Here is a 56340-nt window from a genome sequence, read left to right as displayed (position 1 = left end):
ATCCCAAGCGCCTTGCCTTCTTCACCGGCCGCGACCAGTCGCAAGGCCTCACGGGGTGGTGGGCGACGCAATTCGGCACGCCCAACTATGCCGCCCATGGCGGCTTCTGCTCGGTCAACATGGCGGCGGCCGGCCTCTACACTTTCGGCGGCTCCTTCTGGGAGTTCGGCGAGCCCGACTGGAAGCACACCAAATATTTCCTGCTCTTCGGCGTCGCCGAGGACCATGCCTCAAACCCGATCAAGATCGGCCTCGGCAAGCTCAAAGAGCGCGGCGTCAAGATCGTCTCGATCAATCCGGTGCGCACCGGCTACTCGGCCATCGCCGATGAATGGATCGGTATTCGTCCGGGTACGGATGGATTATTTGCCGGCGCCCTCATTCATGAGCTGCTGCGCAATCAGAAGATCGATCTCGACTATCTGGCGCGCTACACCAATGCCGCCTGGCTGGTCATCCGCAATCCGGGCGGCGCCGATGACGGCACCTTCGCGCGCAACGCCAATGGCGAGCCTCTGATCTATGACGCGGTGATCGGCCGGCCGCTGTCCGCCCATCGCGCCGATACCTCGCCGAAGCTTGTCGGAGAAGTCACATTGGTCGACGGCCGGCGCGCCGTGCCGTCCTTCATGCTGGTGGCCGAACGTTTCCTCGCGGATGATTATTCGCCGGCCAAGGTCGCCGAAGCCTGCGGCATCCCGGCCGACACGATCCGCCGCATCGCCACCGAGCTCGCGCGGACCGCTTTCGAGGAGGAGCTCTGCCTCAATATCGGCTGGCGCGATTGGGCCGGGCGCATCCATGACAAGATGATCGGCCGGCCGGTGTCGATGTATGCGATGCGCGGAATCTCGGCACATTCGAACGGCTTCCAGACCTGCCGCACGCTGCATCTCCTACAGATCATCCTCGGCACAATCGACGTGCCGGGGGGCTTCCGCTATCGCCCGCCATTTCCAAAGCCGGCGCCGCCCGGCATCAAGCCCGCCGGCAAGCCGGGGCAGGTCAAACCCAATACTGCTCTGCCCGGACCGCCGCTCGGCTTCGTCGCAGCACCCGAGGATCTGCTGATCGATGCGGAAGGCACACCGCAGCGCATCGACAAGGCCTATTCCTGGGAAGCGCCCTTGGCCGCCCATGGCATGATGCATACGGTGATCGCCAATGCGGCCAAGCGCGATCCCTACGGCATCGATGTGCTGTTCCTCTATATGGCGAATATGAGCTGGAACTCGGCGATGAATGTCACCGAGACGACAGGACATCTGACGGCGAAGGATGAGAAGACCGGCGACTATGTCATCCCGCATATCATCTATTCCGACGCCTATGCGTCCGAGATGGTGCATTACGCCGATCTGATCCTGCCCGACACGACCTATCTCGAGCGTTGGGACTGCATCTCGCTGCTCGACCGGCCGATTTCGGAGGCCGACGGTCCGGCGGATGCCATCCGCCAGCCGGTCACCGAGCCGGATCGCGATGTCAGGCCGTTCCAGACGGTGCTGCTCGATCTAGGCGCCCGTCTGGGGCTTACCGGCATGACCAATGAAGACGGGACGCCCCGTTATCCCGGCGGCTATGAAGATTATATCGTCAATCACGAGCGCAGCCCCGGCGTCGGTCCGCTCGCCGGCTGGCGCGGCAAGGAAGGCGTCTTCCACGGCCGCGGTGAACCCAATCCGAAACAGCTCGAGCGCTATATCGAGAATGGCTGCCACTGGTTCTACGAATTGCCGGACCATGTGAAGTACTATCGCCACGCCAATCGCGATTATCTCGAATGGGCGACATCCTTCGGCTTCATCGGCAAGCCGGAGCCGATCGTCTTCCAGCTCTATCTCGAACCGTTGCAGAAATTCCGCCTCGCGGCGCAAGGCCATGGCGCCATCGTGCCGCCGCCGGTGCATCGCGAGCGGATCCTCACTTATTTCGATCCCTTGCCCGGCTGGTACGAGCCGATCGAGGAGAGCCTGCGCGACAAGACGGAATATCCCTTCCATGCCATCACCCAGCGACCGATGGCGATGTATCATTCCTGGGGTTCGCAGAATGCCTGGCTACGTCAGATATTGGGCCGCAACTGGCTTTATCTGGCGCGCTCGCGCGGCGAGGCGATGGGCCTCGAGGATGGCGACTGGGTGCATGTCACGTCAGCGACGAGCCGCATCAAGGTGCAGGTGAAGCTGATGGACGGCGTCAATCCGCACACCGTGTGGACCTGGAACGCCATCGGCAAACGCTCCGGCGCCTGGGCGCTGGCGCCCGATGCGCCGGAGGCAAAGAAGGGCTTCCTGCTCAATCATCTCATCGCCGAGTTGCTGCCGGAGCGCGATGGCGGCTATCGTTATTCCAATTCCGATCCGGTCACCGGCCAGGCGGCCTGGTATGATCTGCGCGTACGCATCGAGAAGGCTGAGGACGAACCCCAAATGAGCGCGCCGCAATTTCCCGTGCTGACCGGTTTCAAGGGCATCGCCGGACGCAGGAGGCGCGTATGACCTCGCTTCCGGCGCAAGTGCCCGGCCAGAAGAAGCTCGGCCTCGTCATCGATCTCGACACCTGCGTCGGCTGCCAGGCTTGCGCCACCTCCTGCAAGGAATGGAACACACAGGGCTATTCGGCGCCGCTCAATGACCGCAACGCCTATGGTGCTTCACCGGAGGGCACCTGGCTCAACCGCATCCATGGTTATGAGGTGAAGGGCGCCGAGGACGAGCAGTCGCGCATCGTGCATTTCCCGCGCTCGTGCCTCCATTGCGAAGAGCCGGCCTGCGTGACCGTGTGCCCGACCGGCGCTTCCTACAAGCGCGCCGAGGACGGCATCGTGCTGGTCAACCCCGAGACCTGCATCGGCTGCAAGCTCTGTTCCTGGGCCTGTCCCTATGGCGCGCGGGAATATGACTATGACGATGGCGTGATGAAGAAATGCACGCTCTGCGTCGACCGCATCTACAACAAGAATTTTGCCGAAGAGGACCGCGTTCCCGCTTGCGTGAAGGCCTGCCCGACGGGTGCTCGCCATTTCGGCGATCTGGGCGATGCCGAAAGCAAGGTCTCGCGCCTCGTCGCCGAGCGTGGCGGCTATGATCTCCTGCCCGAGATGGGCTACAAGCCGGTCAACAAATATCTCCCGCCGCGCAAGCGCAGCAATGAAAAGCTGAAAGCCGCTTCCGGCGAATCCGAAGTGAAGAGCGACGGCAAATCACGGGTTGACGATTTCTTCCGCTGGGCTGACCGTTTACTGAGCCGTTGAGTGGACGAGATGGCGCTTATCCCCACAGCAGGCAAGTCGCCGATCTCGAAATTAACGTCCTTCGTTCTGGGTGCGGAAGCACTGTCTGAGGCATTTCGTGGTATTCCCCAGTACGATCTCTTCCTGCTGGAGTTTCACAGTGCGCAGCCGCCGCACGTGAATTCACCGGGCAAGCGCTTGGTTCTGCGGGTGGACTACAGCCCACGCAGCCCGTCGATAGCGAGCCAGCGCGGTTTTCCAGGAGACTGGTATTTGCGGGTCTATGCGGTTCCCCGGAATCTTAAGGCCCAGATCAAGAAGGCTCTTTTGGAAGATGTGCTGCCGAGCCAGATGCTACCCTGGTTGCGCGACTCTGGCGGCCTGGACGGACGGGCCGGCAGCCTGATGACCGATGTCTTCTTCGATCCCGGCACGCAGGAATGCTATGTCCAGCACTATCACGGCGGCCTTCAGCCTCAGCGAGTTCCTTAGACGATGCATCCCGCTTATTCGGTTATTCTGTTCACTACGGCTTCTGGCGCAGGCTACGGCCTTCTGGCGTTGCTGGGCATCGTCGGCTTCAATCACGGGCCGTCCTCGAGCCTGTGGTTCGGCGCCGTCGCGATCATCATCGCTCTCGGTCTCATCACGCTCGGGCTTCTCTCATCGACCTTCCATCTCGGGCGCCCGGAACGCGCCTGGCGTGCTTTCTCGCAATGGCGCTCCTCCTGGCTGTCGCGCGAGGGCATCGCTTCGGTGATCACTTTCGCCCCCGCGCTGCTTTTCGGCGCGCTGTGGCTGGGCTTCATCGCCAAGCCGCAATGGATCGGCCTTGCGGGGCTGGCGACGGCGGCGATGTGCGCGGTGACCGTTTTCTGCACCGCCAAGATCTATTCGACGCTCACCACCATCCGGCAATGGCATCACAAGCTGACCGTGCCGGTCTATCTCGCTTTCGCGCTCGCGACCGGTGCGGTGCTCTTGATGGCGATCGCCTCGGTCTTCGGTCTCTATCAGATCTTCCAGGCGGGCCTCGCCGTCGTCGCTCTGATCCTGACCCTGGTGCTCAAATTTCTCTATTGGCGCCAGATCGACGCTGAACCGCGCAACCGCACCATCGAGGCGGCGACCGGGCTGGCGCGGGCAGGGGAGACGGTGCGGCAATGGGAAGTGCCGCACACGGCGAAGAATTTCATCATGAACGAGATGGGTTATGCAGTCGCCCGCAAGCATGCCGAGAAGCTCCGCCGCCTCGTCATGATCCTGCTGCTGCTCGCGATCCTGGTGACGGTGCTGACCATGGCGGCGCCGGGCCTCGCTATCCCGCTGTCGATCATCGCCTTCCTGCTCGCGGGCGCCGCGGCCGCCGTCGAGCGTTGGCTGTTCTTCGCCGAAGCGCAGCATGTCGTCTCGCTCTTTTACGGCGCTGAACGGGCTTGATTTGAGCGTAAATTGATCTTATTTTAAGCGCCATGGTATCAATTTGTGACGGAGGGCGGCTGTGAATAATTCAGGCCTGGAATTCGCCGCTGGTCATTTCAGCGAGGAGCAATCCCCCTATTTGTCCGCGCCCCGGGTCTCGGAGGTGCTGGGAATCAATCAGTCCGAGCTGGCAAAGCTGGCCGGGATCGCCAGAAATACCCTTACTGCCAAGACCAGCGCCCGTAAGGTCGATCAGGCATTGAGCCCGATCGTTCGAATTCTCGCCATGGCTATCGAGATGACAGGTGATGAGAGCCGTGCGGTGATCTGGTTCAAGCACCAGCCAATACCCGGCTGGGCCGGCAAGACGGCCTATGATCTCGTTGGCGAAGGCAAGGCCGACAAGGTTCTCGGCTATCTGGAGGCGGTCCGCTCCGGCGTCTATGCGTGAGGTCGACGCCGGCTCCTTATATCATCTTTGGCGAGCCTATGTGCCGCGCTGGGCATTTGCGCCTCTGTCGGGCGAGGGAGCCAAGCGGTTTGGAGGACGCTGGAATCCCGTTGGAGCACCGACGATCTACGCCGCCCGTGAGCTCTCCACCGCATGGGCCGAGTACAATCAGGGCTTTGTGCAGCACCCGGCCTTGATTCTGCAGATCGAGCTCTCCGGAGCATCATTAGCCGATCTTACCGTTGCGACGACGCTACAAGGCTTGGGCGTGACGCCGGAAATTCATAAATGTCCGTGGCGCGCGGAGCTTGAGGCGGGCCGCGTCCCTCAGACATATGATTTGCGCGCCAAGCTTCTTGCGCAAGGCTTTGACGGTGTGATCTATCCCTCTGTGATGTCTCCGGGTGGTGGCTGCGTGGCACTTTGGCGATGGAATGAGCCTGACGCGCCTTCACTCAAGGCGATTGATCCCGAAGGACTGTTGCCGCGCAATCAAAGCTCTTGGTTTGAAGAGAGAAGCAATGACTGATCCGACTATCCGCTGGTTCGACGACTGGTATGCGATCGACGAGATCGCGCCTGGCCTCTATGGCATCGGCGAACCCAACTACTACCAGATCAACTGGAACTATCTCGTCGTCGGTGAGGAGCGGGCGCTGCTCTTCGATACCGGGCCGGGCGTGCGTGACATTACACCGGTCGTCCAAAGCCTCACCGACAAGCCGGTGACGGCGCTCCTGTCGCATCTCCATTTCGACCATACCGGCAATTTCCATCGCTTCGCCGACACGGCGCTTGTCGATCTGCCGATCCTGCGGGCGTGCGAGCAGGGCGGATTGTTTCATGCGCCCGACGAGATGTTTCTGGGTTCGATCGATGGCCTGAACTGGACACCGATGCCCATTCGCCAGTGGTGGCCGATCGGTCATCGCATCGACCTGGGCGGCATCTCGCTCGAGATACTGGCGACGCCCGGCCATTCACCGGAATCCGTCTCGGTTCTCGACCGAAAGCGCTCGGTCCTGCTCGCCGCTGATTTCCTCTATCTCGGCAATCTCTATGGCCAGATCCCGGGCGCTTCCCTGCCGGATTATCTGACCGCCGCCGAGGCGCTTGCCACGGAGCTTAGCGATGACGTCCTGATTCTCGGCGCCCATGGCAAGCCATTGCCGGACGGCACCCACATCGCGCCGCGGCTCGGGCGCCCTGACCTCGGAGACCTGATTGCTGGGCTCAACGCCATTCGCGACCGGAAAATGCCGCCTGCGAGCCAGAATCCCGACCGTTATCGGCTTAATGACCGTGTTGCCCTGCTGGCAGGCCCCGAATCCTATGGTATCTGGCGCTGACCGCACGGGCTGTTGTAAGTCATATAAAGATATGTTTATATGATCATGTATTTCTTTGGGAACCCATTCGATGACGCGTCCGACTTTCGTTGAAGCTTTGAATACGAGACCCTGGCTGCTGGCCGACGGCGCCACCGGCACCAATTATTTCCAGATGGGCCTGGTCTCGGGCGATGCTCCGGAAATCTGGAATTTCGAGTTTCCCGAGCGTGTCCGCTCGCTCCATCGCCGCTTCATCGAAGCGGGCGCCGACATCATTCTCACCAACACCTTCGGCGGCAACCGCCACCGCCTGAAGCTTCATAATGCGCAAGATCAAGTGCGCGAGGTCAATATCGCCGCCGCCAGGAATGCCCGTGCCGAGGCCGATGCGGTCAACCGCCCCGTTTATGTCGCGGGCTCGATCGGCCCGACCGGCGAGATCTTCGAGCCGATCGGCTCGATGTCACATGCCGAAGGCGTCGCGGCATTCGCCGAGCAGGCCAAGGCCTTGCAGGAAGGCGGCGTCGACGTTCTGTGGATCGAGACCATGTCGTCGGAAGAGGAGCTGCGCGCCGCCGTCGAAGGCGCCGCGCAGGCCGGGCTTCCGATCGTCACCACGATGAGCTTCGACACCAATGGCCGGACCATGATGGGCATCACGCCGCAGGCCTTCGGCGCGCTCGCATCGAGCCTCGGCACGCAGCCCGTGGCGATCGGCGCCAATTGCGGCGTCGGCGCATCCGAGCTGGTGGCGACCGTCCTTGGCATCACCGCCGCCAGGCCCGACGCCCATGTCGTCGCCAAAGGCAATTGCGGCATCCCGCAATATGTCGACGGTCACATCCATTACACCGGCACGCCCGAGCTGATGGCGGACTATGCCCGCATCGCGCTCGATGCCGGTGCCCGCATTATCGGCGGCTGCTGCGGTACCAGCCCCGATCATCTCGCCGCGATGCGCAAGTCGCTCGAAACCTATAGCAAGGGCACGCGTCCTTCGATCGAGACGGTCGAGCAGCGTCTGGGCGCCGTGTCCGAGCTCGCCAAGGGCTTCGACCTCGCGGCGGCCGGTGCGGCGCGCCGTGAGCGCCGCCGCGCCCGCGACTAGCGCATTGGCTGAAACAGCCCGTGCCGACCGCGATCTGCCTCACGCCTGACCGGCGCTTCTTCGGGCCGGCGCTATGCGTCGCCTCGCAGATCATCGCCTGCGGTCTGCCGCCCGAAACCGACATCTTCCTTATTTGCGAGGAGGGCGATGTCTGGCCGCGCTACGACCTGCTCGACGAGCCGTTGAAGGGCCGGCTGCACCTTCTGGTGACGTCCTTCCACGAGGTGACGCGCGACCTGCCGACCAATGCCAATGGCGAGCATGCGATCACGCGGCGGCTGTTCCTCGATCGCGTCTTGCCGGCCCATTATGACCGCATCATCCCGGTCGATTCCGACATGATGATCGTCCATGAGGGGCTGGCGCCGCTCGTCACGCTCGATCTCGGCGGCAAGGTCATGGCGGCGGCGACCGACATGATCTCCTATATGGATTGGGGCGGCCATCTGGCCGAGGAATTCAGGGCCTATCGTCGGGCGCTCGGCATGGCGCCGGACACGCTCTATTTCAACAACGGCCTCACTGTCATCGACCGCGCCGCCTGGACCCGCGCCGATCTCGGCGAGCGCACCTTGCGCTTCATTTCGGATAACCCTTCGCTCTGCCTGCGTTTCGAGCAGAGCGCTCTCAACGCGCTGCTCAAGGGTGACATTGCCCGGCTGTCGCCGCGCTTCAATTTCATGGGCGACTTCCTGCTTCTCGACCTCGAAGGTGAGGTCCGGCCGAATGTCTATCATTTCGTCAACCGGCCGAAGCCCTGGCAGGCCGGCTGGGTCGGAAATCCTCGTTACGCCCGCGCCTTCAAGGAATGGTTCGCGGCATCGCCCTGGCCGGATTTTCCCGATATCCGTCCGTCCGATCATCATGCGCCGGTCAATCAGGATTTCAGAGAGCGGTTGCTCGGCTTTCTGCGGACGCAGAGTTTTGTCGATGGCTGGCATCCCTGACGCGGTGTGTCAGGTGAAAGGCGATCAACTCTCCGAACCGACCATTGCCCCACGGTCCATCGAGCCGCTGCTCGATCTCGAGATCGGGAGCCTTGTTGGCTTCGAGAATGACCGGGCCGCGCGCCGTGATGGCGATGTCCCAGCCGATCAGATAGAGCGCCTTTAGCTCGGCATGCGTGGCGAGCGCCAGCGCGAGAGCCTCACGCCAGTAAGGAATGGTGCGGCCGGTGATCCGGGCGTTGGTGACCGGGTGATGATCCATCCAACGCGCGACCGGGGATGAGTTCGAAGCCGGGCCCAGAATGCCGGTTAGGGGATCGACTGCCGAGGCAATGCCGTCCTGCGTATCGACGATGCGCTCGCGGAATTGCGACATGCGGAACATCGTGAACAGGTGCTCCGGCTCGCCTTCCTCGTTCAGCATCGTGTGCAGCCGCAGGGTGCATAATGCGCCAGCCGAGAGATCGCTGACATCGGGATGATTGGCGAGGCACTCATAAACGAGATAGGCCTGGTTCCGGGACAGTTCGACGAGGCGCTCCGTCAGCCCTTTCGCGTCGAGGGAGGTACTATGACCATGTCGATGATAGCGTCCTTCGATATAGGCCCATCTTTCAGCGCCGCTGCCGCCATTCTCCTTGCGCGGCTTGAGAAACAGATCGACGGTCGGCAGCGTTATTTGCGACGGATCGGTCCAACCGAAGGTGCCTTTCGACACGATGGCGAAAAGACGCGCGGTGGGCAGGCTGTGGGCATAGCAGAATTGATGGAAAGCAAGCTTGTCGTTCAGAAGCTTGGCGCTGACGCGGCGAGCCGGGTCGTCGCGATAGAGACGCTTGTAGAGCTGGCAGCCGCCCTTGATGTGGCCGCGCAGCACATAGTCCCGGGCCCGTGGCCAGTTGCGTCGCTCATGCAGCTCGTAAGTATAGAAGAAGTTCACCGGGATGCCTTGCGTGAAAGCGAGCCGCATCTGATCGGCGAATTGCCCGATCATGCCGCGCCCGTAGCGGCGCGCGACATAGGCGCCATTGGCGAAAGTCAGGCCCAATCCCCACAGCACCATGGCGGGCGGCCAGGCGAGCATGACGAGCTTGCGCCTGAGGAAAGGCATGGCAGCGAGCCGCGCCATGATCTCCTCGCGACAGACCCCATGGAGGAGGGCGGAAGGTGTGCCGGCGGCAACCGGGGAGCTTGGGCAATGGAGAAGCGGAAAGGCGTGCAGCGCGGTCAGGGCTTGCACTTCGAGTTGGCTGAGATAGGCGCCGTATTTCGAATGGCGCGGTTGATACAAAGACAGTGATCCGGCCACGTTTGCGGCTCCCTTGGACAATGGGGGCCGGAAGATGCTGGGTCACCGCGGCATCGGGGCGGCGCCGGATATACAAGTTTGTAAACTCGCCGCCGCAATTCGTAAGAACGTGCGCCGGCAGGATTTTTATTATCCGGCCACAGAAAAACTCACTAACGAGGATCAGCCATTTGCTGCTTGTTTCGGCGAGGTTGGGATTCGGGGACGAGCGATGCGCGCTATCGATATCGGCATATTTCCGCTGACAGCGAAAACCGCGCGTCTTGACGCGCTGCAGGCTTTCGCGGTCGCCTTGCGGCAGACTGAGCATAAGGTGACCTGGGTCGAGGAGCCGGGTTATCGGGGATGCGATCTCGCCATCATCTATGGCTCTCCGGGTGTGGGCGTCGGCAAGCGGCGCGCGGCGCGACAGGCGATCATTTCGCGTCACCGGGGACCACTTCTGATCGTCGAAACACCGCTCTTCGGCCGCAAGGTTCCTCTGATCAAGCACCGGCGTCTACCCTTCCTGCGTGCGGGCTCCAGCGAAACCTTCGATCGCTTCCGTGTCGCGCTCAATGGCTGCTTCTGGGACAATGGCATCTTCTGCAACGAGCCGACCGATGCCCGGCGCTGGGACAGGCTGCGCCATGAGCTGGGGCTCGAATGCCGCGATTATCGCGAAGAGGGCGACCATATCCTGCTGGTCGGGCAAGTGCCTGGCGATGCCTCCCTGCGCGGGCTTGATGTCGTCAAATGGCTGGAAAGCACGGTTATCGATCTTTCGGCATGGTCGGATCGCCGGATCGTCATTCGGCCGCACCCGCTCTCGGGACACGCCGCCTTGAGCAATCTGGCGCGCAGTCTGCGTTCCCGTGGCATGACCAACTGGGAGATCAGGTCCGGCGGGATCTTGAGCGAAGCGCTGCGCAATGCCTGGGCGACGATCACTTATTCGTCGGGGGCGGCCATCGATTCACTTCTGATGGGCGTGCCGGCGCTTTCCATGTGCCCGGCCAGCATGGCCTGGTCGGTCAGCGATCATGAGCTGGGCAAGATCGAGCAACCCACCTTGTTCGACCGAAGGCCATGGCTCGATCGCCTGGCGCATTCGCAATGGGCGACGGCGGAGATCGCGGACGGCACGGTCTGGGAGCGCTTCCGGGCCAAGATCGCCGACATGATCTAATCCTCACACATAGGGATTGAGCTCGCGATAGAGCGGGTTGAGCGTCGCCAGCAGCGGCAGCACGGCGGCGCCGCGCGCCACCGCGTCGGCGCCGAGCTCGCTTTTCATGATGCGCGGCACGGTGCGCTCGATGCGCCCGACGGAGGGCAGCAGGGGCTCTGCCTTGGCCATGAAGGTGTCGATGAGCCAGTTGGGCGCGTTGCCGCCGATCATGATCGATTGCGGATCGAAGAGATTTTCGATCGCGTTGAGGCCATTGCGCAAGGGCTCGATACCTTCTGCGATCCACGCCGCGATATCGGGATCGTCGGGGCCGAAGCGCTGGGCGAACTCCGCCATGGTCTCGACCTCGATGCCCGCGGCCGTGAGATGCCGCATGGCGCTGTCGACCGATACATAGGTTTCGAGACAGCCCCTTTTACCGCAGATGCACTCATGCCCGCCGGGTACGACGGTGACATGGCCCACTTCGCCGGCATTGCCGCTGGCGCCGCCGAAGGCCGCGCTGTGCACCATGACGCCGCTGCCGACGCCGATGCCGAAATAGAGATAGACGAAATTGGTGAGGCGGCGCGCCGCCTCGCCGAAGCGCCATTCGGCGATGATCGCGCACTGGCCGTCATTGGCGAGCGACACATTATAGCCGGTGGCCTTGCGCAACAGATCGCGCAAAGCGAGGCCGTCCCAGCCGGGCAGGCGGGGCGGGCTCAGACCCTTCACCGCGAAGGGGCCGGGTGTGGCGAGGCCGATGCCGAGGAAGCGGTCATCCGGGATCCTGGCCGAAGTGAGCAGCCGCTTGGTCGCGAGCTCGAGCTGCACCACCGCATGGTGGGGTTCGAGATCGTTGAGCGCGTGATCCTCGCGATGGAGCACGTCGCCCGCCAGATTGACGGCGATGGCCGACATCTGGCCGACATCGACATGAAAGCCGAGCGAGAAGGCGCCGTCGGGATTGAGACTCAGCGGCACGGGCGGCTTGCCGACGCGGCGGCCCGACGGCTTCGTCTCCTGGAGGAATCGCATGGCGATCAGTTCGTCCACCAGATCCGAGCTCGCCTGCTTGGAAAGCCCCGTCTCATCCGCGATGCCGGAGCGCGAAATGCCGCCATTCATCCGGATCGTGTCGAACACGACCCACAGATTGATCAGTTTGGCCTTCACGGCATTGGTGGCACTCAGAAGCATAAAACCATTCCTAAACAGTGGCTTATAATTAATAAGTCAGAATGACTGAATAATTATTGACAGTCATTCTAACTGGCGTCAATCTCTGCCGCCATGCTCAGAAGAGCAAAAAAAGAAGAGGGAGGAGTGAACGATGATCCACAGCTTTAATCGCCGCACATTACTGAAAGCGGGCGCCGCCGCCGGCGCCGCGATGGCCCTGCCGGATTTCCTGGGGAGCACTGCCCGCGCGCAAGCCGCAGGCCTCAATGTCTTTTCGCCGCTGCCGCCCGACCCGGCGCCGCCCGGGGCCGCGAAATTCTCCGAAGAGGCCTTTGCCAAATGGCAGGCCGACAATGGCGCCACAGTCGCTTATGAGACGCTCGCCTGGCCGCAACTCCATGACCGTATGGCGACCGCTTTCGCCTCCGGCGCCGCCCCCTGGGACATCACCTATAATTGCGGCTGGGTGCCGGAATTCGAGTCTTTCCTTTCACCCTATGCCGACACTTTGCCCAAGGCGCTGGTCGACGACCTGCCGGCCTCGAGCTTCGCCACGACGACCGTCGGCGGCAAGCGCTACGGCACGGTCTTCACGCTCTCGCTCCTGACCCTGTTCTACAACAAGGAGCTCCTGGAGCAGGCGGGCTTCAAGGAGGCCCCCAAGACCTGGGACGAGATGAAGGCCTGCGCCAAGGAGATGACCCGCGACGGCCGCTTCGGCTTCGTGCTGAACTATGGCGATCCCGCCGGCATTGGCGGCACCGCCAGCTACTGGATGGTGTTCCTGCAGCAGGCCGGCGGCAAGCTCTATGGCGAGGACGGCCTGCCGTCCTTCAAGAGCGACGAAGGTGTCGCCGCCTTGCAGATGATGGTCGATCTCATGCCGTCGACCGATCCGGGCTCGATCTCCTATGCCGGCATCAATGACGCGACCAATGTTCTCCTCGCCGGCCGCGCCGGCATGATGATGAACTGGCCCTTCATGTGGAACGCCGCCAATGACCCTAAGCAGTCGCAGATCGTCGGCAAGATGACGAGCGCCGTTCTCCCGGCCGGGCCCAAGGGCAGCGCCTCGATCGACGGCACCGATGCCTGGACCATCGTCAAATCGAGCAAGAACCAGGACAAGGCGCAGAAGCTCATCGAATTCTATCTCGATGCCGAGGTGCAGAAGCGCCAGGTGCTCGACACCGGCTGGCTGCCGATCCGCCTGTCGGTGCTCGGCGATCCGGAAGTCCAGGCCAAGGCGCCCAATGCGGCCGTGGTGCTCGAGCAGGCCAAGCATCCCTATGACAGCTTCGTCACCGCCGACTACAACCAGGTGACGGTCGCGATCGGCACCGAAGTGCAGCAGGCGCTGCAGGGCTCGAAGACCGCCGCCCAGGCGATCGCCGACGCGCATGAAGCGGTGACGGCCATCGTCAAGCGCCGGGGCTGATAGATCACGGTAACTGAACGCGGCGAGGGGCAGGGCGTCAGATGATCAGCACATTCGAGCAGCGGCGACGAAGAACAGGCTTGTTCTTCGTCGCGCCGGCCCTGATCGTGCTCGCCGCGATCCTTTTCTATCCGATCGTCGATTCGATCCTGCTGGCGCTGCAGCGGGTGCAGCTTGCGGGCGGCGCCGTCACGCAGGAATGGGCGGGCTTCGGCAATTTCGAGCGTCTGTTCACCGACGCGGTGTTCTGGAAGGCGGCGCGCAACACGGCCTATTTCTCGGTTATGGAAGTCGTGCTGGTGACGCTGCTGAGCCTCGGCGTGGCGCTGCTGCTCAACCATCCCTTCGGCCGCTCGGGCTTCTTCCGCATCCTCCTGATCGTGCCTTGGGCCCTGGCGCCAGTCGCCAATGCGGTCTTGTGGAAATGGATCCTCAACGCCAATTACGGCGTCCTCAACGGAATGCTGAAATCGCTGGGCGTCATCGGCAACAACCAGGTCTGGCTCGGCACGCCGCTTTCGGCCTTGAATTTCCTGCTCATCGTCGATGTGTGGAAATCGGTGCCTTTCGTGGCGCTCCTCATGCTGGCGGGCCTCCAGCGCGTGCCGCAATCGCTCTACCGCGCCGCTTACATGGATGGTGCCGGACCGTGGCGGAGCTTCCTGCATGTGACCTTGCCGACCATGCGCGGTGTCATTGCCATCGCCATCGTGCTCCAGACCATCTGGTCCCTGCGCGTCTTCGATCTCGTCTTCGTCCTGACCCGCGGCGGACCGGCCGATGCGACGGTGCTGCTCAATTTCCTCGCTTACCGCGTCACCTTCAACTTCCTCGACCTGGGTTATGGCGCTGCCATCGCCAATGTCATCTTCGCGCTCACCTTCCTCCTCGCCGCCGCTTATGTCTGGCTTTTATGGCCGCGCGAACCCAAAGGTGCCCGATGAGCTTTGCAAGGCTTCGGGAAGGTGGACCGCTGCGCAAGACCGTGATCCTGGTCGGGCTGGCACTCTTCACCTTCTGGTCCGCAGCGCCGGTCCTCTGGCTCATCATTTCGAGCCTGCTTGAGCAGAAGGCGCTGATCGCACAACCACCGGATCTCTCGCCGCAGAATTTCACCTTGGAGAATTTCTCGACCGTTCTCGCCGCCGCGGCGGCGCTCGGCCGCGGTATCGCCAATTCACTGATCGTGTCGCTGTTCTCGACCGCGCTGGCGCTGGTGCTCGGCGCGCCGGCCGCCTATGCGCTCGCCCGTCTGCCGGTGCCGCGCGCCAATGGCATCGCCTTCCTCATCCTCGCCACCCAGATGTTGCCCGGCATCGCCATTGCCATCCCGCTCTTCATCGTGATCAGCAAGCTCGGCCTTATCGACAATGTCCTGTCGCTGGGCGTCGTCTATCTCTCCTTCAACCTGCCCATCGTCATCTGGATCCTGCGCGGTTTCTTCCTCGGTATTCCTTCCGGCATCGAGAAGGCGGCGGCCGTCGATGGTGCGGGCATTTTCGCCACCTTCTGGTACATCGTGCTGCCGATTTCCCTGCCGCCTTTGAGCGCCGCCGCCGTCTTCGCCTTCGTCGAGGCGTGGAACGAGTTTTTCTTCGCGCTGATCCTGACGCGCCAGCAGGCGCAGACCGTGCCTTTGGTGATCGCGCAATTCGCCGGACAATATCAGACCGTTTTCGGACAGATGATGGCCGCCGCCGTCATCAGCGTGGCGCCGGTCATCCTGCTTGCCGTCCTGTTCCGCAACCAGATCATCCGCGGCTTCGCGGACGGCATGATGAAGGGGTGAGGCCCGAATGACCGCCATTGAAATCCGCAATGTCTCGAAGACCTTCGGCAACTACACCGCCTGCCGGGATGTCAATCTGGCCATTGCCGAAGGCGAGTTCGTGACACTGCTCGGCGCCTCGGGCTGCGGCAAGACCACGACGCTCAACATGGTGGCGGGGCTCGAGGATGCGAGCTCGGGCGACATCTTGATGGGCGGCCGGCGTGTCAATGAGCTTTCGCCCGTCGAGCGCGACGTCGCCATGGTGTTCCAGAACTATGCGCTTTATCCGCATATGACGGTCGCCCGCAATATCAGCTTCACCTTGAAGATGCGCGGGGTTCCGTCGTCCGAGATCAAGGAACGCGTCGAGAAGGTCGCCGCCGCGCTTGAGCTTTCCACCATGCTCGAGCGCCTGCCGGCGCAACTGTCTGGCGGCCAGCAGCAGCGTGTCGCCATCGGCCGCGCGCTCGTTCGCGAGCCCAGATATTTCCTCTTCGACGAGCCTTTCTCCAATCTCGACGCTAATCTGCGCCTCAAGATGCGCGCCGAGGTGAAGGAGCTGCATCAGCGCCTCGGCGTGACCTCGATCTTCGTCACCCATGACCAGGAAGAGGCAATGTCGATCTCGGATCGTATCGCGGTAATGAATGGCGGACGCATCGAGCAGCTCGGCACGCCGGAAGAAATCTATGCGCGGCCGGCCACGCGTTATGTGGCGACCTTCATCGGCAGCCCGCGCATCGAGCTGGCGGCGGGTGAGATCGGCGCGGATGGCGCGATCAAGGTGGGCGCTGCGGCCATTCCGCTCCCAACCGGAGCAGGGCTCGCACCCGGCCGTCCGGTCGATTTCGGGATCAGGCCCGAATATGTGGCGCTCGGCGACAGCGGCATCCCGGCCACCGTGCGCCTGGTGCAGCCGGTCGGACCCACCACCCATGTAACTCTAGACTGGGAAGGCGGCACGCTGCTCGCGAGCCTTCCCGGCTTCGTGCGGCTCAATTCTGGCATGCCGGTCAAGGCGGCGATCGACAGCCGCCATCTTCTCATTTTCGATCGCCAGAGCGGCGAACGTCTCTCACACTAATTTGCCAAGGAAAGGCCACAGCCATGAACCAGCATTTCAAGCCCAATTCCGTCGCCGGGCGCGATGTCGCCAGCCATCTCCATTCACAGACCAACCCCAAGCGTTTCGAGGAAAAGGGGCCGGTGATCATCACGAAGGGAGAGGGCATCCATGTCTTCGACGATGCCGGCAAGTCTTACATTGATGCCATGGCGGGCTTGTGGTGCGCCTCGCTCGGTTTCAACAATGAGCGGCTCGCGGCGGCGGCCAACCGGCAGTATTCCGAGCTTGGTTTCTACCACACCTTCTTCAACCGAACCCACGAGCCGGCGACCAATCTCGCCGAAACGCTGGTCGACCTGACCGGCATGAAGGGCGGCAAGGCTTATTTTGCCACCTCCGGCTCGGAAGCGAACGAAACGATGGTGAAGCTGGCCTGGGTCTATCACACGGTGCGCGGCAAGCCGACCAAGCGCAAAGTGATCGCCCGCGACCGCGCCTTCCACGGCTCGACGATCGCGGCGGCCTCGATGTGCGGCCTCACCTTCATGCATCGCGAATTCGGCCTGCCCATACCGGGCTTCCTGCACACGTTGTGTCCCGATCCTTATCGCGGCATGCTGGACGGCGAAAGCGAGGACGAGTTCGCCGACCGTCTGGCGCTTGAGCTCGAGAGGCTGATCCTGCGCGAAGGCCCCGACACAATCGCCGCCTTCATCGCCGAGCCGATCAATGCCGGCGGCGGCATCATCGTGCCGCCCAAATCATACTTCGCCAAGATCGAGGTGGTGCTCGCCAAATATGACATCCTCTGTCTCGGTGATGAGATCGTCTGCGGCTTCGGCCGCACGGGCAACTGGTTCGGCAAGGACACGGTCGGCATGAAGCCGCATATGATGGCGCTCGCCAAGGGCCTGTCCTCGTCCTATTTCCCGATCTCGGCCGTCGTGCTGGCGCCGGAGATTTATGACGCCGTCAATGCGTTCAACAAGCAGGGCGGCTCCTTCGGCCATGGCTTCACCAATTCCGGCCATCCGGTCGGCGTCGCCGTGGCGCTCGAGACGATCAAGATCTACAACGAGATGAATGTCGTCGAGCATGTCCGCAAGATGGGCGCGCGGCTGAAATGGCATTTCGACTCGATGGCGCAGCGCTATCCGATGATCGGCGATGTCCGCGGCGCCGGCCTCATGCTCGGCATCGAGCTTGTCGCCGACCGCGCCACCCGCACGCCCTTCGATCCGGCGTTGCAGGTGGGACTCACCTTCGACCAGATCGCCTATGAGCATGGCCTGATCGGCCGCTGCATGGGCGACACGCTGGGCTTCTCGCCGCCGCTGATCGTCACCGAGAAGGATATCGATCAGATCGCCGAACGCTGCGAGACGAGCCTGAAGGTGCTTGAAGGCCGGCTCACAGTTCGGTGACTTGGGAACCAAAGCCGCATCTCCTATCTTTCCTGAATCTGAGTCCTTCTGGAGAGATGGTGATGCGGTTTGTCGTTACGTTAGCATTGGGCGTCTTGATCTTGACGCCCGATGTCGAGGCCGCGACCTTCAAAACCGAGAAGGGTGACATCTCCGTCGATATCATCGCCGATGGGCTGGCGCGGCCATGGGCTATCGATTTCCTGCCCGACAAGCGCATGATCGTGACGGAGCGCGGCGGCCGGATGCGGATCGTCTCGCCTGACGGCAAGAAGAGTGCCGCGATCAAAGGTGTGCCCGGTGTCGATGTCGGCGGGCAGGGCGGTCTCCTCGATGTCGCCGTCCATCCTGATTTCGCTCAGAACCGGCTCATCTATTGGAGCTTTTCGGAAGCCGGCAAAGGCGGCAATTCGACCGCTGTGGCGCGCGGCAGGCTGAGCGCCGACGGCAAGGCGCTCGACGACGTCAAGGTGATTTTCTCGCAGAAGCCGAAAGTGCGCAGCAACTTGCATTTCGGCAGCCGCCTCGTCTTCGATGGTAAGGGCCATCTCTTCGTCACCTTGGGTGAGCGTTCGGCCGAGAAATTCCGCAGCCAGGCGCAGGAGCTCGATTCGCATCTGGGCAAGGTCGTGCGCCTGATGGAGGACGGCTCAGTGCCGAAGGACAATCCCTTCGTCGGCAAGGAGGACGCGCTCCCGGAGATCTGGTCCTATGGCCACCGCAATCCACAAGCCGCCGCCATCAATCCCGCGACCGGCGCGCTGTGGGAGATCGAGCACGGGCCTATGGGGGGAGATGAGATCAATCTGCCGGAGCCCGGCAAGAATTACGGCTGGCCCGTCGTCTCCTATGGCGTGAATTATGACGGCACGCCGGTCGGCAGCGGCAAAAGTGAAGCGCCCGGCATGGAGAACCCCATCTATCAATGGACGCCGGTCATCGCGCCCTCAGGCATGGCCTTTTATACCGGCGACAGCTTCCCGCAATGGAAGGGCAATCTCTTCGTCGGCGGCTTGCGCGCCGAGGCGCTGGTGCGGCTCGAGCTCGATGGCGCCAAGGTCACGCATGAGGAGCGCCTACTGAAGGAGTTGGGCATGCGCATCCGCGACGTGGCGCAGGGCCCTGACGGGGCGCTGTATGTTGTGACCGATGCGAGCGACGGGCAGATCCTCAGGATTTCGCCCGCGACGCCCTGATCATCGCGATACCGATCGCCAGCAGTACTGCGAAGATCAAGAGCCACGCCCAGGTGGCGGGGCTTGCGAGATTAGCGCGGCCGGTCTGCGCCTGCGCGAGCGCGAAGCCGACCAGAGCAAAGAAGCCGAGCCCGGCATTGAAGACGCCGCCGACCAGGCATTCCTCGCGCGCCGCCGATCGACCTAGGAGCAAGGTGCCGAGCCCCGGGGCCAGGAAGACGGCACTGTAGATCTGGCCGTGCATCGCATCGATAGCCCAGGGCCAGAAGCCCGCGGCGATGCCGGGCGCAACGAACAAGGCCACGCCGTAGAGCGTCATCACCGCGCCGGCCACCTGCAGCGTGCTCCTGAAACGGTCGCTCACCGCCAGAGCAGAGACCTTGGGCAATTGGCGATAGAGCAGCAACGCCCCACCGCTGAGCGCGGCATAGCCGACATAGAGAACGAACCACAGGGCGATGCGGCGCGCGCCAACGAAGGCCGGCAGATGGATCAGTGAGGCTATGGTGACCACGAAGGTGAAGACGAAGGCCACGACGAAGCTGGCGCGTCCGGGCGACCAGCGATTGTCGAGAAACAGCACCGCCAGGGCGCCGAGCTCGGCGCAATACACGGCGCCCAGAAAGCGCGCATTGAAGGGCGCGATGGCCCAGGGCCAGCGCGGCACGATCACTTGTGGTGCGAAGAGCAGCAGCGGCCCGGCGATGAGGACGATGAGCGCCGCTCCGGTGAACACTCTCACCCAGGGTGACAAAGGCGGATTGAGCGCAGTCTCGCTCATGTGACGGTTCCCAGCTGATCACAGGCGTTGAAAGGGTACGCCTAATGACGCTTGAGGACGAGACTTATTCCGCTCTCAACCCTTGATCTGGTGGAGCGCCGCGAGGAAGCCGTCAACTTCCGCTTCCGTATTGTAATGGGCGAGGCCGACGCGCAGTACGCCGCCCTTGTCCATCAATCCCATCACGGTCACCGGTTCGACCGCATAATTGTGACCTGACCAGACGAAGATGTTGCGCTCGGCGAAGGCTTTGGCGAGCGCCTGGGGTGTGTGGCCTTCAAGCGTGAAAGAGACCGTCGGTACCCGGCGATGCACCGCGTTGGGAGAGGTGATGCCGCGGATTCGGAGGCCCTTGACGCTCTGCAGCCCGGCAATCAGCCGATTGCAGATATGGTGCTCCCAGTCGGTGAAGACATCGAAGGCGCGATGGATGGCGGCGCCACGCTCCGACATATGGGCGTAGGTCTTGCCCGAGGCGCCCGGCTTGCCGCCGAAGCTCGCCAGATATTCGACAGCGCCGAGCGTGCCGGCCATGCCCTCGTGGCTGAGGGTGCCGGTTTCGAATTTATGCGGCAGATCGTTGCCGGCCGGGCGCACCTTGTAGCTGAAGGTCTCTTCGAGCAGTGCCTCACGCCCCCACAATATGCCCTGATGCGGGCCGAAGAATTTGTAAGCCGAAGATACCAGGAAATCGCAACCGAGATCGCGAACATCGATGCCGACATGGGGCGCGAGCTGCACCGCATCGACATAAAAGAGGGCGCCCGCCTCATGCGTCTGCTTGGCGAAGTGTTTCACATCGTTGATCGTGCCGGTGCAGTTGGACGCGAAGCCCATGGCGACGAGCTTGGTCTTCGGGCTCAGCACCTTGGTGAGGGCATCCTCGGGAAATTCATAGGTCTCGGGATCGAACTCCATCCAGCGCACGGTGAGGCCGCGATCTTCGGCGAGCAGCAGCCAGGGCGACACATTGGCGTCATGGTCCATGCGCGACAGCACGATCTCGTCGCCCGGGCTGAAGCGTTTTCCCAGGCAGCGCGACATGTGCATCGTCAGCGTCGTCATATTCTGGCCGAAGACGATCTCCCGCGCCGAACCGGCGTGGTAAAAATCGGCCATGGCCTGATGAGCCTCGTTCACCAGTGTCTCGGCCGCGACCGTGGTGGTGAAATAGCCGCCGAGATTGGCATTCTTGTTCACCAGGGCCTCGAGCGTGCGCTCGATCACCCTTTGCGGCACTTGCGTGCCGGCGGGATTGTCGAAATAGACCCGCGGTTTGCCGTCATCCTTGAGGGACAGGGACGGGAACTGCGCACGAAGACTGTCGAGGGAAAAAGCGGCTGTGGCCATGGGAAGAACTCAGGCAGGGAGGGGGGCTTTCGGATAGCACTGCCTGGGCTCCACTTCCAGACTGTCGGTTTCCGTCCTCCCCCCGTCGCAGGTGACGGGGAATAACCCTTGCCTTGAGCTAATTTAGACGTCAGAAGAGCGGCTTAGAGCGCTTCCCGTCAGAGTTGCTCGACTTTGGCGAAATGGAGGCGCTTCCGTTAAGTCCTTGCCGGGAGATTGAACCCATGAGCGATGAAGGCGAACTTGACCTCAGATCCTTGAATGACGAGGAGCTGACCCAGCAGATTCACGACGACCTCTATGACGGCCTCAAGGAAGAGGTCGAAGAGGGCGTGCATATCCTGCTGGAGCGCGGCTGGACCCCTTACAAGGTTCTGACCGAAGCGCTCGTCGAGGGCATGCGCATCGTCGGCATCGACTTCCGTGACGGCATTCTGTTCGTTCCTGAAGTGCTGCTGGCCGCCAATTCGATGAAGGCCGGCATGTTCATCCTGCGTCCGCTGCTCGCCGAGACCGGCGCGCCGCGCCTGGGCAAGATGGTGATCGGCACCGTCAAGGGCGACATTCACGACATCGGCAAGAACCTCGTCGCCATGATGATGGAAGGTGCCGGTTTCGAGGTCATCAATATCGGCATCAACAACCCGGTCGAGAAATATCTGGAAGCCATCGCCGAGCACCAGCCGGACATCCTTGGCATGTCGGCGCTGCTCACCACCACCATGCCCTATATGAAAGTCGTCATCGACACGCTGAAGGAAAAAGGCATGCGCGATGACTACATAGTGCTGGTCGGCGGCGCGCCTTTGAACGAGGAATTCGCCAAGGCCGTCGGTGCCGACGCCTATTGCCGTGACGCCGCCGTGGCGGTCGAGACGGCGAAGGACTTCATGAAGCGCAAGCACAATCAGATGGCCGCGTCGGCGTGACCCCTAGATCACGATGAGTTTGGATTGAAGCAATCCAAACTCATGAACGTGATCGGCTCAATAGTTGGCGCGGGATTCTTGCGAAAAACCGGTGCCCACTTTTTCGCATCCCGCGCTTGCCCCGGGGCGGCCGGGGCAAGGATCGGTCCATGACGCTCGTCAATGTCAAACCTTCCGAGGAATTCGAGTTCCTGAACGGCCAGGGGCATGTGCTCCTGATCGCCTGCGGGGCATTGGCGCGCGAGATCGTCGATCTCATCGAGGTCAATCGCTGGAAGGCTTTCGACGTCGCCTGCCTGCCGGCCAAATGGCACAACACGCCGCAATATATCGTGCCCGGCATCCGCGAAAAGATCCGCGCCAATAAGGGACGCTATAAATCCATCTTCGTCCTCTATGGCGATTGCGGCACGGGTGGCCTGCTCGACAAGCTGCTCGAAGAGGAGGGCGTCGAGCGCATCCCGGGTCCGCATTGCTACGCCTTCTTCTCCGGCAACGACGCGTTCAAGGCGAAGGAGGACGATGACATCACTTCCTTCTTCCTCACCGACTATCTGGCGCGCCACTTCGACAAGCTGATCTGGAGCGGCATGGGCCTCGATCGGCATCCCGAATTGCTCCCGATGTATTTCGGCAACTACAAGAAGGTCGTCTATATCGCCCAGACCCGCGACGAGGACCTGGCGCGCCGCGCCATGGCGGCGGCCAAGCGGATCGGTCTCGATTACGAATATCGCTTCGTCGGCTATGGCGAATTGGCCGACGAGATGAAGACGCGGGCTTAGACTACCACCGCACCATGCCGGCATCGACATTGATGGTCTGGCCGGTGATCCATCTGGCGTCCTCGGAAGCGAGGAACGAGGCGACGCCCGCGATCTCGACGGGCTGGCCCTTGCCCGGCAGCGCCTGCAGCATGCCCACGAAGTCGAAGGCGTTGTTGTGCGGGCTCGCTTTCACGCCGTCCGACTCCATGAGGCCCGGCGAGATGGCGTTGACATTGATGCCATGTTTGCCGAGTTCGGTGGCGAGCGCCCGGGTGAAGCCGATGACGCCGCCTTTCGCCGCCACATAGGCCGCCATGTTGGGCGTGCCGGCGAAGAAGGTGTTGGAGGCGATATTGATGATCCGGCCCTGCCGGCCATGCTTGCGCATCTGATCGGACGCCGCCCGGCACATCAGGAAGACGCCGGTCAGATTGACGTCGATGAGCTTGCGCCAATGGGCGAGATCGACATCGTCCCAGGCGATGAAGGGCACGATCGCCGCATTGTTGACCAGGATGTCGACGCCCTTGGCCTTCTTATCGACCTCGGCATGCAGCGCGGCAACCTGGTCCGGATTTGAGACATCGCAGGTGACGGCGAAGGCGTCGTTCGGCAGGGACTTGGCGACCTTTTCGGCTCCCGCTCCATTGATGTCGCTTACCACGACGCGGGCACCGTCATCCGCGAGGCGCCGCGCGATCGCTTCACCGATGCCCTGGGCGGCGCCGGTGACGATGGCGGTTTTACCCGAATGTTTCTTGCTCATTTGTCTCTCCCTAGATTTTCTTGCCGATGGTGGCGAGCACGGCTTCGACGCCGGCGCCGGTATTGGTCTTGCGGCCGAGCGCATTGAGGGCGCCACCCAGCGCCGAGATGGCGATCGTCGAATAGATCGGATGCGCCGTCGGGCCCATATGGCCGATGCGCGTGAGCTTGCCCAAGGTCTCGCCGCGGCCCGATGAGAAAGTGACGCCATAGAGGCTTCTCGCTGCGGCGCGCAATTTCTCTTCATCGACGCCCTTGGGCGTCTTCACCGCCGTGGTGGTGGGCGAGGCGATCTCCTCGCGCGCCGCCCACAACTCGAGCCCCATGGCTTTGACGCCGGCCCGGCAGGCCTTGGCGGTGAGCGCGTGCCGTTGCCATACGGCCTCGGGCCCTTCCTCCAGATAGACATCGAGCGCCGCATCGAGCCCGTTGATCTCGGAGACGGACGGCGTGAAGGGGAATGGCCGGTCGTGGCGATGCGCGTCCTGCCAGTCGAGGATCGACAGCATCGAGGCACGTGGTGCTTTGGGATTCTTCTTCATCTTCTTCCAGGCGCGCTCGCTCACGCCCAATAGAGTAAGGCCCGGCACGCCGCCGAGGCATTTATTGGGACCGGTGACGAAGATGTCGGAATGGGATGAGAGGGCATCGATCTTCATCCCACCGAAAGACGACACCGCATCGGTGATGAGATAGGCGCCATGTTTGGCGACGATGGCGCCGATCTCTTCCGCCGGATTGATGGTGCCCGAAGGCGTGTCATGATGGCAGAGGCTGACGATACGCGTCTCGGGACGTTTCTTGAGCGCCTTGGCGACATCGGCGGGATCGATGGCCTCATTGTAAGGGACCTCCACCTCATGGAGATCGGCACAATAACGTTTGGCCCAGTAGCCGAAGCCTTTGCCATAGACGCCGGAAGCGAGATTGAGCACCACGTCATCCTCGGCGATGAGCGAGGCGGCGGCCGCTTCGAGGCCCAGCACCGGCTCGCCATGCAGGATGACCGGGGCATTTTTGAGCCCCATCGCCTTCTTCGCTTTCTTCGCGACGTTTTCGTAGAAGAGTTGAAAGGCCGGATCGAAGTCGTAAGAGACGGTACGCCCAAGGCCGCGCAGCACCGCGGGGTAAGCGTCGACCGGGCCTGAGGTCAGGGTGAAAACCGGCCAGTTCAGTTTGTCTGCCATTGTCGTCTCCTAGCCGTAGAACTTTGTGCCGGTCTGGTAGGTCTGGTACTCGACCATGTCATGCGAATACATGAGCTCAGCCTCGTGATCGGCGGCGAGCTGCTTGAGCCGGCGCATCGAGGCGACGCCGGCCCTGGGATCGATGTGGAAGGACGCTTGGCACAGGATCTCGAGGCTCTTCTTCGTGTAGGACGCATCGATGGTGAACAGGATCGGCTTACGATTGCCGAACTCGACCAGCAGGCTGTAATGGCCGATCGCATGGCCGGGCGTGTAGATGAGCTTCACACCCTTGGCGAGCTCGACATCACCTTCGATACCTTCGAAGGTCGAATTGGCAACGGTGGTGCCGGCGAGAAGCTGGGCGCTGGCTTTGCGTGCTTCGGCGGCGGCGGCCGAGAAGCTCAGATCCGAATAACCCAGTATCTCGAAGGGCTCGGGCGTCATCGCCTGCTGGATCTCGGCCTTGTGGCAGATCTTCTTGGCATGCGGAAAATATTTGTTGCCGCCGACATGGTCGAAATGGAAATGCGAATTGACCACGACACCGATATCCTTGGACTCGAGGCCGAGCAGCTTCAAGGCGCCAGGGATCGTCTGGTCCTTGGATTGGATCGGTTTCTCGAAGGGCAGTACCTTCTGCACATGGTCGTAGTCGTAGCCCGTGTCGATCAGGAAACGCCCGTCCTTGTGCTCGACCAGAATGGAATAGACAGGGAAGCGCACCTCGCCGCCCGGTCCTTTATTCCAGTAGACGTGAAAACCGTCGAGGACGAGCGAGCCGCCGTCGAGCAGATATACTTTGGTGTCGGTCATTGGGGTTCCTCCACTTTATTTATGTTTTTCAACGCGCGCCTCGCACATAGGGAATACCGAGCGCAGCGGGTAGATGGGCATTGCGGCCGAAGATGATGAGCACCGCCATCACCGCCGCGAAGGGGATCATCTGGATGACATCGGTCGGCACATTGACGCCTGCCACCTGCAGCGCGGTGGTGAGCGACAGGCAGGCGCCGAAGATGGCGGCGCCGGCGAGCACCCAGAAGGGCCTCCCGCGCGCCAGCATCGCGAGCACGATGCCGATGAAGCCGGCGCCATTGGTCATGAAAGGCACGAACAGCCCGGCGCCGACTTCGGAGAGAAACGCGCCGCCGAGGCCGGCGAGTGTTCCGGCGGTCAGCACGGCGAAGGTGCGGATGCGTACGACATCGATGCCGGTGACGTCGAGGGCGGCCGGCTTGTCGCCCGCCGCTTGCAGATAGAGACCGAGATTGGTGCGCCGGTAGACGAAGCTGGCGACGAAGACCAGGGCCACCGCGATATAGACGATGAGCGGCCGGTCGAAGAAGGCCGGCCCCAGCACCGGAATGTCGGCAAGGCCCGGGATGCGCAAGGTCTCGACCGCCGGCAGGCGCGGATAGGAACGGCCGAAGAGATTATAGTGGAGAAGGGCGGTGATGCCTTCGAAGCCGAGCGTCAGGCCGATGCCGATGACGATCTGGTTGAGACCGAGACGCACGCAGAGCAGCGCCATCAGCAGGGCGACGCCGAAGCCCCCCGCCGCCCCGGCGAGAAAGCCGAGGGCGATTGATCCGCTCATATAGGCGGCGAAGAAGCCGGCGAAGGCACCGGCCAGCATCATGCCTTCGATACCGACATTGAGGACGCCGGCCTTCTCCGACATCTGCTCGCCGAGCCCGGCGAGCAGCAACGGGATGCCGGCGGTGACGGCGCCGGTGACAAGGGCGGTGAGGAAGGCGGTGGTGAGGAGCGCTTCCATGGTGGTCAGCTCCTTTGCCGGGCGCGGCGCTGCTGGTCGAGCCATTCGGCGAGCGCCAGCAGGATGAACATGGTGGCGACGAGCACAAGCGTGAAATATTGCGGCACGCCGATGCGCCGCGCCGCACTTTCACCGCCGATGTCGAGCACCGCATAAAAGAAGACGAAAGCGATGGTGGCCCAGCCATTGAAGCGCGCGAGGAAGACGAGTGGCACGACGGCCAGCGCATAGGCCGGATTCCAGTCGGCCCGCACATTGCCGAACACCCCGACGATGTCGACCGCGCCGGCAAGGCCCGCGAGCCCACCCGACAGGGCAAAGACGATGACGGTCAGCGCCGAGACCGATAGACCGGCATGCAGCGCCGCCTTGGGGTTAGCGCCGACGATGCGGAGTCTAAGGCCGAAGGCGGTGCGTGTCATCACCAGATGGACGATGATCACCGCGGCGAGCCCGATGAAGAGGCCGCTCGAGATCGTCGTGCCTGGAAGCCAGGCCAGGCGATCCTCGACCGGCAGAGTGCGGGTCTGCGGCACGGTCGTCGCGGGATCGAGGAAAATGAGCTTCACCAGCACATTGGCGAAGGAGGTGCCGAGGAAGGTCATCATCAAGGTGGTGATGATCTCATTGACACCCTGATAGGCCCGGAGCAGCGCCGGAACGAGCGACCACAACGCACCGACGAGCATGGCGAGCAGCATGCAGGCGATGAGGGTGATCCAGTCGGGCGCCACGGTGACGAGGACCGGACCGAGGGCCGCCGCCATCACCGCACCGAGGAGAAACTGTCCGTCGCCGCCCAGATTCCAGATGCCGGCGCGAAAGGCGATGATGAGGCTCGCGGCATGAAGGAGAAGCGGCGCCATGCGGGTCAGCGTCTGCTGCAGGCCTTGTCCCGAAAACACGCCGCGCTCGACGACATAGAGATAATAGGCGAGAGGATCATGCCCCGCGATCAGCAGGGCCAAAGCGCAAAACAGGAAAGCGAGGAGGATGGGCCCCACCGTCACCAGAGCGAGGCTGCGCCACGCCTCGAGCGTGGGTCGGGCGGCCGCCTTGTCGTGCGGTGGATGGATGGCTTGTGCTTCGTCCATCATGCCGCCTCGCCGACCATGAGATTGCCGACCGCCCAGCGCGCCTCAGGGCCGTTTTCGACGATGCCGGCGATGCGGCCTTGCGACATCACCGCAATGCGGTCAGACAATTCGAGCAGCTCGTCGAGATCGGTCGAGATGAGGAGCACGGCCAGGCCGCGCTCGGCGCTTTCGCGGATGCGCGCCCGTGACAAGGCAATATTCTGGTAATCGAGGCCATAGGTCGGCTTGTTGAAGATCATCGCCTTGGCGTCGCCGGCAAGCTCGCGCGCCAGCAGCGCCTTCTGGATATTGCCGCCCGACAGCTTGCCGATCGGCGTGTGGATGCCGGGGGTCCTGATGTCGTAGCGTTTCACTTGCTGCTCGGCATGCGCATGGATTTCCCGTGTCTGCTCGATGCCGCGGCGCCAGAAGGGCTCTTCGCCGATGGTCTTGAGCAGCAGATTGAGGTTCAAGGGGAAGCTGGCGACGGTCGCCTCCGTGAGCCGGTCGTCGGTCAGGTAGCGCAGGCCGAGCTTGTGGCGGGCGCCGGCGGTGAGATGCTCGACTGGGGCGCCGCCGAGACGAATGGTTCCTGAGGCAAGCGCCCGCTGGCCGGCCAGCGCCTCGGCCAGCTGCTTCTGCCCGTTGCCGTCGATACCGGCAATCCCGACGATCTCGCCCGAGCGGACGGTGAGCGATATGTCGGCTAGGCCCGGTAGACCGGGCTCGGGCGCAATCGAGAGCGCGCTGATATCAAGATCGGCCTTGGCGGCGAGCTGTGGGCGCGGGAGCGGAGCGGCCGCATCGCTCTGCTCGTCCTGACGGGCGAACATCGCCTTGATGATCTCGCTGCGGGCCTGGGTCTTGTCCAGGGTTTTGAGGCGTTCGGGCGCCAGCTGCGCGATCTTGCGGCCGCGCCGCAGGATCGAGATCCGGTCGCCGAAATTCAGCGCCTCGTCGAGCTTGTGGGTGATGAAGACGATGGCGAGGCCCGACGCCGCGAGCTTGCGCATGAGCTGGCCCAGCACCTCGATGCCTTTCGGTGTCATCATCGAGGTGGCCTCGTCGAGAATGAGGACGCGGCTCTTATGGAGGAGAGCGCGGACGATTTCGACCTGCTGCTGCTCGCCGAGCGAGATTTCGCCGGCCTTGGCGTCGAGCGGAACGTCGAGCCCGAAATCCTTGCCGATCGTGGCCAGCGCGCGGGCCAATCCGGCGCGGCCGGGTCTTTGCCACCAAGGGGCACCGAGCAGTAGATTTTCGGCGACGGTCAGGCTCGGCACCAGCATATTGTGCTGGAACACGGTGCCGATGCCGAGCGCCAGAGCGGCGCTGGGGGAGGTGATCTGGCGCCTTTCGCCCGCGATCTCGATATGGCCTTCATCGGGCTGCTGCAGGCCGGCGAGAAGGGCGATGAGCGTCGACTTCCCGGCGCCGTTTTCGCCCAGGAGCACATGCACTTCACCGGGCCACAGAGCAAGGCTCACATTGTCGTTGGCCACGACGCCCGGGAAGCGCTTGGAAATATTGACGAGCTCGACGGCGGGTTTGCCCGACGCCGAGTTGCCGTTTGCAGACATGGTTATGGTTCGAACCGTCACGATAATGAAAGGACGCCGGCAAGCCTCGGTGACCTGCCGGCGCGTGTGAGTTCTACTTGAGCGCGGTCACGAGCTCATGGAGCTTGGCCGCATCCCACACCGGCTCGACCTTGATCTTGCCGGAGACGACATCGGCGCGCACCGCCTCGATCTCACCCCAGACGCCGTCGGGAATCTCAGCCGTCTTGAGCAGCTTCACCGAGTCGTCGGCAAGGCCGATCGTGTAGTTCTTGGTGCCGAACTTGTCGGCTTTCAGATCGGCGATCATCGCATCATAGACGGGCACCAGGTTCCACAGCACCGAGGAAAGCAGGAAGCCCTTGTTGATCGGGCTCTTGTCGCCGATCACGTCGATGAAATAGACCTTGCCGCCATCACCCGCTTTGGTGGTTTCCACCGCCTGCAGCATGCCGAAGCTCGAGCCGTTGCCTTGTCCGAAGACGATGTCAGCGCCGGCCGCGATCACCGCTTCGGTCACCCGCTTGCCGCCCGCCGCGTCGGCATAGGCCGCCGGTCCGATCACCGCATAGAGGATCTTGATACCATCCTTCTCGGCCTTGGCGCCCTGCGCGAAGGCGGCCGACTGCGAGTTCCATGACGGGGGTTCGCCCGAGACGACGATACCGACCGTGCCGCTACGGCTCATCTTGGCCGCGAGACGGCCGGCGAGATAGGCGCCTTCATGGCCGCTCAGCGTGTAGTCGGCGACCTTGCCGGCTTTCATCGCATTGGGCATGTCGACGATCGCCACCGGTACATTGAGCTCGGCACCGATCTCAGGCGCGGCAGTGTTGTAGCCGCTCGCATGGGCGATCAGCAGGTTGGCACCTTCACCGGCGAGCTCGCGCAATGTCGGGCGCACATCGCCGTAACCCAGACCTTCGGCGACCAGCACCTTGACGCCGGCCTTCTCACCGGCGGCCTTGGCGGCATCGATGCCTTGCTGGTTCCAACCATAGTCATTGCCTTGCTCGGGCGCGAGAATGGCAATCGTCTTCACCTCGGCGGCGAGGCTCGCCGTGCTCATCAGAGCCAGCATCGTCAAGGCGCCTAGGGATTTCTTCCAATATGCACGCATAACGTTTCCTCCATCTGGTTTTATACTTGTCTTTCCATTCACTTTCAGGCGGCAGCCATGTTAGGCTATCGCATTCCTTGCGAAGTCCATCATGTCTGCAAAAACAAATCGTCTCCTCGCATTCATCTTCGTTTCCACTCTCGCTGCGCCCACTGCCAGCGCTGTCGAACGCGGTTCGGCGGGTCTCATAGAGACACCGTTCGTCGCACGAAACAGTGCCACGCGCGAGATCAGCTGCGCCGTGTCGCTCGCCCATTGGTACTCTGCCGAGCTCGGCCGGGCGGCGCCGGGAGCCCGGATTGCCGTGAGTTTCTGGCGCGACCCGGCGGATGGTACCTTGTATCTCCTCAACGAGGTGGGCGACCGCATGGCCGTGCAGATGGCCTGGTGCGGTTTCGCCGGGGCAAGCTGGGAAAGCCGCAGCGTGGTGACGCTCGCGCAAGGCAAGCCGGCCGATCTCACTTGTGTGAGCGACACGGACCGGCTCGTCTGCCGCTGAAGCGTCATGTCCGATCCTTCTCCTCCAGTGCGCGGCGCACCGCGACGAGCTTGCGCGCCCGTTCGGCACCGAGCTCCTTTATCCGTTCCGGCGTATAGGCATAGACGCCGCCGCCGGTCTTAAGTCCGAGACGTTTCTCCGCCACGCGCTTCGTCACGAAGGGAGCGATATCGCCGCGGGTCGACAGCTCCTGATTAAGAAAACCTGCCACCGAATGATAGATGTCGAGCCCCGCCACATCGAGGAGCGCCATCGGACCGATGACGCTGAGCTTGTAGCCGATGCCCCAGGAAACGCAGGTATCGAGCGCTTCCGGCGCGATGACGCCTTCCTCGACGAGATCGACCGCCTCGCGCAGCAGGGCGTAGAGGATGCGGTTTTCGACGAAGCCGGGAACATCCTTGTTGACGACCACCGGCAGCAGCCCCAGTTCCTCGATCAGCGTCACGATGGCCTTCGCCGTTTCGGGCGCGGTCTTCGCCCCCGATATGACCTCGATCATCGGAATGATATGAGGTGGGTTCGACCAGTGCATGCCGCAGAAGCGCTCTGGATGTGAGAGATGCTCTTGCAGTTTGCTGATCGGGATGCCGGATGTATCGGACACGACCAGAGTCTTGGAGGCGATGAGCCCTTCCAAGGCGCGATAGACATCGGCCTTGATCTCGATCTTCTCCGGCACGTTCTCGATGACGAGATCGGCATCCTTGACGGCGTCGGCAAGGGAGGTGGTGAAATGCAGCGCGCCGCCGGGCTTCGGCGTGATGCCGAGCCGGTCGAGCACGCCGGTGATCAAAGGCAGCATCGCCTTCGCCTTCTCGATCTGGGCGCCATCCGTATCGAAGGCGGTGACCACGAGTCCGCCTTGCGCCAGGCGCTGGGCCATCCCTGGACCCATGGTTCCCAATCCGATGACGGCGATGCGCTTCATCAGGCGGCCTTCTTCTCTTTGGCGCCGATTGCGATCTGGAAGGCGGCGCGCTCGCCGATGGCCTTGATCCAGCGATCGAGCTCGGCGAGGGCCGGGCGTTCGAGCGGGAAGTCGAGGCAGCGTTTCAGGACCGGCGCCAGCGCGATGTCGGCGATGGTGAGCTTCTCCAGCGCCACGAAGGACTTGCCTTTGAGATGAGCGTCGAGGATCGCCATCTGGGCGAGAAGCTCCTTGATCTGCGCGTCATAATCGGGCGCCCGCTCATTGGCGGGCTTCTTCGAATCTTTGAAGGCGGTGAGGTAGCCCGGATTGACGGCGGCGAGGAGCCAGTCCATCCAGCGTTCGACATCGGTGCGTTCGGCCGGCGTGGCGCCGGTCAGCGCCGGAACATAGGAGGCGGCGAGATAGCGCAGGATGGTGTTCGATTCCCAGATCACCACCTTGCCGTCGATGAGCGTCGGCACCTTGCTGTTCGGGTTGAGCGCCTTGTATTCGGGCGTCTGGGTATTGTTGAACTGGCGGCCGTAATCCTCGCGGTCATAGGCCTTGCCGGCCTCTTCGAGCATGAAGATGACTTTCTGCACATTGCCCGAGGTCTGGCGGCCGAGAAGTTTGATCATGGGGTGTCTCATTCGTTGGTTGCGTTATTTCTTCAAAGGTTTGGCGGCGAGGATGAAGCGGTTGGAAAAGGCAGCTTCGAGATCGATGTCTTTTTTCATGACGCCTTGATCGCGCAGCGTCTTGGCGGTGGCCGTCCAGGTTTCGAGCGTCATCGCGCCGATCCCGTCCTTGGCCGTCTCGGCGCTGAAGAAGGTCGATTTGATGTCGGCCTCGAGCTGCTTGACCAGGATGTCGCGTTTTTTCGCATATTCGGGGTTGGCCTTGATGATGATGTCGGCGGCCTCGCCCGGATTGGCGATGACGTCGGCGAAGGCTTTGAGATAGGCGGCGGTGAAGCGCTCGACCAGCTCAGGCTTCTCTTTGATCAAAGCTTCCGAGGTGAAGAGGCCGGAGCCATAGACATTGTAACCCCAGTCGGCGCCCATGATGATCGACAATGAGCCCGGTCCGCCGGCCTTGGCCTCGAGCTCCGGCACTTCGGCGTCGATATAGCCGGGTACCGCTGTGACGCGGCCGAGGAGCAGGTAGTTCTCGTAAGGCGGCGAGACGGTGTTCTTCTTGATGTCGGTCTCGCTCATGCCGTTGGCGGCGAGAAAGGCGCGCAGGAACACATAGGTCGAGCCGGCCGTATGGACGCCGACATCGAGGCCTTTGAGATCCTCGGGCTTTGACAAGGTCTTGGTCTTGGCGAGCGCGATCATGCCCATGGGGCTGCGCTGATTGACCGCCGCGAGCGCCACCACCGGTACCGCCTGCGAGCGGGCGATCGCCAGTGTCGGCAGGTCGCCGAAGCCGAATTCGGCATTGCCGGTGCCGACGAGACGCAGTGCATCGACCGAGCCGGTGCCCTTGCGGATCGCCGTCACCTCGATGCCATTGTCCTTGAAGTAGCCCTTGTCACGGGCGACGAAGAACATCGCGTGATTGCCACGCACCACCCAGTCGAGCTGCACGCTCACCTGGTCGGCGGCCTTCGCCGCCGCCGTCGCGGCCAGGAGCATGAATGTCGCGGCGGCCAGTTTCAGTTTCATTCGCATTTCGATCCCCCGATCTATCTGTTGTTCGCGTCGGCGAATTTCGGCGCCCACGGGATGAGATATTGTTCCGCCATCTCGACCACGTAATAGAAGACGAGCCCGAGAACCGAGACGAAGAGGATCGCCGCGAAGACGAGCGCCGTCTCGAGCTGGGTCGAGGCGAATTGAATGAGATAGCCGAGCCCGGCCGAGGCACCGGCGAACTCACCGACAAGGGCGCCGATGACGGAGAGCGTCACCGCCACCTTGAGGCCGGCCATGAGCTGCGGCAAGGCATGCGGCAGCCGGACGCGCTTGAGGATGGTGCCGGGTCCGGCGCCAACCGAGCGCATCAGCGAAACCAGCGACGGATCGACCGATTGCAACCCGGACAGCATGCCGATCGCCACCGGGAAGAAAGCGATGACGACGATGAGCAGAACCTTGGGCGCCAGGTCATAGCCGAACCACAGGATGAAGATCGGCGCCAGCGCCACTTTCGGCACGTTCTGAAAGAGCACGATCAGCGGATAGAGCGCGCGACCGAAGGTCTCGAAGCGGGCGATGATGACGGCGACGGCGATGCCGGTGACGGCCGAGAGAATAAAGCCGATGAGAATTTCCTCGGCGGTGACAAGCGCCGCGACGGCGAGCACCGGAAACTGTTCGATCATCACCAGCGCGATGGCCGACGGGGCCGGCAGCACATAAGGTTCGACCTTGAACAGCCAGATGGCGGCTTCCCACAGAACGAGACAGACCAGCCCGAGCAGGATCGCCGGCGTGATATCGATGAGCGCGCGCGAGATGCGTGGGGTGGGGAGAGCTTGGGTGATCATGTGGCCCCCTTATGGCTCTTCACCAGAAGCTCGCGCAGGCGGGCTTCCAGGGCGGCGAAGCGTGGGTCGCGATAGGTCTGGGCATCGCGTGGATAAGGAAGGTCGCTGGCGATCGTCTCGATGATGCGGGCGGGACCGGTGCCCATCACATGGATGTCGCTCGCCAGGAACACCGCTTCGTCGAAGGCGTGGGTGACGAGCAGCACGGTCTTCTGGGTGCGCTGCCAGATGTCGAGAAGCAGAGTGCCCATCTCTTCCCGGGTGATGGCGTCGAGGGCGCCGAAAGGCTCGTCGAGCAGCAGCACTTCGGGATCGAGCGTCAAAGCGCGGGCGATGGCGACGCGCTGGCGCATGCCGCCCGACAGCTGCGACGGCCGCTTGCCTTCCGCGCCGGCGAGGCCGACGAGATGAAGATTCGTTTCCGCGCGTGCTCTCACTTCGGCGCGTGACAGGGAGGGATCGGCTGTCTCGAGCAGGAAGGCGGCATTGTCGAGCGCTGTCTTCCACGGCAGCAGCGTCGCATCCTGGAAGGCGACACCGATACGTTTCTGGCGCGCAGCCTCTACTGGCGACATGCCCGCCACCTCAATCTTGCCTGCGCTCGGCTTCATCAGCCCGGCGAAGAGCCGGAGTAGAGTGCTCTTACCGCAGCCCGAAGGCCCGACCAAAGCCACGAGCTGGCCTTTGCCGATCTTGAGATGGATGTCGGTGAGCACCCGCTGGGTACGTCCGCCCAGATCGAAATCGACCGCCACACCCTCGGCGCTCAGGTGTACCGGCGCCGGCTGTTCCGCCGGAGCCGGAGCGGGTCTGAGGACGGGGCGGGCGCTGGCCATGCTATTTGTCGTCCTTCGGACAATAGGCGATGGCGTCCATCTCGATCTTGGTGCTGATGACGGCGCGCGCCTCGACCGTGGTGCGGGCGAGACCGGCCGGATTCTTGAAATATTCGCCGAACACCTTGTTGTAGCGCCCGAAGTCGCGCGTATCCTCGAGATAGGTGCAGACGCGCACTACATCGTCGAGGCTGGCGCCATCGGCTTTGAGGACGCGCTCGATGGCGAGGATAGTCGCGCGGGTTTCATCCTCGATGGTCCCGTGGATCATATTGCCGTCGGCATCCTTGGCCACTTGCCCGGACACGAAAATGAGATCGCCGACCCTGACCCCCGGATGGAAGGGCAGATTGGGGTTCTTGGCGCCGATCGGGTAACGCTTGGCTTTGGTCATCGTCTCTCCGTCACATGACGCTGGTTTCGATGATATCGACGCCGCGGATGCGGTCGATCAGATAGATGATGCCGCGCTCGTCGATGGTGACGTCGTTGGATGAGGCCATATCGGCGCCTTCCGGTATGTCCGGCATATAATGCCCCACTTCCTTCGGTTGGAAAGGGTCGGCTATGTCAACGAGTCGCAGACCTTGCGCGAACCAGGCGAAGGGAATGACCGTGCCTTTGAAGCGCTCCGAGGGCTGATGGCAGCCGGTCATCGGTGGCTGCGGCGAGCCATCCTTGTCGAGGCCCGGCACCTGGAAGGTCGAGATCGGCACCGGGCAGGTTTCCTCGGTGATATCATAGATCCAGGTGAAGGCCGGCGCCGCCGGGCGCAATTTGGCGACATCCTCATCCGCCACCACCATGATGTTGCGGCCCTTGAGCGGGGTCGGCATAGGCAGGCAGGTATGGGTAGGGTGCGGGAAGGCGGGACTCGTATTCACATGTGCGATGGCGACGGGTTTCGACAGATCGGCGATGTCCAGAATGAAGAGCCCGTGATGCCAGTAGCTGACATAAAGCCGATCACCCATGCGCAGCGGATGGTGGCAGCGCGGCTGTGTCCAGTTGGCCCAGGGATATTCCTCGCCGCCGGCCTGCCATTGGCCGGGTATCCACCAGCGCCCCACTTCGACCGGCTTGGTCGGATCGATGAGGTCGAGGATCATCACGATATTGCCGACATAGCCCTCGACGGTGGGCGAGATATAGGCGTAGCGGCCGTCGAAATCATAACGGTGCACGCCGCGCCCACCGGTGACCCATTTGCCGATCTGCTTCGGATTGGCCGGCTTCGACACATCATAGATGCCGAGCCCACCGCCGAATTCCCAGGCGCCATCCTGCCCGAGCTTCTCGTGGTTGACGATCATGATGCCATTCTGCGCCCGCACCTTGTGCGAATGCCAGCCCTTCGGCACATCGACGACGGCAAGTACCTTGGGTTTGCGAGGGTCGGCGATGTCGACGATGGTCGTGCCGCTCGGCGCCCGCATATGGCCGATATAAAGCGTCGTGCCGTCGACCCAGACCTGGCCGCCGCCCGGACAATCGATATGTGCGATCTGCGTGGTCTTGTGTGAACTCTGCACGGGGAATCCGCTCGCTGGAGGTTTTGAAAGAAAGGCCGGGCGGTGAGGCGGATGGGGCGCGTTTGCCGCCACCCTTCCGCCTCACGCTGACCGCCCCCGGCCGCGTTCAGACGAGGCGGACCATGTCGCCGGCCTTGTCGCGTCCCCACTTCTTGTAGAGGGCGAGGGCTTTGAGCGTCGGTTCGTCGCTGGCGACGAAGAAGAAGACCGGATCCTTGTCGGAGCCGTTCACATGCTCGCACCAGGCGCCGCCGGGGACCGCGAGTGTGTCGAATTCCTTCCAGTCGAAGCGCTGGCCATCGACGATCGAATAGCCTTTGCCGCGGAAAGGGGCGACGAGGAGGCTCGCCGTCTGGCGCAGCGGCAGGGTTTTTTCGCCGGGCCGCAGCATCTGGGCAAAGAAGGTGATCGTCTTGAAGACCGGCTGGCCCGTCGTCGGGTCGACATATTCGATCATCAGGGATTCATAGGGATCGCCATCCCAATCCTTGTGCCGGTCGAGCAGCTCTTCCATGCGCTCCCAGCGATAGACATACATGGGCGACGAGAGACCCGAGCCGCGCTTGTGATCGACGAAACGCGGCAGCATGCCGCCTTCGCCATAGACGCGCTGCGAATAGTCGGACGGATAACGCGACGACTGTTCCTTCTTCTTGACCATTTTGCCGTCTTCGAGCTCGGCATAGTTGTGGTCGAAATGGATGGCGCTGAGGGTCTCGACGAGCGGCAGATCGAGCACCGAGAGGTTGACCGCCGGCTCGCCGCCGACCGTGCCGTGATTATGCCAGGTGTCGTTGGGGGTGAGCACCATGTCGCCAGGGCCGAACACGATGTTCTCGCCCTCGACGCCGGTGAAATTGCCCTTGCCGGTGAGGCCAAAGCGGATGGCGCTCGGCGAATGCTTGTGCGGCGGCATGATTTCGTCGGGATCGTTGAGACGATAGGCCGTGTACATGGTCGACACGGTGGCGCGCCGCGGCGCCAGGCCCGGATTGATGAGGATCAGCGAGCGGCGCTCCGAATCGTCCATCTTGATGAGCTCGGCGGCGCGGTTGAGAAGCGGCTCGATGTCCTTGCCGTAGTCCCACATATGCGGCACCGCCTTCTTGGTGCCCATGAGCTGCTTGATCTCGTCATTATCGACGTCACTCGACGTCGCCCAGAACGGGAACATGTTGCTGCGAGCGACATCGTCGTAGAGGCCGCGCAAGGCTGCATCTCGGTTGGGGAGGGCCGCTGTTTTGGCGCCTGACATTAAATCCTCCATGCGTTCAAAATTATTGTTTTTGGGTCTGGCCTGGTTGAACCGTATTCCAACCAGGTTGGACCGTCAAGCTTGTTGGTTGAGACCGCGGACGAGATCCGCGCCGCGTTCCGCGACCGCCAGAACGGCGGCGTTGATATTGCCGGACACCGCGCCCGGAAACACGCTCGCATCGATGACGCGCAAGCCCTCGACGCCTTTCACGCGCAGCTCGCCGTCGACCACGGCGCCCATCGCGCAGGTCCCCATCGGATGATGGACGGTGATGGCGGTGGCGCGAATATGCTCCTCGATATCGCTCTTGGTGAGTTCGGCCGCGATGAAGGCCTGCATCTGCGGTTCGGCCGCCACTTGCCGCGCCATCTCGACGCCCGCTTTAAGCCCCTTCCAGTCGCTGTCGGTGGCGAGGAAATTCTGGTGGATGCGCGGCGCCGCCTTGGCGTCGCCGGAGGCGAGGCTGATCCGGCCGCGGCTTTCCGGCTGCACCAGCACGATGCGCGTCGCGAAACCGTCCGGGAACGCCTTCTTGAATGGTTCGAAATAGGGCCAGGCGCCCAAGGTCGCGGCGGTGAACAGCAGCTGCACGTCAGGCACTTTGGTGCGCCCGCTGTGGAGAAAGGCGGTGACGCCGCCCGGCACGTCTGAGGCGAAGCCGGTGCCGAAGAGATGCGCCTGCGCCAAAGCGAGGCCGATCCGGTCATACCGCATCATGTGGTGGAACGGGCCAGGCACCTTGCGCCGATAGAGCAGGATCACCGAGGCATGATCCTGCATATTGCGGCCGACAGCTGGCAGCGCCACTTGCGTGCGGATGCCATGTTTGCCGAGCTCATCCGGATCGCCGATGCCCGACAGCATCAGAAGTTGCGGTGAATTGATCACGCCGCCCGAAAGCAAAGTCTCGCGCCGCGCCTTGATTTCACGCCTGCCGTTCCGGTCCTCGATCTCGACACCGGTGGCGCGCTCCTTGTCGATGAGGAGGCGCGTGACCAGCGTCTCGGTCATCACGGTGAGATTGGGCCGCGTGAGGATCGGGCGCAGATAGGCGGTGGCCGAGGAGGAACGCCGGCCCTTGCCGATCGTCATCTGCAGCCGGCCGAAGCCTTCCTGCTCCGCGCCATTGTAATCCTCGGTCCAGCCGAAGCCGGCGCTCTGGCCGGCCGCGCCGAAAGCGTCGACCAGGGGATCGGCGAACTTGCAGAATTGCGTGCTGACCGGGCCTTGTCCGCCGCGATAGGCGTTCTCGCCGCCTTCCCATTGTTCCTGACGCTTGAAATAGGGCAGGAGCTTCTCGAAGGACCAGCCGGAGAGCCCGCTTGTCTCCGCCCAGGCGTCGTAATCGGCGCGGTTGCCGCGCACATAGGCCATGGCATTGGTCGAGGAGGAGCCGCCGATCACCTTGCCGCGCGCGCATTCGACCTTGCGGTTGTTCACATTGGCTTCCGGCTCGCAGAAATACATCCAGTCATGCAGGCGGTGCTGCAGGATGCGGCCCCAGCCGAGCGGAATGTGGATCCAAGGATCGCGGTCCCAGCCGCCGGCCTCGATGAGGAGCACCGAAACAGCGGGGTCGGCGGAAAGGCGGTTGGCGAGCACGCAGCCTGCGGAGCCCGCGCCGATGATGATATAGTCGAATTCGGCCATGATTCCGGGAAGTCAACCATCAGTCAACCAAGCCGTCAAGCCAGGGATTATCCAAAACACAACGCAGGAGCCGGTTGAGTTTGGTTGAGTCTTCTGCTAGATGGCGCACATGACGGACATTCAAACTGCCGCAGCACCACGCCTGCCGCATAAGACGACGGCTCAGCTCAGCGCCCTTGTCGAAGCGGTACGCGGCGCCATCCGCAGCGCCGGCTCGGTGCCGCCCGAGCGTGATCTCGCCGCCGAGCTCGGCGTCAAGCGTCACCAGCTGCGCAAGGCGCTGAAAGTGCTGCGCGAGACGGGCGAAATCGAGCCCAAGACGGGAAGCTGGATCGAAGCGGCGCCCTGGCACGAGCTAGCCCATGCCACCAATCCGGTCGAGGTCATTGAGCTGCGCTCCATTTTCGAGCCGGCGCTGGCCCGTCTCGCCGCCTTGCGCGCTTCCCCACTCGAGGTCGAGCGCATCGTCAAGGCGGTCGAGAATGCCGATGACAACGAGTATGGCGACGCCGATCTCCTGTTCCACAAGGCGGTCGCCGATGGCGCCCGCAACGGGCTCGCCGGCGAATTCTATCGGCTCCTGCGCGCGGTCGGCACTGATTCGCGCATCCGGATGGGCCTTCCGGCGAGCGTGTGCCCGAAACGGCGGGCCGAGCGTGACGCCGAGCACCGCGCCATCGCCAGCGCCATCGCAGCGCGTGATCCTGAGACCGCAGAGCGCGAGATGCGCCGCCATCTCGCCAATGTGCAAGCGCAGATCATGGACCGTCTCAAGGTCTGATTCTATTTAACGAACGGCTTGAGCACCTCCCGTGCGAGAAGGAAACCGCGCTTGACGAGTTCGTCGCTGCCTTCGAAGCCGCGGTCCTCATGCTCGATGATGACCGGTCCGTCATAACCGGCGCGGTAGAGCCCTGAGAAGAAGCCTGGCCAATCGACCTCGCCGAGACCCGGCATGCGCGGGATCTGCCAACCCACGCCGGCCGAGAGGATGCCGCGCTCATAGAGGCCGTCGCGGTCGATCATCAGGTCTTTGGCATGGACGTGAAACATATGCGGGCCGAATTCGCGGATGAAGCGGGCCTGGTCGATCATCTGCAGGATGAGATGCGACGGATCGAAATTCATGCCGATCGCGCCATCCCAGCTTTCGAGTATGCGCCGCCAGATGCGGGGCGAATAGGCGATATTGTGTCCACCCGGCCACTCGTCATAACTGAAGATCATCGGGCAGTTCTCGAAAGCGAGCCTGACGCCGTTATCGTGGGCAAAAGCGATGATCGCCGGCCAGACCTTGGTCGCCTCCGTCCAGTTGTCATCGACATGTTTCGCCGCGTCGCCACCGCAGAAAGTGTTGACCAGCGGCACACCCATCCGGCCGGCCGTGGTGATCACTTTCTTCAGATGATCGACGACCGCCGCGCGATGTGCCGGGTCGGGATGCAGCGGATTCGGGTAATAGCCAAGCGCTGAAATCATGAGACCCGCTTCGGCGAGCTGGGCCGCGATGTCCTTGGCCTCGGACGGGGAGACATTGGCGACATCGATATGGCTCGTCCCGGCGTAACGACGCGTGGCGCCCGTCGTCTTCGGCCAACAAGCGATTTCGAGCGCCGTGAATCCCGACGCTGCGGCCCACTGGGCGACCTCACTAAGTGGTGTGTCCGGAAAGGGCGCCGTCAACAGGCCGAGTTGCATGGAATCTCCTCGCATTTCGCCCGCACTATGCCTGTTGCAGGAGAACGCGTCACTCCTTCATCGCGCCGATATATTTCGCGTTGAAGTGGATGTAGCCGCTTTCGACCTCCTTGAGGTGGCGCTCGAGCAGCACATGGAATTCCGGCAGGCGATGGAACGGCACGCCCGGATAGGCGTGATGCTCGGCATGATAGGGCATGTTCCAGGCGAGCCTGCGGACCAGCACATTGGAGATCGTGGTCCGGGTATTTTCCAGCATATTGGCGACCAAGGGGCAGCGGCCATGCTCGGCCAGCAGATAGAGGCGCAGGAAGGGCTGCCCGATCAATGCCGGCAGTATCCAGGCGAAGAGCAGCGCCGGTGTCGCGAAATAGAATGAGAGTACGATGATGACGGCATAGAGGACGAGCATGATACGTGCCTCGTTCTTCACTTTGGCCGCGCCCTTGGGCGGCACGTAGCGATCGCGGCAACGCCCGGATGCGTTGCTGAGGAGCGTGGTGAGATGGCCCCGCCAGACCGGCAGGCCTGACACATGCTTCACATATTGCCAGCGTGTCTCGGGCTTGGGGAAGGCGAGCTCGGGATCATTTTCGGGATCCTGGGTGAAGCGGTGATGGGCGAAATGGAAATACCGGAACCAGTCCGCCGGCAGAGCCAGCATGAAGCTCGCGGCGCGCGCGACGGCCTCGTTCAGCCATGGCGAGCGGAAAGCGGTCTGATGGATCGTCTCATGCAGCAAGGTGAAGAGGAACACGATGAGAATGCCCTGCGGCAGCATCAGCAGCGGCCAATAGGGCACTTTGAGCACGATGAGAGTCCCCAGCGCGATGATGGCGCCCCAGTGCAGGATGAGCAGGGGCAGGCCCGGACTGTCCGAGCGCTCCGTCAGACGGTCACGCTGTTCCTGGCTGAGGCTGGTGACGATTTGGCGATGATCCATGGCCGAAATCGTACCGCGCGGAGCGGCTTTCCAAAAACGAGTTTTTCTAGCAGAATGATAAGTTCAACTTATCTATAGGCCATGAGCACACTTCCTTCCCTCCGCAGCCTGCAAGCCTTCGAGGCCGCCGCCCGGAGCGGCAGCTTTGTTTCGGCTGCCGAGGAGCTGGCGATCTCGCCCGCGGCGGTGAGCCAGCTCATCGCCACGCTCGAGGATTATGTCGGCCGCAAGCTTTTCCACCGCATCAACCGCCGCGCCGTCCTGACCGAGGCCGGTCGCGAGGTATTGCCGCGCTTGACGCTCGCTTTCGAGGAATTGCAGGGCGTCACCCGCGAGCTCGCCGGCAGCGGCCGGCGCGCGCGTCTGGTCGTCTCGGTGCCGCCGTCCGTCGCCATGGGCTGGCTCACCGCGCGGCTCCCGGAATTCATCTCGATCCATGGCGAGACCGACATATCGCTGCGCGGCGAAGAGGAGCCGATTGCCTTCGAACGCGACCTCGTCGATCTGCGTCTCTCTTATGGCCGATTTCACGATCGCGATCACGCGGCTGAGCCCATCGCCGTCGATGCCGTCCATCCGGTCTGCACGCCGCAATTCCTGGCGCGGCACGGGCCGATCAGGAACGCAGACGCGTTGGCGCACGTGCCCTTGATCCACACGGACTGGGGACCCGTCGCGGCGGCTTTCCCGTCCTGGCGCCAGTGGTTCGAATCCGTTGCGGTCAAGCCCGGTCGCGAGATCCAGCGCGGGCTGTCCGTCAATTCATCGGCCGCGGCCCTCGATCTGGCGCTTCACGGGCAGGGTGTCGCATTATGCCAGGGCCTTTTCGCCGCGCGGCCGCTCGAAGAAGGCCGGCTCGTAAGGCCTCTTGCACATGCTTTGACACTCGCCCAGCCTTATTGCCTGACCGTGCCGCAAAGAAGCGCCCGGCGTGCGATCGTCCTGACATTTCGCGATTGGTTTGTGGACGAGTGCCGGAAATGCATCGACTCTCCTATTTTCACCAGGACTAGACGGGGTCGCGGATCAAAGGCGTCGTAGAGCAATGAATGCCGCCGCCATTGAGCTGCATCTTGTCATAAGGCAGGACCGTCCAGCGCACGCCATGACTGGCGAGCTTGTCGAGCGTCCGGTTGGATCCGCCCCGCGGCATGATCAATTCGCCTGGCGCGATGGCGAGCGAGTTGACGATCCATTTGTCGTCATCCGGCGAGATTTCGACGGTGCGGATATTCAGCTCCCTGAGCTGCTCGATGAATGAATAGGGAAGACCCGAGGGATCGATCAGCGCCAGGTCTTTGTCGACCATCAGGAACGAGCCGTCGATATGGATGTCGTAGCCGACGAGATCGATGATGATCAGCTCGACGCCTTGACGCTTCAGCACTTCGCCGATCTGTTGGGCGCCCTCGCGATTGACCCGGATGCCGCAGCCGATGACGGCGGTCTTGTCATTGATCCAGGCGAAGCTGCCGCCTTCCATCAAGGCGCCGCCCGACAGGGTACGCAGGATCGGGATGCCGAGGCGCGCCAGCGTGCGCGTGATGGCGAGCTCCTCGCCGCGCCGGATGCGCGTGCCCATGCGGCAGACGATGGCGCCGCCTTTGCACATGATCAGCGGGTCGCGCGTATAGCAGGATTTGAGACGGCCATCGGCGACACCGTCGACATAGTGGATCTCGATATCCTTCGCGGTCAGCATCGCCGTCAAAGCGTCATGCTGGGCCTGCATTTCGGTGACTTCGGGCAGGTGGTCGCTCTGGAAATACCAGCCGGTTTCGAGATCGCCGAAGGAGCCGATGCTTTCTATGCGTTTGGTCGGGTCGATCACCTTCATCTCATCGCCAGGCCGGTGCATGAGAATGGCGCGGATCCGGCCGATGTCGTTGGAGACGCCCCAGGCCCGGCCCCAATAGCGCTCGAGCTCGGCCGCGTCCTCGACCGGCGGAAGACCCGGTGTGGCGAACATCTTCACGGTTTCATTGTAGACCCAGCCGGGTGGTGTGCTGTTGCTCATGGATTGGTTCCTTTCAGCTTGGATGATTTCCTTGATTGCGCCATCATGCCGAGACCCAGGCACAAGACAACCGCCAGGATCATCAGGGTGCTCGCAGCATTTATCTCCGGCGTCACGCCGAGACGCACCTGGCTGAAGATGCGCATCGGCAAGGTCGTGGCATTCGGTCCCGTCGTCAGGCTGGAGATGATCAAATCGTCGAGCGACAGCACGAAAGCGAGCGCCCAGCCGGAGAGGATCGAGGGAAAGATCAACGGCAAGGTCACATAACGAAAGGTCTGCAGGCTGCTGCTGCCAAGATCGAAGGCGGCTTCCTCGAGCGAGCGGTCGAAATTGGCGAGCCGTGCCTGCACGATGACGGCGACGAAGCACATGCCGAAGGTCGCGTGCGACAGAAGCAGCGTATAGAAGCCACGCGGCAGGCCGATCGCCACGAAGAAAAGCAGCAATGCCAGTCCGATGATCATGCCCGGCATGATGATCGGGACCATCAGAAGGAAGTTGAACAGGGCCTTGCCGAAGAAGATCCGGAAGCGGACAAGAGTAAGCGCGGCAAGCACGCCGAGGACCGTCGCGATGGTGGCCGAGAGACAGGCGAGCTTGAAGGAAAGCCAGGCGCTGTCGAGAAGCTGGATGTTCTGGAACAGCGTCCCGTACCATTTGAGCGAGAAGCCGCCCCAGATGGTCACGAGCCGGCTGTTATTGAAGCTGAAGGCGATGACGAGGAGAATGGGCAGATAGATGAAAGCGACGCCCAGACCCACGGATATCTTGTTGATCCAGGAGAAATGCCGCTGCGCTCCCCCGCCGGCGCCCGTCTCGTTCATCGCCGCCGCCACCTGAACCCGCTGTAAGAGGACGATCGGCACGAACAGGATGACCAGCATGCCGATGGCGATCGCAGCCGAGAGCGGCCAGTCCTGGTTGTTGAAGAATTCGGTCCACAAGGTCTTGCCGATCATCGCCGAGCCGACGCCGCCGAGGAGCTCCGGGATGACGAATTCGCCGACCATCGGGATGAAGACGAGGAGAGAGCCCGCCATGACGCCCGGCAGCGACAGGGGAATGATGATCGTGACGAAACATCTGGCCGCCGAGGCGCCGAGATCGCGCGCCGCTTCGCAGAACGTGCCGTCGATCTTGTCGAGCGTGGTGTAGAGCGGCAGCACCATGAAGGGCAGATAGGAATAGACGATGCCGATCAGGACCGCCCAATTGCTGTTGAGCAGCGCCAGCGTGCCGGGCGACAGGCCGAGCAGCTGTCCGCCCATATCGAGAAAGCCATTCGGCTTCAGAATGATCATCCAGGCATAGATGCGCACCAGGAAGCTCGTCCAGAACGGCAGGATGACGAGCGTGAAGAGAAAGCCGCGCCAGCGCGACGGCGCGCGGGTCAGGCCATAAGCGAGCGGATAGGCGACGAGGAGGACGAGGACGGTGCCCATCGCCGCGATCTGGATCGACTGCAGATAGGAGCGGCCATAGAAGAGGTCGCTCGCCAGCACGGAGAAATTCTCGAAGTCGAGACCGCGCAGGAAGGCGGTGATGCCGCTGTTCCAGTCGAATTGCGGCATATAAGGCGGTCGGGCGCGGGCCTGATCCGAAAGGCTGATCTTGAGGATGAGGCCGAAGGGAACCAGGAGGAAGGCGATCAGCCACAGATAGGGAATGGCGATGATCGCAAATTTCCACCGGCTGCCTTCGGCGCTGCGTGGCGTCGGCATTTCGGGATGCCGCTATTCGAGACCTTTGGCCCGGTTCCAGGCGCGTTGCCAGACTTTGTCCTGCTTCTCGCTCTTGACCCTCGGCAAGTGGAAGCGCTTCTGCTCCGTCTCGGTCGGATAGAAGTTCACATTCGACCGGATCTTATCGGTCACCAGCGGAAGGGCGGCTTTGTTCGCGGTGGCGAAGCCCAGTTCATTGGCAGCCGCCGCGGCGATCTCGGGCCGCATCAGGAAGTTGATGAAGGCAAGGGCGGCCGCCTTGTTCGGCGCATCGACCGGAACCGCAAGCGTGTCGAACCAGACGAGATTGCCCTCCTTCGGAATGCGGTAGTCGATGGTGAAGGTCTTGCCGGCTTCCTTGGAGCGGTTAGTCGCCACCAGCATGTCGCCGGAATAGCCCATGGCGATGCAGAGGTCGCCGGCGGCCAAGCCTGCGACATAGCTCGAGCCGTGGAACTGGCGCACATAGGGCCTGATCTTGGCGATCAGGTCGACGGCCTTTTCCAGCTCTTCCGGGTTTTCGGTGTCGGGATCGAGCCCCAGATAGATGAGGGCGCTGCCCAGCACCTGCTCGGCGTCATCGAGAAGGGCGATGCCGCAGTCCTTGAATTTGGCGGCGATCACCGGATCGAAGACGAGCCGCCAGGAATCCACCGGCGCGTCGGGCATGATCTTCTTGATCATATCGACATTGTGTCCGAGTCCGGTGGTGCCCCACATCCATGGCACCGCATGCCGGTTATCGGGATCGACCTCGGCCAGCTTCGCCATCAGGACCGGATCCATATTGCCAATATTGCCGAGCTGGGATTTGTCGAGCTCACCCCACACGCCGAGCGGCAATTGCCGGGCGAAATGCGGCGAGAGATTGGGCGTCACCACGTCGTAGCCGGAATCGCCGGCGAGCATCTTCGTCTCGACCACGTCATTCGAGTCGAACACATCATAGGTGACCTTATTGCCGCTTTCGGTCTCGAATTTCTTGATCGTATCGGCGGAGAAATAGGCCTCCCAAGAGAAAAGCCGCATCTCTCCCGCCGCAGCGCTGCCTATGGCGAGCATAAGCCAGCACGCCGTCATGCCTGCAAGTCGTCTCATCGTTTCCTCCTGTTTGCTTTTGTTATGCGTGGGTCGATAGCGGTGCCGGCTGCTCCTGCGTGATGCAGTGGATCGCGCCGCCCCCGGCCGCGATGGCGTGCACTTGGACCTGGACCGTCTTGCGCCCAGGGAACGCGGCGGCGATGGTCCGCGCGGCCGCGGCGTCGCTGGGCGTGCCGTAGCCCGGCACGATGACGCCGCCATTGACGAGGTAGAAATTGATGTAGGAGCTGCAGAAGACCTCGCTGCTGCTTTGGGCGCCGGCTTCGACGGCCTCCTCGAGCGGCAGGATCTCGAAGCTGCGGCCCCTCGCATCCGTCTCCTTGCGCAGGCAGTTGAGATTCTCGATGAGGATGCGGCTATGCGGATCGGACGGATCCGGATTGCTGCTGAAGAGCAGGGCGCCGGGCCTCACGAAGGCGCACAGCCCGTCGATATGGCCGTCCGTTTCGATATCCATCGGATCGCCCGGCAGCCAGATGACTTTCTCGACGCCGAGCATCGCCTTGAGCTCCGCCTCGGCGAGCGCCTTGTTGACGCCGGGATTGCGGTTAGGGTTGAGAATGCTCGTCTCGGTGATGATGAGGGTGCCTTCGCCGTCGAGCGCGAAGGAGCCGCCTTCGCAGCACAGCCAGGACTCGAAAGTCCGTCCGCTGGCTTGCGCGGTCACGCGCCGCGCCAGAGCATCGTCCTGATCCCAGGGCGAATGTTTCTCACCCCAGGCATTGAACTGCCAAGAGACGCCGGCGAGGCTGCCGTCACTGCCAAGGATGAAGCTCGGGCCGCAATCGCGCATCCAGAAGTCATCGACCGGCAGAGCGGTGACGGTCGCCAGATCCTTCAGCCGTTTTCGCGCCACGGCTTCGTGATCGGGATGAGCGACGACAGTGACCGGCTCGAACTGGGAGATGGCGCGGACGACATCGATGAATTCCCGCTGCACATCGGCGAGCCGGCCACCATAGAGGTCGTTCCGGTGCGGCCAGATCATCCAGCTCTGCGTATGCGGCGCGAATTCGGCGGGTTTGCGGTAGGACGAATTTACATGAGCAACGTTCATTTATTCCTCGGATAAGAGGTTGTGGCGCCTCTTAGATCGGCTTGATTGAAAGAGGTTATGAGCGATCTGCCTTGACAACAATTGAGAAGCACTCTCTCTATTGTTGAATGGAATTCATATGAGACAGTTCCGCAGCATACCGCCTCTGCAGTATCTCCTGGGCTTCGAGGCGGCCGCCCGTCTCGGCAGCTTCGGCCGCGCCGCCGAGGAGCTGGGCCTCACCCAGTCGGCGATCAGCCATCAGATGCGCCTGCTCGAGGAGCGTCTCGGGCAGGCGCTGTTCCTGCGCCATGGCCGGAGCGTCCGCCTGACCGATGCCGGCCGCGATTATCAGCGCACCGTCGCCCGCTCGCTCGCGCAATTGGACGAGGGTTGTCGGAGGCTCGACTCGTTTCGCAAGCCGGGCAGTGTCGTCATCTATGCGCCCCGCGATTTCGCCGCGCGCTGGCTTATGCCGCGTTTGCATGCGCTGCGCCGGGCAGTGCCCAAATGTGATCCATGGCTCGACACGTCGGGTGCGGCGATCGATTTCAAGACCATGGAGATCAGCATCGCCATTCAGCGCTTGCGTGAGCCGGATCCCGCTCATCTCAGCCACCGGCTGATGGACGATGTGCTGGCACCGGTGATATCGCCGGACCTGGCGAAGACACCGATGGCGTCGTCCAGCGACCTCCTAAAGCACCCACTTCTGCATGACGAGCGGGCGGAGAACTGGGCCGACTGGTTCGCTTATCAGAAGGTGAAGCCCGGAAATATCTCGGCCGGCTTCGATTTCAGCGACAGCGACTTCGCGCTGGCCGCGGCGGAGCTTGGGCACGGTGTCGCTTTGGCGAGCCTGCCGCTCGCAGCCCGGGCGATCGAGGAGGGGCGTCTCGTCCGCCCTGTGAAGGGAGCCTTGAAGACGGATCAGGCCTGGTTTGCCGTGACGACCGCTATCGAGCTCGGCGATCCAGTTACTCAAGAGGTCTGGAACTGGCTCATCGCACAATCGGCGGAGGATTCCGCGCCATAATATCTTGCTAGATTGTCGACAATCTGATTGACTGGTCCGCTCATTCTTTGTCGGGGACCTTCATGTCCAGGACTGAATTCGAGCCGATCGTCGATACGACCCGCCGCGCCGAGATCGTCGGCCAGCTCCGCCGCGCCATCCTGACCGGCAAGCTTAGCCCCGGCCAGAAGGTCAACGAGCTGAAGATTTCCAAGGAGATGCGGGTCAGCCGGGCGCCCTTGCGCGAGGCGGTACGCGAGCTGGTCCAGGACGGCCTCCTCACCAACATTCCTTATGCCGGCGCCTATGTGATCAATGTCGTCCCTAAGGACATCGAGGATGCCTATGCGCTGCATCACGTGCTGGAAGACTTCGCCATCGAGCTGGTCTGGCCGCTGCGCGATCAGCGCTTCGCCGCCGAGCTCGACCGCCGCCATGTGCAGGTGAAGGAGGCGACACGGGCGCTCGACACCACGCGCCAGATCGAGACGGCGCTGCAATTGCACAGCGTGATTTATGAATGGTCCGACAATGCGCTGCTCCTCGATACGTGGCAGCGTCTGGCGCGCCGGCTGCAGATGTATTTCGCCCTGCATCAGCAAGCCCGCGACGAGCCGGTGCCCGATGTCGACATGCATGAGGATTATGTGCGCCTTCTGAAAGGCGACGATACCGCTGCCGCCAAGCAGCATGCGCGTGAGCACATAGATTGGAATTTCGCGGAACTCGTCGCCTATGCCGAAAGCCTGGCGGCCAAACGGAAGTAACGAATGCGCATCAAGACCATCAAAGCCTATCGCATGCTGCAGCCCTTTATCGGCGGCGCTTATAAGATGTCGAAAGGACGCCATGCCGACGCCTTCGACTCCATCATCGTGGCGCTGACTTCGGAGGAGGGGCTGACCGGCTGGGGCGAGATGGCGCCGCTTGGCACCTTCTATTCGCCGGCTTTCACGGCGGGTGCCGAAGCGGGCGTCGCCGAGTTGGCGCCGCATCTTCTGGGCCGCGATCCGCGCGCCTGGGCGCAGATCAACCGGCTGATGGATATCGTCTTCAAGGGCCATCCTTATGTGAAATCGGCGCTCGATATGGCCTGCTGCGATCTGACAGCGCGCGCCGCCAATGTGCCGCTGGTCACCCTGCTGGGTGGCCGCGAGAGTGAGACAGCCGAGCTTTATCGCGTGGTGACCCATGGCGCCCCCGACACCATGGCGAAGCTCGCCCAGCGCATTGTCGCCGATGGTTTCAACCGTTTGCAGGTCAAGGTCGGTGGCGGTGTCCGGGGCGACATCGAGCGCGTCAGCGCGGTGGCGGCCGCCATTCCCAAAGGCACCGTGATGTTCTGCGATGCCAATGCCGGCTGGACGCCGTTCCAGGCCCGCCAGTTCGCCGATGCGACGCGCGACATCGACTATGTGTTCGAGCAGCCCTGTCCCTCCATCGATGAGTGCCTGTCGGTACGCCGTGCCCTCGCCAAGCCGATGGTGCTCGATGAATCGCTGACCACTCTCGAGGATCTGCTCGCCATTCACCGTCTGGGCGTGGCCGATGGGCTGACGCTCAAGATTTCGCGCATCGGCGGCGTCGCCAAGACAAGGGCATTGCGCGATCTCGCCGTCGATATGGGCTTCATGGTGACGGTCGAGGATACGGGCGGTGCCGAGATCGACACTGCCGCCATGGCGCATCTCTCGCTGTCGACGCCGGAAGAACACCGCCTCCATGCCATCGCCTTTCATGATTGGGTGACGGTCAGGACGGCGGTGGCGCCGCCGCCGGTGAAAGGCAACCGCATGGGTATTCCTGACGGACCGGGCCTCGGCATCGAGGTGCTGCCGGAGCTTCTGGGCAAACCTTTCCTCGAACTGAGCGAGGGCAGATGAAGATCCGCAAGATCACCGCGACGCCGATCAATCTCAGGCTCGATGCGCCCTATCTCTGGGTCTTCGGCGAACTCGACGGATTCTCGCCGACCATTGTCGAGGTCGAGACCGACGAGGGGCTCACGGGCTTGGGCGAAGCGCCGACCCCGGCCGCGGCGCGGATCATCACGGAAAACCTGGCCCCGGCGCTCATCGGTCGCGACGTCTTCGATATTGCCGGTGCCGAACATGTGTCGCTGCCCTTCTGGACCGGCGTCCAGAGCATCAATGATCGCACCCGCATCATGGCCTTCGGCGCCATCGAGATGGCTTTATGGGACCTGCGCGGCAAGGCGTGGAACCTGCCGCTTTATCAACTGCTGGGCGGCGCCATCCGCAAGGACATCCCGTTCACCGATTATTTCTCTTTGCGCGGCGACGGCGCGGTCAAAGGCGAGAAGACGCCGGAAGAGGTCGCCGATTATTGCGTGAAGCTCCACGAGACCCATGGCACGACCTTCTTCGAGGGCAAGTTCTCGACGGAGGATCCGAAGATGTCGCTCAAGATGGTCGAGCTCATCCGTAAGCGCCTCGGCGATGCAGTGATGATCCGCATCGATTCCAACCAGGCCTATTCTCTCGCCACGGCGCGTCAGCTCGCACGGCCTCTGGAGGATCTCGGCGTGCGCAACTGGGAGGATCCGGTCGCGACTTTGGATGAAATGCGCGAATTGCGCCGCCACTGTGCCATTCCCTTTTCCACGCATAATGTGGACTTTGCCCGCGCTGTCGATCTGCGCGTGCCGGATGCGATCGTCAGCAACCCGACGGTGCTCGGCGGCATCGGCCGTTTCGTCCGTTTCGTCGGCGCCTGCGAGCATGCCGGCATCGACTATTGGTGCTACAGCGGCGACAGCGGCATCGGCAGCGCCGCTTACCTGCATCTCTGCGCCGCCTTGGCCTGGATCCGTGAGCCGAACCAGTCGCTGTTCCGCATGCAGATGGACGATGTCATCGAAGAGGGGCCTTTCGCACCGAAGAACAACACCGTGCGCGTGCCCGAAGGTCCAGGGCTCGGTGTGACGTTGTCGAAGGGTAAGCTCGCGACACTTCACAACGATTTCAATGTCAAGGGGCCTTGCAACAAGTATCACGATAGAAAAAATCCCGGGACATATCGGCGTCTGCCTTTATGCTGACGGGAGGTTTGAACACGGCAACAGGGAAAGGGAATACACCATGAAGGACTATCGTTTGCTCGATCTGCTCCGGCGCGGCCGGACGCCGCATGAGAACCACCTGATCGACGGCCTGGTTGACGGGCGCGTCAGCCGCCGTGAATTCCTGCGTTATGGTAGTGTGCTCGGCTTGTCGCTGCCGCTTCTGGGCGCGGCCGCCGGCTTGGGGCTCATGCCGGGCCCGGCGCGCGCGCAAGGGGCCGGCGGAGTCCTGCGCGTCGCGGTCGACACACCGACGGGCGCCATCGATCCGGTGAAGACCCCTGATGTCGGTGGTCTCGTGATGCTGCAGCAGTCCGGCGAGTTCCTGTGCATGGACGGGCAGGATCTGGTGCTGAGGCCGATGCTAGCCGAAAGCTGGAAGCCGAATGACAAGGGTGATGTATGGACCTTCAAGCTTCGCAAGGGCGTCAAGTTCCACAATGGCAAGGAAATGACGGCGGATGACGTGGCGGCGAGCCTCAACCGTCTCGCCGATCCGGCCAACGGCTCGAACGCGCTGTCGGTGTTCAAGGGCGTCCTCTCCAAGGACGCGGTGCGCAAGGTCGACGATCTGACGGTCGAATTCCACCTCGATGCGCCGAACGCGAATTTCCCCTATCTCGTCTCCTCCGACAATTACAACGCCATCATCCTGCCGGCCGACTATGCCGGTGATTTCGAGAAGAACTTCGTCGGCACCGGGCCGTTCAAGCTCGAGAAATATACGCCCAAGGTCGGCGCGTCCTTTGTCCGCAACGACGATTACTGGGGCGACAAGGCGCTGCTCGATCGTGTCGAATTCACCTTCTTCGCCGATATCCAGCCGCAGATCCTGGCGCTGCAGGGCAACCAGGTCGATCTCATCAACCAGTTGCCGGTGCTGGCGGGAGCAGGCCTGCTGAATGATCCCAATGTCGAGATCATCAGCATCCATTCGGCCTCGCACTACCAGATCCACATGCGCACCGACATGGACCCGTTCAAGGATCCGCGCGTGCGCCGCGCCGTTGCCCTGAGCCTCGATCGCGACAAGCTGGTCAAGGGCCTGCTGCGCGGCCGGGCGCAACCCGGCAATGACAGCCCCTTCGCGCCGGTCTATCCCTCGACCGACACCAGCGTCGAGCAGCGCAAGCAGAATATCGCCGAGGCCAAGCAACTTCTTGAGGCGGCCGGCATCAAGTCAGGCACCAAGGTGCCCCTGGCGACGCAGCGCTTCCAGGAGGTGCCCCAATATGCCCAGCTCGTCCAGAACGCGGCGAAGGAGATCGGCATCGAGATCGAGCTGAATGTCATGGATTCGGGCGCCTATTACGGTGACGCGGTCTTCGGCAAATCGACCTGGCTCGATTCGGTCATGGGCATCACCGACTACGGTCATCGCGGCGTGCCGAATGTCTATCTATCCGCCCCCTTGCGCAGCGACGGATCCTGGAACGCCGCGCATTTCAAGAACAAGGAATACGATACGCTGGCGGCCGGCTATGTTGCGGCTCTCGATCTCGAGGCCCAGAAGGCGGCCGCGGGCAAGATCCAGAAACTCCTGCTCGAGGAGACGCCGATCATTTTCGGCTATTTCTACGACCATCTCTCGGCGGTGCGGAAGGGTGTGGCGGGTGTCGAGCCGACCGCCATGTCGCAAACCTTCCTTGCTCGTGCTTCCAAGAAGTGATCGAATGACGCCGTGAACAATCATCGCCGGCGGGAAGACCTCCCGCCGGCGTGCAACTGGGGAACCCGGCAATCGTCGCTTTCATTCTCCGCCGCATCGCTCTGTCGCTGGTGACGCTCGTCCTCTTGAGCCTCATGGTGTTCTTCGGCGGCCAAGTCCTTCCGGGCAATGTCGGACGCGCGATACTGGGTCCTTTCGCCGATGAGGCTTCGGTCCAGGCGCTCAACCAGTCGCTCGGCCTCGACCGGCCCTATATCGTGCAATATTGGGACTGGATCTCGAACTTCGTGCAGGGGGACATGGGTATGTCCTATGCCTTCCGCTCCCCCGTGGCGCCCTTCGTGCTCGATGCGCTCGCCAATTCCTGCAAGCTGGCGCTCGTCGCCTTCCTCATCGTGGTGCCGCTCGGCATTCTGGGCGGCATCGTGGCGGCGCTCAACGTCAACCGCCCGATCGACCGCATCATCAGCCTCGGTGGCCTGTCGGTGACGGTGCTGCCCGAATTCGTCACCGGCATCGTCCTCATCCTGATCTTCAGCATCTGGCTCGACTGGCTGCCGGTCACCGCCACCTGGCCGGAGGGGGCGGGGCTGGGCACGCAGCTCTATCACCTGATCCTGCCGGCGCTGCCTCTGTTTCTGGTACTCTTCGGTTATATCGCCCGTATGGCCAGGGCCGGCATGGTGGAAGCGCTCGATTCCGATTATACGCGCACCGCCGTGCTCAAGGGGCTTTCCTGGCCGACGGTCATCAGGCGGCATGTGCTGCGCAATGCGCTGCTGCCCACCATCACCGTCATCGCCACCCAGACCGGCTACCTGATCGGTGGTCTCGTGGTGGTGGAGACGCTGTTTCGGTACCAGGGAATCGGCTCGCTCATCTATACGGCGGCGCGCGGCAAGGACTTCCCGATGCTCGAAGCAGGCATCTTGACCATCGGCGTCGTCTTCGCCTTGGCGACGCTCGCTGCCGATCTCGCTTATACGCTGCTTAATCCGCGCATCAGGCTCGGGGCCGAGACATGAGCGCGATCGACACTAGCACCGAAACGGACCGCAGTCCGCTGCGCGAGCTCATCGCCGCGCTCGGCCGTTCGCGCACTTTTCTAGCCGGTGCGGCGATCCTGCTGTTCTGGATCCTCTGCGCGCTATTCGGCCGGTATTTCGTGCCCTATGACCCGCTTGCCGACGACATCATCAATTCGCTGCTGCCGCCATCCGCCGAGCACTGGTTCGGCACCGACCAGTTAGGCCGCGATGTGTTTTCCCGCGTCATTGTCGGCTCGCGCGACATTCTCACCGTGGCGCCGCTCGCCACTGTGCTGGCGACGGTGCTGGGTACCACGCTCGGCCTCATCACCGGCTATTTCAGAGGGCTCGTCGACGACATCATCAGCCGCATCATCGAGGCCTTCATGGCCATTCCGGTGGTGATCGTCGCGCTGCTTGCCATCGTGGCGCTGGGGCCGTCGACGCTCACCGTCATCACGGTAATCGGCTTAGCCTTCTCGCCCATCATCGCCCGCACCGTGCGCTCGGCGGTGCTGGCCGAGCGCGAGCTCGATTATGTCGCCGCCGCCAAGCTCAGACGCGAAAACGCGCTCTACATCATGTTCGGCGAAATCCTGCCCAATGTCCTGCCGCCCATTTTGGTCGAGGCGACGGTCAGGCTTGGCTATGCCATTTTCGCGGTCGCCACGCTGAGCTTCATGGGCTTCGGCATTCAGCCGCCATCGCCCGACTGGGGCCTCAGCGTCTCGACCAATTACGGCATGATCGGCGGCGGCTTCTGGTGGACGGTGCTGTTCGATTCGCTCGCCATCGCCACACTGGTGGTCGGCGTCAATCTCATCGCCGACGGTGTCGCGGGCGCGCTCGATGACTGACGCGCTGGCCGTCGAAAGATTGAGCGTCGCTTATCGTGTCGGTGGCCGCGACCGGGCCGTGCTGCGTGATGTGAGCTTCCGCGTCGGCCGCGGCGAGGCCTATGGGCTGGTGGGCGAGTCGGGCTGCGGCAAGTCGACCGTGGCCCTGACCGCGGTGCGTTATCTGCCGCGCGCGGGGCGGATCACGGCGGGCCGCGTCACCATGGATGGCGAGGATGTCACGGCGCTCGATCGTGACCAGCTCCTGCACCTGCGCGCCCATACCGTGTCCATGGTCTATCAGGATCCCGGCAAGGCGCTGAACCCGACTTTACGCATCGGAAAGCAAGTGGCGGAGATCTTCATGCTCGCCGGCGCTTCCCAGACGCAAGCGCAGGAGCGCGCCGCCGAGATACTGCGCCGGGTGCGCATCTCCGACCCGAAGCGCGTGATGGAGCGATATGCCCATCAGCTGTCGGGCGGCATGCAGCAGCGCGTCGCCATCGCCATGGCGCTTGCCAAGGATCCGGCCTTGCTTATCCTCGATGAGCCGACCACTGGGCTCGACGCCACTGTCGAGGCGGAAGTGCTCGACCTCATCGTGCAGTTGCGCCGGGAGTTCGGCACCTCGATCCTGTTCATCAGCCATAATCTCGCAGTGG

55 protein-coding genes and 1 pseudogene (2 of these 56 only partly in view) are annotated in these 56340 nt (G+C 62.8%); 29 read left to right on the top strand and 27 right to left on the bottom strand.

The window, feature by feature from the left end; translation table 11 throughout:
* From JHL16_RS23450 to JHL16_RS23410, 9 genes are all read left to right on the top strand, one after another.
* On the top strand, positions 1–2501 hold the 3' portion of the coding sequence (locus JHL16_RS23450) for a molybdopterin oxidoreductase family protein (RefSeq protein WP_246771139.1). The gene continues 328 nt to the left of window position 1, outside the view; only the last 2501 of its 2829 coding nucleotides appear in the window; its start codon lies off the left edge, out of view; the stop codon is at positions 2499–2501.
* The gene (locus JHL16_RS23445) at positions 2498–3256 is read left to right on the top strand and encodes a 4Fe-4S dicluster domain-containing protein (RefSeq protein WP_200187339.1); all 759 of its coding nucleotides are present in this window, start codon (positions 2498–2500) and stop codon (positions 3254–3256) included. The genes JHL16_RS23450 and JHL16_RS23445 overlap by 4 nt, the downstream gene beginning before the upstream one ends.
* Entirely contained in the window at positions 3257–3727 is a 471-nt protein-coding gene (locus tag JHL16_RS23440) for a hypothetical protein (RefSeq protein WP_200187338.1), read from the top strand.
* 3 nt (positions 3728–3730) lie between these two features.
* Positions 3731–4675, top strand: coding sequence for a dimethyl sulfoxide reductase anchor subunit family protein (locus JHL16_RS23435; RefSeq protein WP_200187337.1), 945 nt, complete (start codon positions 3731–3733; stop codon positions 4673–4675).
* Between the two features lie 61 nt (positions 4676–4736).
* On the top strand, positions 4737–5108 hold the full coding sequence (locus JHL16_RS23430; protein WP_200187336.1) for an antitoxin Xre/MbcA/ParS toxin-binding domain-containing protein: 372 nt from the start codon (positions 4737–4739) through the stop codon (positions 5106–5108).
* Positions 5101–5637 carry an RES family NAD+ phosphorylase gene (locus JHL16_RS23425; protein ID WP_200187335.1) on the top strand — a complete coding sequence of 179 codons (537 nt, stop codon included), beginning with the start codon at positions 5101–5103 and terminating at the stop codon, positions 5635–5637. Before JHL16_RS23430 ends, JHL16_RS23425 begins: the two co-directional genes overlap by 8 nt.
* The gene (locus JHL16_RS23420; RefSeq protein WP_200187334.1) at positions 5630–6457 is read left to right on the top strand and encodes an MBL fold metallo-hydrolase; all 828 of its coding nucleotides are present in this window, start codon (positions 5630–5632) and stop codon (positions 6455–6457) included. The genes JHL16_RS23425 and JHL16_RS23420 overlap by 8 nt, the downstream gene beginning before the upstream one ends.
* 70 nt (positions 6458–6527) lie before the next feature.
* Entirely contained in the window at positions 6528–7547 is a 1020-nt protein-coding gene (bmt, locus tag JHL16_RS23415) for a betaine--homocysteine S-methyltransferase (protein ID WP_200187333.1), read from the top strand.
* Positions 7548–7567: 20 nt separating this feature from the next.
* On the top strand, positions 7568–8494 hold the full coding sequence (locus JHL16_RS23410) for a glycosyltransferase (RefSeq protein ID WP_200187332.1): 927 nt from the start codon (positions 7568–7570) through the stop codon (positions 8492–8494).
* On the opposite strand, the gene JHL16_RS23405 is transcribed toward JHL16_RS23410, so the two are convergent.
* Entirely contained in the window at positions 8433–9623 is a 1191-nt protein-coding gene (locus JHL16_RS23405; protein ID WP_200187331.1) for a sugar-transfer associated ATP-grasp domain-containing protein, read from the bottom strand. The genes JHL16_RS23410 and JHL16_RS23405 overlap by 62 nt on opposite strands.
* A gap of 391 nt (positions 9624–10014) precedes the next feature.
* Between JHL16_RS23405 and JHL16_RS23400 the strand changes: the two genes are divergently transcribed.
* Positions 10015–10971, top strand: a complete 957-nt coding sequence (locus tag JHL16_RS23400; RefSeq protein ID WP_200187330.1) for a glycosyltransferase family protein — start codon at positions 10015–10017, stop codon at positions 10969–10971.
* 3 nt (positions 10972–10974) lie between these two features.
* Here JHL16_RS23400 and JHL16_RS23395 read toward each other — a convergent pair whose 3' ends face one another.
* Positions 10975–12156, bottom strand: a complete 1182-nt coding sequence (locus JHL16_RS23395; RefSeq protein ID WP_200187329.1) for an ROK family transcriptional regulator — start codon at positions 12154–12156, stop codon at positions 10975–10977.
* 133 nt (positions 12157–12289) lie between these two features.
* Here JHL16_RS23395 and JHL16_RS23390 point away from each other — a divergent pair, with 133 nt between their 5' ends.
* The 6 genes from JHL16_RS23390 to JHL16_RS23365 are packed head-to-tail and all read left to right on the top strand — an operon-like array spanning position 12290 to position 19033.
* On the top strand, positions 12290–13576 hold the full coding sequence (locus JHL16_RS23390; protein WP_200187328.1) for an ABC transporter substrate-binding protein: 1287 nt from the start codon (positions 12290–12292) through the stop codon (positions 13574–13576).
* Between the two features lie 41 nt (positions 13577–13617).
* Positions 13618–14520, top strand: a complete 903-nt coding sequence (locus tag JHL16_RS23385) for a carbohydrate ABC transporter permease (RefSeq protein ID WP_200187327.1) — start codon at positions 13618–13620, stop codon at positions 14518–14520.
* Positions 14517–15365 (top strand): carbohydrate ABC transporter permease, encoded by an 849-nt coding sequence (locus JHL16_RS23380; protein WP_200187326.1) that lies wholly within the window; start codon positions 14517–14519, stop codon positions 15363–15365. The genes JHL16_RS23385 and JHL16_RS23380 overlap by 4 nt, the downstream gene beginning before the upstream one ends.
* A gap of 7 nt (positions 15366–15372) precedes the next feature.
* Positions 15373–16431, top strand: coding sequence for an ABC transporter ATP-binding protein (locus JHL16_RS23375; protein WP_200187325.1), 1059 nt, complete (start codon positions 15373–15375; stop codon positions 16429–16431).
* A 23-nt stretch (positions 16432–16454) separates the two neighbouring features.
* Complete coding sequence (locus JHL16_RS23370; protein ID WP_200187324.1) at positions 16455–17837, top strand: aminotransferase; 1383 nt, start codon at positions 16455–16457, stop codon at positions 17835–17837.
* A 56-nt stretch (positions 17838–17893) separates the two neighbouring features.
* Positions 17894–19033 (top strand): PQQ-dependent sugar dehydrogenase, encoded by a 1140-nt coding sequence (locus JHL16_RS23365; RefSeq protein ID WP_200187323.1) that lies wholly within the window; start codon positions 17894–17896, stop codon positions 19031–19033.
* Here JHL16_RS23365 and JHL16_RS23360 read toward each other — a convergent pair.
* Positions 19008–19814 (bottom strand): hypothetical protein, encoded by an 807-nt coding sequence (locus JHL16_RS23360; protein WP_200187322.1) that lies wholly within the window; start codon positions 19812–19814, stop codon positions 19008–19010. The two genes, JHL16_RS23365 and JHL16_RS23360, sit on opposite strands and share 26 nt — an antisense overlap.
* Positions 19815–19889: 75 nt before the next feature.
* The gene (locus JHL16_RS23355) at positions 19890–21164 is read right to left on the bottom strand and encodes a cysteine desulfurase-like protein (protein WP_200187321.1); all 1275 of its coding nucleotides are present in this window, start codon (positions 21162–21164) and stop codon (positions 19890–19892) included.
* A gap of 224 nt (positions 21165–21388) precedes the next feature.
* Here JHL16_RS23355 and JHL16_RS23350 point away from each other — a divergent pair, with 224 nt between their 5' ends.
* A complete protein-coding gene (locus tag JHL16_RS23350) occupies positions 21389–22093 on the top strand; it encodes a corrinoid protein (RefSeq protein ID WP_200187320.1) in 705 nt (234 codons plus the stop codon).
* A gap of 149 nt (positions 22094–22242) precedes the next feature.
* Positions 22243–22878, top strand: a complete 636-nt coding sequence (locus JHL16_RS23345) for a DUF1638 domain-containing protein (RefSeq protein ID WP_200187319.1) — start codon at positions 22243–22245, stop codon at positions 22876–22878.
* A 1-nt stretch (position 22879) separates the two neighbouring features.
* On the opposite strand, the gene pldH is transcribed toward JHL16_RS23345, so the two are convergent.
* From pldH to JHL16_RS23310, 7 genes are all read right to left on the bottom strand, one after another.
* Positions 22880–23626 (bottom strand): pyridoxal 4-dehydrogenase, SDR-type, encoded by a 747-nt coding sequence (gene pldH, locus JHL16_RS23340; protein ID WP_200187318.1) that lies wholly within the window; start codon positions 23624–23626, stop codon positions 22880–22882.
* Positions 23627–23636: 10 nt separating this feature from the next.
* Entirely contained in the window at positions 23637–24812 is a 1176-nt protein-coding gene (ppaT, locus tag JHL16_RS23335; protein ID WP_200187317.1) for a pyridoxamine--pyruvate transaminase, read from the bottom strand.
* 9 nt (positions 24813–24821) lie between these two features.
* Positions 24822–25628: a 4-pyridoxolactonase gene (gene pldA / locus JHL16_RS23330; protein ID WP_200187316.1), complete on the bottom strand. Its 807-nt coding sequence runs from the start codon at positions 25626–25628 to the stop codon at positions 24822–24824.
* Positions 25629–25656: 28 nt separating this feature from the next.
* Positions 25657–26637 (bottom strand): putative B6 ABC transporter permease subunit 1, encoded by a 981-nt coding sequence (locus tag JHL16_RS23325; protein ID WP_246771137.1) that lies wholly within the window; start codon positions 26635–26637, stop codon positions 25657–25659.
* Positions 26598–27689, bottom strand: coding sequence for a putative B6 ABC transporter permease subunit 2 (locus JHL16_RS23320; protein WP_200187315.1), 1092 nt, complete (start codon positions 27687–27689; stop codon positions 26598–26600). Before JHL16_RS23320 ends, JHL16_RS23325 begins: the two co-directional genes overlap by 40 nt.
* Complete coding sequence (locus JHL16_RS23315) at positions 27686–29248, bottom strand: putative B6 ABC transporter ATP-binding protein (RefSeq protein ID WP_200187314.1); 1563 nt, start codon at positions 29246–29248, stop codon at positions 27686–27688. Before JHL16_RS23315 ends, JHL16_RS23320 begins: the two co-directional genes overlap by 4 nt.
* Before the next feature lie 73 nt (positions 29249–29321).
* Positions 29322–30347, bottom strand: coding sequence for a putative B6 ABC transporter substrate-binding protein (locus JHL16_RS23310; protein ID WP_200187313.1), 1026 nt, complete (start codon positions 30345–30347; stop codon positions 29322–29324).
* Positions 30348–30438: 91 nt separating this feature from the next.
* On the opposite strand from JHL16_RS23310, the gene JHL16_RS23305 reads away from it, so the two are divergent.
* Positions 30439–30846 (top strand): hypothetical protein, encoded by a 408-nt coding sequence (locus tag JHL16_RS23305; protein ID WP_200187312.1) that lies wholly within the window; start codon positions 30439–30441, stop codon positions 30844–30846.
* Between the two features lie 4 nt (positions 30847–30850).
* Here JHL16_RS23305 and fhmpcd1 read toward each other — a convergent pair whose 3' ends face one another.
* From fhmpcd1 to JHL16_RS23260, 9 genes are all read right to left on the bottom strand, one after another.
* On the bottom strand, positions 30851–31777 hold the full coding sequence (gene fhmpcd1, locus JHL16_RS23300; protein WP_246771136.1) for a 5-formyl-3-hydroxy-2-methylpyridine 4-carboxylate 5-dehydrogenase: 927 nt from the start codon (positions 31775–31777) through the stop codon (positions 30851–30853).
* Complete coding sequence (locus JHL16_RS23295) at positions 31777–32397, bottom strand: glutathione S-transferase family protein (protein WP_200187311.1); 621 nt, start codon at positions 32395–32397, stop codon at positions 31777–31779. The genes fhmpcd1 and JHL16_RS23295 overlap by 1 nt, the downstream gene beginning before the upstream one ends.
* 24 nt (positions 32398–32421) lie before the next feature.
* A complete protein-coding gene (locus JHL16_RS23290; protein ID WP_246771135.1) occupies positions 32422–33429 on the bottom strand; it encodes an ABC transporter substrate-binding protein in 1008 nt (335 codons plus the stop codon).
* Positions 33430–33449: 20 nt separating this feature from the next.
* Positions 33450–34253 carry an ABC transporter permease gene (locus tag JHL16_RS23285; protein WP_200187309.1) on the bottom strand — a complete coding sequence of 268 codons (804 nt, stop codon included), beginning with the start codon at positions 34251–34253 and terminating at the stop codon, positions 33450–33452.
* Positions 34250–35089 carry an ABC transporter ATP-binding protein gene (locus JHL16_RS23280; RefSeq protein WP_200187308.1) on the bottom strand — a complete coding sequence of 280 codons (840 nt, stop codon included), beginning with the start codon at positions 35087–35089 and terminating at the stop codon, positions 34250–34252. Before JHL16_RS23280 ends, JHL16_RS23285 begins: the two co-directional genes overlap by 4 nt.
* Position 35090: 1 nt before the next feature.
* Complete coding sequence (locus JHL16_RS23275; RefSeq protein ID WP_200187307.1) at positions 35091–35483, bottom strand: RidA family protein; 393 nt, start codon at positions 35481–35483, stop codon at positions 35091–35093.
* 10 nt (positions 35484–35493) lie between these two features.
* Positions 35494–36621 (bottom strand): LVIVD repeat-containing protein, encoded by a 1128-nt coding sequence (locus tag JHL16_RS23270; protein ID WP_200187306.1) that lies wholly within the window; start codon positions 36619–36621, stop codon positions 35494–35496.
* A 106-nt stretch (positions 36622–36727) separates the two neighbouring features.
* Complete coding sequence (locus tag JHL16_RS23265; protein ID WP_200187305.1) at positions 36728–37876, bottom strand: cupin domain-containing protein; 1149 nt, start codon at positions 37874–37876, stop codon at positions 36728–36730.
* 75 nt (positions 37877–37951) lie between these two features.
* Complete coding sequence (locus JHL16_RS23260; RefSeq protein ID WP_200187304.1) at positions 37952–39529, bottom strand: GMC family oxidoreductase; 1578 nt, start codon at positions 39527–39529, stop codon at positions 37952–37954.
* A gap of 109 nt (positions 39530–39638) precedes the next feature.
* Here JHL16_RS23260 and JHL16_RS23255 point away from each other — a divergent pair, with 109 nt between their 5' ends.
* Positions 39639–40310, top strand: a complete 672-nt coding sequence (locus JHL16_RS23255; RefSeq protein ID WP_200187303.1) for a FadR/GntR family transcriptional regulator — start codon at positions 39639–39641, stop codon at positions 40308–40310.
* Positions 40311–40312: 2 nt separating this feature from the next.
* On the opposite strand, the gene JHL16_RS23250 is transcribed toward JHL16_RS23255, so the two are convergent.
* Positions 40313–41227 (bottom strand): sugar phosphate isomerase/epimerase family protein, encoded by a 915-nt coding sequence (locus JHL16_RS23250; protein WP_200187302.1) that lies wholly within the window; start codon positions 41225–41227, stop codon positions 40313–40315.
* Between the two features lie 49 nt (positions 41228–41276).
* The gene (locus JHL16_RS23245; protein WP_200187301.1) at positions 41277–42170 is read right to left on the bottom strand and encodes a fatty acid desaturase family protein; all 894 of its coding nucleotides are present in this window, start codon (positions 42168–42170) and stop codon (positions 41277–41279) included.
* A gap of 81 nt (positions 42171–42251) precedes the next feature.
* Here JHL16_RS23245 and JHL16_RS23240 point away from each other — a divergent pair, with 81 nt between their 5' ends.
* Positions 42252–43211 (top strand): LysR substrate-binding domain-containing protein, encoded by a 960-nt coding sequence (locus JHL16_RS23240; protein WP_200187300.1) that lies wholly within the window; start codon positions 42252–42254, stop codon positions 43209–43211.
* On the opposite strand, the gene JHL16_RS23235 is transcribed toward JHL16_RS23240, so the two are convergent.
* From JHL16_RS23235 to JHL16_RS23215, 5 genes and pseudogenes are all read right to left on the bottom strand, one after another.
* Complete coding sequence (locus JHL16_RS23235) at positions 43180–44187, bottom strand: dimethylarginine dimethylaminohydrolase family protein (RefSeq protein WP_200187299.1); 1008 nt, start codon at positions 44185–44187, stop codon at positions 43180–43182. The genes JHL16_RS23240 and JHL16_RS23235 overlap by 32 nt on opposite strands.
* Positions 44184–45014 carry an ABC transporter permease gene (locus JHL16_RS23230; RefSeq protein WP_200189511.1) on the bottom strand — a complete coding sequence of 277 codons (831 nt, stop codon included), beginning with the start codon at positions 45012–45014 and terminating at the stop codon, positions 44184–44186. Before JHL16_RS23230 ends, JHL16_RS23235 begins: the two co-directional genes overlap by 4 nt.
* A 39-nt stretch (positions 45015–45053) precedes the next feature.
* Positions 45054–45632, bottom strand: a pseudogene (locus tag JHL16_RS23225) (ABC transporter permease); the annotation flags it as partial.
* A 291-nt stretch (positions 45633–45923) separates the two neighbouring features.
* On the bottom strand, positions 45924–47009 hold the full coding sequence (locus tag JHL16_RS23220; RefSeq protein ID WP_200187298.1) for an extracellular solute-binding protein: 1086 nt from the start codon (positions 47007–47009) through the stop codon (positions 45924–45926).
* A 22-nt stretch (positions 47010–47031) separates the two neighbouring features.
* Entirely contained in the window at positions 47032–48069 is a 1038-nt protein-coding gene (locus JHL16_RS23215; protein WP_200187297.1) for an agmatine deiminase family protein, read from the bottom strand.
* Positions 48070–48187: 118 nt separating this feature from the next.
* Here JHL16_RS23215 and JHL16_RS23210 point away from each other — a divergent pair, with 118 nt between their 5' ends.
* The 8 genes from JHL16_RS23210 to JHL16_RS23175 all read left to right on the top strand — a co-directional run.
* Positions 48188–49084, top strand: a complete 897-nt coding sequence (locus tag JHL16_RS23210) for a LysR substrate-binding domain-containing protein (RefSeq protein WP_200187296.1) — start codon at positions 48188–48190, stop codon at positions 49082–49084.
* 62 nt (positions 49085–49146) lie between these two features.
* Positions 49147–49830, top strand: coding sequence for a GntR family transcriptional regulator (locus tag JHL16_RS23205; RefSeq protein ID WP_200187295.1), 684 nt, complete (start codon positions 49147–49149; stop codon positions 49828–49830).
* 3 nt (positions 49831–49833) lie between these two features.
* Positions 49834–50946 carry a mandelate racemase/muconate lactonizing enzyme family protein gene (locus JHL16_RS23200; protein ID WP_200187294.1) on the top strand — a complete coding sequence of 371 codons (1113 nt, stop codon included), beginning with the start codon at positions 49834–49836 and terminating at the stop codon, positions 50944–50946.
* Positions 50943–52124 (top strand): mandelate racemase/muconate lactonizing enzyme family protein, encoded by a 1182-nt coding sequence (locus JHL16_RS23195; protein WP_200187293.1) that lies wholly within the window; start codon positions 50943–50945, stop codon positions 52122–52124. The genes JHL16_RS23200 and JHL16_RS23195 overlap by 4 nt, the downstream gene beginning before the upstream one ends.
* 40 nt (positions 52125–52164) lie before the next feature.
* On the top strand, positions 52165–53814 hold the full coding sequence (locus JHL16_RS23190; protein ID WP_200187292.1) for an ABC transporter substrate-binding protein: 1650 nt from the start codon (positions 52165–52167) through the stop codon (positions 53812–53814).
* 83 nt (positions 53815–53897) lie between these two features.
* Complete coding sequence (locus tag JHL16_RS23185; protein ID WP_420884582.1) at positions 53898–54839, top strand: ABC transporter permease; 942 nt, start codon at positions 53898–53900, stop codon at positions 54837–54839.
* Complete coding sequence (locus JHL16_RS23180) at positions 54836–55699, top strand: ABC transporter permease (protein WP_200187291.1); 864 nt, start codon at positions 54836–54838, stop codon at positions 55697–55699. Before JHL16_RS23185 ends, JHL16_RS23180 begins: the two co-directional genes overlap by 4 nt.
* On the top strand, positions 55692–56340 hold the 5' end (the start) of the coding sequence (locus tag JHL16_RS23175; RefSeq protein ID WP_200187290.1) for a dipeptide ABC transporter ATP-binding protein. 1355 nt of this gene lie beyond the right edge of the window; the window shows 649 of its 2004 coding nt (coding positions 1–649); it begins with the start codon at positions 55692–55694; the stop codon falls past the right edge of the window. Before JHL16_RS23180 ends, JHL16_RS23175 begins: the two co-directional genes overlap by 8 nt.

The organism is Taklimakanibacter albus, assembly GCF_016595235.1.
Lineage (GTDB): Bacteria > Pseudomonadota > Alphaproteobacteria > Rhizobiales > Aestuariivirgaceae > Taklimakanibacter > Taklimakanibacter albus.
The sequence above is the reverse complement of the archived record's forward strand: the minus strand, read 5'-3'. Positions and strand labels throughout refer to the sequence as shown.

Excerpts from the sequence above, each read along its gene's own strand:
- JHL16_RS23445 (WP_200187339.1), top strand. The coding sequence starts at position 2,498 with ATGACCTCGCTTCCGGCGCAAGTGCCCGGCCAGAAGAAGCTCGGCCTC.
- JHL16_RS23435 (WP_200187337.1), top strand. The coding sequence starts at position 3,731 with ATGCATCCCGCTTATTCGGTTATTCTGTTCACTACGGCTTCTGGCGCA.
- JHL16_RS23425 (WP_200187335.1), top strand. The coding sequence starts at position 5,101 with ATGCGTGAGGTCGACGCCGGCTCCTTATATCATCTTTGGCGAGCCTAT.
- JHL16_RS23420 (WP_200187334.1), top strand. The coding sequence starts at position 5,630 with ATGACTGATCCGACTATCCGCTGGTTCGACGACTGGTATGCGATCGAC.
- bmt (WP_200187333.1), top strand. The coding sequence starts at position 6,528 with ATGACGCGTCCGACTTTCGTTGAAGCTTTGAATACGAGACCCTGGCTG.
- JHL16_RS23405 (WP_200187331.1), bottom strand. The coding sequence starts at position 9,623 with ATGGCGCGGCTCGCTGCCATGCCTTTCCTCAGGCGCAAGCTCGTCATG.
- JHL16_RS23400 (WP_200187330.1), top strand. The coding sequence starts at position 10,015 with ATGCGCGCTATCGATATCGGCATATTTCCGCTGACAGCGAAAACCGCG.
- JHL16_RS23395 (WP_200187329.1), bottom strand. The coding sequence starts at position 12,156 with ATGCTTCTGAGTGCCACCAATGCCGTGAAGGCCAAACTGATCAATCTG.
- JHL16_RS23390 (WP_200187328.1), top strand. The coding sequence starts at position 12,290 with ATGATCCACAGCTTTAATCGCCGCACATTACTGAAAGCGGGCGCCGCC.
- JHL16_RS23385 (WP_200187327.1), top strand. The coding sequence starts at position 13,618 with ATGATCAGCACATTCGAGCAGCGGCGACGAAGAACAGGCTTGTTCTTC.
- JHL16_RS23380 (WP_200187326.1), top strand. The coding sequence starts at position 14,517 with ATGAGCTTTGCAAGGCTTCGGGAAGGTGGACCGCTGCGCAAGACCGTG.
- JHL16_RS23375 (WP_200187325.1), top strand. The coding sequence starts at position 15,373 with ATGACCGCCATTGAAATCCGCAATGTCTCGAAGACCTTCGGCAACTAC.
- JHL16_RS23370 (WP_200187324.1), top strand. The coding sequence starts at position 16,455 with ATGAACCAGCATTTCAAGCCCAATTCCGTCGCCGGGCGCGATGTCGCC.
- JHL16_RS23365 (WP_200187323.1), top strand. The coding sequence starts at position 17,894 with ATGGTGATGCGGTTTGTCGTTACGTTAGCATTGGGCGTCTTGATCTTG.
- JHL16_RS23360 (WP_200187322.1), bottom strand. The coding sequence starts at position 19,814 with ATGAGCGAGACTGCGCTCAATCCGCCTTTGTCACCCTGGGTGAGAGTG.
- JHL16_RS23355 (WP_200187321.1), bottom strand. The coding sequence starts at position 21,164 with ATGGCCACAGCCGCTTTTTCCCTCGACAGTCTTCGTGCGCAGTTCCCG.
- JHL16_RS23350 (WP_200187320.1), top strand. The coding sequence starts at position 21,389 with ATGAGCGATGAAGGCGAACTTGACCTCAGATCCTTGAATGACGAGGAG.
- JHL16_RS23345 (WP_200187319.1), top strand. The coding sequence starts at position 22,243 with ATGACGCTCGTCAATGTCAAACCTTCCGAGGAATTCGAGTTCCTGAAC.
- pldH (WP_200187318.1), bottom strand. The coding sequence starts at position 23,626 with ATGAGCAAGAAACATTCGGGTAAAACCGCCATCGTCACCGGCGCCGCC.
- ppaT (WP_200187317.1), bottom strand. The coding sequence starts at position 24,812 with ATGGCAGACAAACTGAACTGGCCGGTTTTCACCCTGACCTCAGGCCCG.
- pldA (WP_200187316.1), bottom strand. The coding sequence starts at position 25,628 with ATGACCGACACCAAAGTATATCTGCTCGACGGCGGCTCGCTCGTCCTC.
- JHL16_RS23325 (WP_246771137.1), bottom strand. The coding sequence starts at position 26,637 with ATGGCTCGACCAGCAGCGCCGCGCCCGGCAAAGGAGCTGACCACCATG.
- JHL16_RS23320 (WP_200187315.1), bottom strand. The coding sequence starts at position 27,689 with ATGATGGACGAAGCACAAGCCATCCATCCACCGCACGACAAGGCGGCC.
- JHL16_RS23315 (WP_200187314.1), bottom strand. The coding sequence starts at position 29,248 with ATGTCTGCAAACGGCAACTCGGCGTCGGGCAAACCCGCCGTCGAGCTC.
- JHL16_RS23310 (WP_200187313.1), bottom strand. The coding sequence starts at position 30,347 with ATGCGTGCATATTGGAAGAAATCCCTAGGCGCCTTGACGATGCTGGCT.
- JHL16_RS23305 (WP_200187312.1), top strand. The coding sequence starts at position 30,439 with ATGTCTGCAAAAACAAATCGTCTCCTCGCATTCATCTTCGTTTCCACT.
- fhmpcd1 (WP_246771136.1), bottom strand. The coding sequence starts at position 31,777 with ATGAAGCGCATCGCCGTCATCGGATTGGGAACCATGGGTCCAGGGATG.
- JHL16_RS23295 (WP_200187311.1), bottom strand. The coding sequence starts at position 32,397 with ATGATCAAACTTCTCGGCCGCCAGACCTCGGGCAATGTGCAGAAAGTC.
- JHL16_RS23290 (WP_246771135.1), bottom strand. The coding sequence starts at position 33,429 with ATGAAACTGAAACTGGCCGCCGCGACATTCATGCTCCTGGCCGCGACG.
- JHL16_RS23285 (WP_200187309.1), bottom strand. The coding sequence starts at position 34,253 with ATGATCACCCAAGCTCTCCCCACCCCACGCATCTCGCGCGCGCTCATC.
- JHL16_RS23280 (WP_200187308.1), bottom strand. The coding sequence starts at position 35,089 with ATGGCCAGCGCCCGCCCCGTCCTCAGACCCGCTCCGGCTCCGGCGGAA.
- JHL16_RS23275 (WP_200187307.1), bottom strand. The coding sequence starts at position 35,483 with ATGACCAAAGCCAAGCGTTACCCGATCGGCGCCAAGAACCCCAATCTG.
- JHL16_RS23265 (WP_200187305.1), bottom strand. The coding sequence starts at position 37,876 with ATGTCAGGCGCCAAAACAGCGGCCCTCCCCAACCGAGATGCAGCCTTG.
- JHL16_RS23260 (WP_200187304.1), bottom strand. The coding sequence starts at position 39,529 with ATGGCCGAATTCGACTATATCATCATCGGCGCGGGCTCCGCAGGCTGC.
- JHL16_RS23255 (WP_200187303.1), top strand. The coding sequence starts at position 39,639 with ATGACGGACATTCAAACTGCCGCAGCACCACGCCTGCCGCATAAGACG.
- JHL16_RS23250 (WP_200187302.1), bottom strand. The coding sequence starts at position 41,227 with ATGCAACTCGGCCTGTTGACGGCGCCCTTTCCGGACACACCACTTAGT.
- JHL16_RS23245 (WP_200187301.1), bottom strand. The coding sequence starts at position 42,170 with ATGGATCATCGCCAAATCGTCACCAGCCTCAGCCAGGAACAGCGTGAC.
- JHL16_RS23240 (WP_200187300.1), top strand. The coding sequence starts at position 42,252 with ATGAGCACACTTCCTTCCCTCCGCAGCCTGCAAGCCTTCGAGGCCGCC.
- JHL16_RS23235 (WP_200187299.1), bottom strand. The coding sequence starts at position 44,187 with ATGAGCAACAGCACACCACCCGGCTGGGTCTACAATGAAACCGTGAAG.
- JHL16_RS23230 (WP_200189511.1), bottom strand. The coding sequence starts at position 45,014 with ATGAACGAGACGGGCGCCGGCGGGGGAGCGCAGCGGCATTTCTCCTGG.
- JHL16_RS23220 (WP_200187298.1), bottom strand. The coding sequence starts at position 47,009 with ATGAGACGACTTGCAGGCATGACGGCGTGCTGGCTTATGCTCGCCATA.
- JHL16_RS23215 (WP_200187297.1), bottom strand. The coding sequence starts at position 48,069 with ATGAACGTTGCTCATGTAAATTCGTCCTACCGCAAACCCGCCGAATTC.
- JHL16_RS23210 (WP_200187296.1), top strand. The coding sequence starts at position 48,188 with ATGAGACAGTTCCGCAGCATACCGCCTCTGCAGTATCTCCTGGGCTTC.
- JHL16_RS23205 (WP_200187295.1), top strand. The coding sequence starts at position 49,147 with ATGTCCAGGACTGAATTCGAGCCGATCGTCGATACGACCCGCCGCGCC.
- JHL16_RS23200 (WP_200187294.1), top strand. The coding sequence starts at position 49,834 with ATGCGCATCAAGACCATCAAAGCCTATCGCATGCTGCAGCCCTTTATC.
- JHL16_RS23195 (WP_200187293.1), top strand. The coding sequence starts at position 50,943 with ATGAAGATCCGCAAGATCACCGCGACGCCGATCAATCTCAGGCTCGAT.
- JHL16_RS23190 (WP_200187292.1), top strand. The coding sequence starts at position 52,165 with ATGAAGGACTATCGTTTGCTCGATCTGCTCCGGCGCGGCCGGACGCCG.
- JHL16_RS23180 (WP_200187291.1), top strand. The coding sequence starts at position 54,836 with ATGAGCGCGATCGACACTAGCACCGAAACGGACCGCAGTCCGCTGCGC.